General features: G+C 48.7%; 50 protein-coding genes and 1 pseudogene (2 of these 51 cut by a window edge). 29 read left to right on the top strand and 22 right to left on the bottom strand.

Features of this window, described 5'->3' with window-relative positions:
- Positions 1-2,237, top strand: the 3' portion of a protein-coding gene (locus BUB30_RS09575; RefSeq protein ID WP_073133114.1) for an ABC transporter permease. 178 nt of this gene lie to the left of the window's left edge; 2,237 of the gene's 2,415 nt are visible here — the last part of the coding sequence; its start codon lies beyond the left edge, outside the window; its stop codon occupies positions 2,235-2,237.
- Positions 2,238-2,800: 563 nt separating this feature from the next.
- On the opposite strand, the gene BUB30_RS09570 is transcribed toward BUB30_RS09575, so the two are convergent.
- From BUB30_RS09570 to BUB30_RS09560, 3 genes are all read right to left on the bottom strand, one after another.
- Positions 2,801-3,922, bottom strand: coding sequence for an acyltransferase family protein (locus tag BUB30_RS09570; protein WP_073133112.1), 1,122 nt, complete (start codon positions 3,920-3,922; stop codon positions 2,801-2,803).
- A gap of 71 nt (positions 3,923-3,993) precedes the next feature.
- Positions 3,994-4,437, bottom strand: a complete 444-nt coding sequence (locus BUB30_RS09565; RefSeq protein ID WP_073133110.1) for a nuclear transport factor 2 family protein — start codon at positions 4,435-4,437, stop codon at positions 3,994-3,996.
- Positions 4,438-4,525: 88 nt separating this feature from the next.
- The gene (locus tag BUB30_RS09560; RefSeq protein ID WP_073133108.1) at positions 4,526-4,792 is read right to left on the bottom strand and encodes a hypothetical protein; all 267 of its coding nucleotides are present in this window, start codon (positions 4,790-4,792) and stop codon (positions 4,526-4,528) included.
- 525 nt (positions 4,793-5,317) lie between these two features.
- Between BUB30_RS09560 and BUB30_RS09555 the strand changes: the two genes are divergently transcribed.
- The 4 genes from BUB30_RS09555 (at position 5,318) to BUB30_RS09535 (ending at position 11,538) form a co-directional block, all read left to right on the top strand.
- On the top strand, positions 5,318-7,012 hold the full coding sequence (locus BUB30_RS09555) for an ArnT family glycosyltransferase (RefSeq protein ID WP_073133106.1): 1,695 nt from the start codon (positions 5,318-5,320) through the stop codon (positions 7,010-7,012).
- A 192-nt stretch (positions 7,013-7,204) separates the two neighbouring features.
- Positions 7,205-7,453, top strand: a complete 249-nt coding sequence (locus tag BUB30_RS09550) for a hypothetical protein (RefSeq protein ID WP_073133105.1) — start codon at positions 7,205-7,207, stop codon at positions 7,451-7,453.
- A 428-nt stretch (positions 7,454-7,881) separates the two neighbouring features.
- The gene (locus BUB30_RS09545) at positions 7,882-10,245 is read left to right on the top strand and encodes an ABC transporter permease (protein WP_073133104.1); all 2,364 of its coding nucleotides are present in this window, start codon (positions 7,882-7,884) and stop codon (positions 10,243-10,245) included.
- Between the two features lie 429 nt (positions 10,246-10,674).
- A complete protein-coding gene (locus BUB30_RS09535) occupies positions 10,675-11,538 on the top strand; it encodes a DUF6252 domain-containing protein (protein WP_073133100.1) in 864 nt (287 codons plus the stop codon).
- Positions 11,539-11,633: 95 nt separating this feature from the next.
- On the opposite strand, the gene BUB30_RS09530 is transcribed toward BUB30_RS09535, so the two are convergent.
- Positions 11,634-14,045, bottom strand: a complete 2,412-nt coding sequence (locus BUB30_RS09530) for an ABC transporter permease (protein ID WP_073133098.1) — start codon at positions 14,043-14,045, stop codon at positions 11,634-11,636.
- 612 nt (positions 14,046-14,657) lie between these two features.
- The gene (locus BUB30_RS09520) at positions 14,658-16,739 is read right to left on the bottom strand and encodes a beta-galactosidase (protein WP_221408683.1); all 2,082 of its coding nucleotides are present in this window, start codon (positions 16,737-16,739) and stop codon (positions 14,658-14,660) included.
- Positions 16,740-16,900: 161 nt separating this feature from the next.
- Between BUB30_RS09520 and BUB30_RS09515 the strand changes: the two genes are divergently transcribed.
- Positions 16,901-18,550 (top strand): alpha-L-rhamnosidase-related protein, encoded by a 1,650-nt coding sequence (locus tag BUB30_RS09515; RefSeq protein WP_073133094.1) that lies wholly within the window; start codon positions 16,901-16,903, stop codon positions 18,548-18,550.
- A gap of 37 nt (positions 18,551-18,587) precedes the next feature.
- Here the strand turns inward: BUB30_RS09515 and BUB30_RS09510 are convergent, their stop codons facing one another.
- Positions 18,588-20,249, bottom strand: a complete 1,662-nt coding sequence (locus BUB30_RS09510) for a leucine-rich repeat domain-containing protein (protein WP_178377065.1) — start codon at positions 20,247-20,249, stop codon at positions 18,588-18,590.
- A gap of 234 nt (positions 20,250-20,483) precedes the next feature.
- Here BUB30_RS09510 and BUB30_RS09505 point away from each other — a divergent pair, with 234 nt between their 5' ends.
- The 4 genes from BUB30_RS09505 (at position 20,484) to BUB30_RS09490 (ending at position 22,698) form a co-directional block, all read left to right on the top strand.
- Positions 20,484-20,813 (top strand): ArsR/SmtB family transcription factor, encoded by a 330-nt coding sequence (locus BUB30_RS09505; RefSeq protein ID WP_245804055.1) that lies wholly within the window; start codon positions 20,484-20,486, stop codon positions 20,811-20,813.
- Positions 20,806-21,261, top strand: a complete 456-nt coding sequence (locus tag BUB30_RS09500) for an SRPBCC family protein (protein WP_073133090.1) — start codon at positions 20,806-20,808, stop codon at positions 21,259-21,261. Before BUB30_RS09505 ends, BUB30_RS09500 begins: the two co-directional genes overlap by 8 nt.
- A gap of 8 nt (positions 21,262-21,269) precedes the next feature.
- The gene (locus BUB30_RS09495; RefSeq protein ID WP_073133089.1) at positions 21,270-21,704 is read left to right on the top strand and encodes an LIC_13387 family protein; all 435 of its coding nucleotides are present in this window, start codon (positions 21,270-21,272) and stop codon (positions 21,702-21,704) included.
- Between the two features lie 169 nt (positions 21,705-21,873).
- Positions 21,874-22,698: a helix-turn-helix domain-containing protein gene (locus BUB30_RS09490; protein ID WP_073133087.1), complete on the top strand. Its 825-nt coding sequence runs from the start codon at positions 21,874-21,876 to the stop codon at positions 22,696-22,698.
- A 47-nt stretch (positions 22,699-22,745) separates the two neighbouring features.
- Here the strand turns inward: BUB30_RS09490 and BUB30_RS09485 are convergent, their stop codons facing one another.
- Positions 22,746-23,429, bottom strand: a complete 684-nt coding sequence (locus tag BUB30_RS09485) for a GDSL-type esterase/lipase family protein (protein ID WP_073135009.1) — start codon at positions 23,427-23,429, stop codon at positions 22,746-22,748.
- Positions 23,430-23,478: 49 nt separating this feature from the next.
- On the opposite strand from BUB30_RS09485, the gene BUB30_RS09480 reads away from it, so the two are divergent.
- From BUB30_RS09480 to BUB30_RS09445, 8 genes are all read left to right on the top strand, one after another.
- Positions 23,479-24,477: a helix-turn-helix domain-containing protein gene (locus tag BUB30_RS09480; RefSeq protein WP_084137992.1), complete on the top strand. Its 999-nt coding sequence runs from the start codon at positions 23,479-23,481 to the stop codon at positions 24,475-24,477.
- 232 nt (positions 24,478-24,709) lie between these two features.
- Complete coding sequence (locus BUB30_RS09475; RefSeq protein ID WP_073133084.1) at positions 24,710-25,285, top strand: RNA polymerase sigma factor; 576 nt, start codon at positions 24,710-24,712, stop codon at positions 25,283-25,285.
- Between the two features lie 62 nt (positions 25,286-25,347).
- Positions 25,348-25,539, top strand: a complete 192-nt coding sequence (locus tag BUB30_RS09470; protein WP_073133082.1) for a hypothetical protein — start codon at positions 25,348-25,350, stop codon at positions 25,537-25,539.
- 75 nt (positions 25,540-25,614) lie between these two features.
- Positions 25,615-26,598: a FecR family protein gene (locus tag BUB30_RS09465; RefSeq protein ID WP_143164836.1), complete on the top strand. Its 984-nt coding sequence runs from the start codon at positions 25,615-25,617 to the stop codon at positions 26,596-26,598.
- Positions 26,599-26,804: 206 nt separating this feature from the next.
- A complete protein-coding gene (locus BUB30_RS09460; RefSeq protein WP_178377064.1) occupies positions 26,805-30,140 on the top strand; it encodes a TonB-dependent receptor in 3,336 nt (1,111 codons plus the stop codon).
- Positions 30,141-30,146: 6 nt separating this feature from the next.
- Positions 30,147-31,688, top strand: a complete 1,542-nt coding sequence (locus BUB30_RS09455; protein WP_073133077.1) for a RagB/SusD family nutrient uptake outer membrane protein — start codon at positions 30,147-30,149, stop codon at positions 31,686-31,688.
- Between the two features lie 153 nt (positions 31,689-31,841).
- The gene (locus BUB30_RS09450) at positions 31,842-32,996 is read left to right on the top strand and encodes a geranylgeranyl reductase family protein (RefSeq protein ID WP_073133075.1); all 1,155 of its coding nucleotides are present in this window, start codon (positions 31,842-31,844) and stop codon (positions 32,994-32,996) included.
- 126 nt (positions 32,997-33,122) lie between these two features.
- On the top strand, positions 33,123-33,716 hold the full coding sequence (locus BUB30_RS09445; RefSeq protein ID WP_073133073.1) for a hypothetical protein: 594 nt from the start codon (positions 33,123-33,125) through the stop codon (positions 33,714-33,716).
- Between the two features lie 33 nt (positions 33,717-33,749).
- Here the strand turns inward: BUB30_RS09445 and BUB30_RS09440 are convergent, their stop codons facing one another.
- Genes BUB30_RS09440 through BUB30_RS09430 form a run of 3 tightly spaced genes read right to left on the bottom strand, consistent with a single transcriptional unit; the run spans position 33,750 to position 35,078 of the window.
- Positions 33,750-34,127 (bottom strand): iron chaperone, encoded by a 378-nt coding sequence (locus BUB30_RS09440; protein ID WP_073133071.1) that lies wholly within the window; start codon positions 34,125-34,127, stop codon positions 33,750-33,752.
- A 1-nt stretch (position 34,128) separates the two neighbouring features.
- Positions 34,129-34,647, bottom strand: a complete 519-nt coding sequence (locus tag BUB30_RS09435) for a DUF4199 domain-containing protein (RefSeq protein WP_073133070.1) — start codon at positions 34,645-34,647, stop codon at positions 34,129-34,131.
- Positions 34,648-34,652: 5 nt separating this feature from the next.
- Entirely contained in the window at positions 34,653-35,078 is a 426-nt protein-coding gene (locus BUB30_RS09430) for a VOC family protein (RefSeq protein ID WP_073133068.1), read from the bottom strand.
- Between the two features lie 109 nt (positions 35,079-35,187).
- Between BUB30_RS09430 and BUB30_RS09425 the strand changes: the two genes are divergently transcribed.
- The gene (locus tag BUB30_RS09425; protein ID WP_073133066.1) at positions 35,188-36,162 is read left to right on the top strand and encodes a GlxA family transcriptional regulator; all 975 of its coding nucleotides are present in this window, start codon (positions 35,188-35,190) and stop codon (positions 36,160-36,162) included.
- A gap of 67 nt (positions 36,163-36,229) precedes the next feature.
- On the opposite strand, the gene BUB30_RS09420 is transcribed toward BUB30_RS09425, so the two are convergent.
- On the bottom strand, positions 36,230-36,730 hold the full coding sequence (locus tag BUB30_RS09420; RefSeq protein WP_143164835.1) for a hypothetical protein: 501 nt from the start codon (positions 36,728-36,730) through the stop codon (positions 36,230-36,232).
- A 287-nt stretch (positions 36,731-37,017) separates the two neighbouring features.
- On the opposite strand from BUB30_RS09420, the gene BUB30_RS09415 reads away from it, so the two are divergent.
- Positions 37,018-37,677 carry a cupin domain-containing protein gene (locus tag BUB30_RS09415; protein WP_073133062.1) on the top strand — a complete coding sequence of 220 codons (660 nt, stop codon included), beginning with the start codon at positions 37,018-37,020 and terminating at the stop codon, positions 37,675-37,677.
- A gap of 75 nt (positions 37,678-37,752) precedes the next feature.
- Positions 37,753-38,439: an ArsR/SmtB family transcription factor gene (locus BUB30_RS09410; protein ID WP_073133060.1), complete on the top strand. Its 687-nt coding sequence runs from the start codon at positions 37,753-37,755 to the stop codon at positions 38,437-38,439.
- A 40-nt stretch (positions 38,440-38,479) separates the two neighbouring features.
- On the opposite strand, the gene BUB30_RS09405 is transcribed toward BUB30_RS09410, so the two are convergent.
- Positions 38,480-38,848: a VOC family protein gene (locus BUB30_RS09405; RefSeq protein ID WP_073133059.1), complete on the bottom strand. Its 369-nt coding sequence runs from the start codon at positions 38,846-38,848 to the stop codon at positions 38,480-38,482.
- 182 nt (positions 38,849-39,030) lie between these two features.
- On the opposite strand from BUB30_RS09405, the gene BUB30_RS09400 reads away from it, so the two are divergent.
- Positions 39,031-41,442 carry an ABC transporter permease gene (locus BUB30_RS09400; RefSeq protein ID WP_073133056.1) on the top strand — a complete coding sequence of 804 codons (2,412 nt, stop codon included), beginning with the start codon at positions 39,031-39,033 and terminating at the stop codon, positions 41,440-41,442.
- A gap of 171 nt (positions 41,443-41,613) precedes the next feature.
- On the opposite strand, the gene BUB30_RS09395 is transcribed toward BUB30_RS09400, so the two are convergent.
- Positions 41,614-42,090 carry a nuclear transport factor 2 family protein gene (locus tag BUB30_RS09395; RefSeq protein ID WP_073133054.1) on the bottom strand — a complete coding sequence of 159 codons (477 nt, stop codon included), beginning with the start codon at positions 42,088-42,090 and terminating at the stop codon, positions 41,614-41,616.
- Between the two features lie 456 nt (positions 42,091-42,546).
- On the opposite strand from BUB30_RS09395, the gene BUB30_RS09390 reads away from it, so the two are divergent.
- Positions 42,547-43,317 carry an alpha/beta hydrolase gene (locus tag BUB30_RS09390; RefSeq protein WP_073133052.1) on the top strand — a complete coding sequence of 257 codons (771 nt, stop codon included), beginning with the start codon at positions 42,547-42,549 and terminating at the stop codon, positions 43,315-43,317.
- 87 nt (positions 43,318-43,404) lie between these two features.
- Here BUB30_RS09390 and BUB30_RS09385 read toward each other — a convergent pair whose 3' ends face one another.
- The 5 genes and pseudogenes from BUB30_RS09385 to BUB30_RS09370 form a co-directional block, all read right to left on the bottom strand.
- A complete protein-coding gene (locus BUB30_RS09385) occupies positions 43,405-45,810 on the bottom strand; it encodes an ABC transporter permease (RefSeq protein WP_073135007.1) in 2,406 nt (801 codons plus the stop codon).
- A 48-nt stretch (positions 45,811-45,858) separates the two neighbouring features.
- Positions 45,859-46,026 (bottom strand): annotated as a pseudogene (locus BUB30_RS35950) (permease prefix domain 2-containing transporter); the annotation flags it as partial.
- 16 nt (positions 46,027-46,042) lie between these two features.
- A complete protein-coding gene (locus tag BUB30_RS09380) occupies positions 46,043-46,375 on the bottom strand; it encodes a PadR family transcriptional regulator (RefSeq protein ID WP_073133050.1) in 333 nt (110 codons plus the stop codon).
- A gap of 264 nt (positions 46,376-46,639) precedes the next feature.
- On the bottom strand, positions 46,640-47,533 hold the full coding sequence (locus tag BUB30_RS09375; RefSeq protein ID WP_073133049.1) for an EamA family transporter: 894 nt from the start codon (positions 47,531-47,533) through the stop codon (positions 46,640-46,642).
- 300 nt (positions 47,534-47,833) lie between these two features.
- Positions 47,834-48,763 (bottom strand): DUF6624 domain-containing protein, encoded by a 930-nt coding sequence (locus BUB30_RS09370; RefSeq protein WP_073133048.1) that lies wholly within the window; start codon positions 48,761-48,763, stop codon positions 47,834-47,836.
- Positions 48,764-48,916: 153 nt separating this feature from the next.
- Between BUB30_RS09370 and BUB30_RS09365 the strand changes: the two genes are divergently transcribed.
- The gene (locus tag BUB30_RS09365) at positions 48,917-49,438 is read left to right on the top strand and encodes a dihydrofolate reductase family protein (protein WP_073133046.1); all 522 of its coding nucleotides are present in this window, start codon (positions 48,917-48,919) and stop codon (positions 49,436-49,438) included.
- 136 nt (positions 49,439-49,574) lie between these two features.
- Here BUB30_RS09365 and BUB30_RS09360 read toward each other — a convergent pair whose 3' ends face one another.
- Both BUB30_RS09360 and BUB30_RS09355 read right to left on the bottom strand, forming a co-directional pair.
- Complete coding sequence (locus BUB30_RS09360) at positions 49,575-50,468, bottom strand: carboxylesterase family protein (protein ID WP_073133044.1); 894 nt, start codon at positions 50,466-50,468, stop codon at positions 49,575-49,577.
- 344 nt (positions 50,469-50,812) lie between these two features.
- Positions 50,813-51,697, bottom strand: coding sequence for a carboxylesterase family protein (locus tag BUB30_RS09355; RefSeq protein WP_073133042.1), 885 nt, complete (start codon positions 51,695-51,697; stop codon positions 50,813-50,815).
- 458 nt (positions 51,698-52,155) lie between these two features.
- On the opposite strand from BUB30_RS09355, the gene BUB30_RS09350 reads away from it, so the two are divergent.
- From BUB30_RS09350 to BUB30_RS09340, 3 genes are all read left to right on the top strand, one after another.
- Positions 52,156-52,662, top strand: coding sequence for a hypothetical protein (locus tag BUB30_RS09350; protein ID WP_073133040.1), 507 nt, complete (start codon positions 52,156-52,158; stop codon positions 52,660-52,662).
- A 196-nt stretch (positions 52,663-52,858) separates the two neighbouring features.
- On the top strand, positions 52,859-53,764 hold the full coding sequence (locus BUB30_RS09345) for an NmrA/HSCARG family protein (RefSeq protein ID WP_073133038.1): 906 nt from the start codon (positions 52,859-52,861) through the stop codon (positions 53,762-53,764).
- A gap of 125 nt (positions 53,765-53,889) precedes the next feature.
- Positions 53,890-54,474, top strand: coding sequence for a Crp/Fnr family transcriptional regulator (locus BUB30_RS09340; protein ID WP_073133036.1), 585 nt, complete (start codon positions 53,890-53,892; stop codon positions 54,472-54,474).
- A gap of 114 nt (positions 54,475-54,588) precedes the next feature.
- Here BUB30_RS09340 and BUB30_RS09335 read toward each other — a convergent pair whose 3' ends face one another.
- Complete coding sequence (locus BUB30_RS09335) at positions 54,589-55,422, bottom strand: class I SAM-dependent methyltransferase (RefSeq protein WP_143164834.1); 834 nt, start codon at positions 55,420-55,422, stop codon at positions 54,589-54,591.
- A gap of 66 nt (positions 55,423-55,488) precedes the next feature.
- Here BUB30_RS09335 and BUB30_RS09330 point away from each other — a divergent pair, with 66 nt between their 5' ends.
- On the top strand, positions 55,489-56,148 hold the full coding sequence (locus tag BUB30_RS09330) for an START domain-containing protein (RefSeq protein ID WP_073133033.1): 660 nt from the start codon (positions 55,489-55,491) through the stop codon (positions 56,146-56,148).
- A 211-nt stretch (positions 56,149-56,359) separates the two neighbouring features.
- On the opposite strand, the gene BUB30_RS09325 is transcribed toward BUB30_RS09330, so the two are convergent.
- Positions 56,360-57,070 (bottom strand): tetratricopeptide repeat protein, encoded by a 711-nt coding sequence (locus tag BUB30_RS09325; RefSeq protein WP_073133031.1) that lies wholly within the window; start codon positions 57,068-57,070, stop codon positions 56,360-56,362.
- Between the two features lie 235 nt (positions 57,071-57,305).
- Between BUB30_RS09325 and BUB30_RS09320 the strand changes: the two genes are divergently transcribed.
- Positions 57,306-57,671: the beginning of an alpha/beta hydrolase gene (locus BUB30_RS09320; protein ID WP_073133030.1), read on the top strand. The gene runs 453 nt beyond the window's last position; 366 of the gene's 819 nt are visible here — the first part of the coding sequence; its start codon is at positions 57,306-57,308; its stop codon lies off the right edge, out of view.

Below are 57,671 nucleotides of genomic sequence, written 5' to 3'. Positions count from 1 at the left end.
TTCAATACAATTCCTGGAAAAACGGCCGGCTGGATTTCGAGAGCGCTGTAGCGGTGCCTGCTGTTGGCCCCGCGCTGAAGAATAATTTCCCGGAAGTGGAAGCCTTCACCCGGCTCTATCCCGTGGGCGGATTGATGACCTACCATAGTCCAACGCGGGGAACCATTTCGTTTCAGGAAGAGAAAGTGCCTTATGCCGATCCGGCGCTTTTCAAGGTGTTTGATTTTCGGTTGATCCGCGGCGATGAGAAAACGGCATTGCAGGGTCCCCGTAAAATTGTTTTGTCGGAACAGGCGGCGAGAAAATACTTTGGAGACGAAGACCCGTTGGGAAAAACCATAACCTATGCGGGAGAGGAAAATTTTGAAGTGACCGGAATCATGGCGAATGTTCCGGAGAACTCGCACATCCGGTTTGATCTCCTGCTGTCCTATCAAACGCTGAAAGAACACTACTCCGATCACTATCAAACTTCCTGGGGCTGGTACGACTTCTATACCTACGTTTTGCTAAAACCCGGCACCGACGTAAAAGCGTTGCAAGCGAAATGGGATAGCTATCTTTTGTCAGAAAGAAAAGTCGATTGGGGAGAGGGGAAACAGGAATTCATTCTAAGGCCGTTAACCGACATCCATCTTTATTCGAATTTACTTTATGAAGCAAATCCCAACGATCAGCGCGATGGCGATTCCATTCAAGCGCTGGAAACCATCGCCTTCTTCATATTGATCATTGCCGGAATTAATTATATCAACCTCACCACGGCCCGCTCCTTTAGCCGGGCGAACGAGGTGGGTGTCCGGAAGGTTATCGGCGCCCTGCGATCGCAATTGATCATCCAGTTTTATGTGGAATCCTTCCTGCTGAATCTGGTGGCGCTGGTCCTGGCGATGGCGTTGGTGGTGTTTTGCTGGCCGGCGTTTTCAAAGCTTTCCGGTTGGCAGATTCCTATGGATTTTCTCAGCAGGACCGATTTCTGGATCCAGGTCTTGGGGGTGGTGGTTGGCGGCGTGATCCTTTCAGGTTTTTATCCCGCTCTCGTCATGTCGTCCTTTAAGCCCATCGCGGTGTTGAAGGGGAAGAGTGTAAAGTCGCCGGGAGGAAATTTGTTGCGGAAAGCATTGGTGGTTTTTCAATTTGCCACCTCGGTATTTTTGATTTGTGGCGCTGTGCTCGTCTACCGGCAATTGGAATATATGAAGTCCAGCAAACTGGGTATCTCCATCGACAACACGATTGTTCTGAAAGGTCCCGGAAACGTCGACTCCCTGTATCAACAACACCTGGAGGTCTTCGGGAACGAAGTTACCCAGATACCCGGAGTAAAAAGTTTCACTTCGTCGACCAATATCCCAGGGGTGGAGATCTACTGGACGGGAGGGATCAAACGATTTGCAGAAGGACCGGCAGACTTCACCATGGTGTCTCACGTAGCGATCGACTATGACTTCATCGCGGCGTTCGGCGTGAAGATCATTGCGGGCAGAAATTTCAGCAAAGACTACCCTGGCGACGAAAAGCGGCTCCTGGTGAACAGAAAGTTGACGGAGACATTGCAATTTAAAAATCCGGCCGACGCCGTTGGCGAGAAAGTTTCCCAACAGGGAGACACGCTGGAGATCGTTGGTGTCGTCGAGGACTATCACCAGATGTCACTAAAAAGTGAATTGTTGCCCATGGCCTTTATGCTGCGGCCGGCGGCGAGATTTTATGCGATCAAAGTGGAGTCCATGGATGCGCCGCGTATTTTAACAGCCATCGAAAATCCCTGGAAAACTTCCTTCCCGGAAACACCCTTGGACTATTTCTTCCTCGATCAGTTCTACAACCGGCAATACGACAAAGACAATCGCTTCGGAAAAGTTTTCACCTTGTTCACGGGCCTCGCCATTTTCATTGCATCGCTTGGCCTTTTGGGGCTCGCATCTCATGTGACGACCGCCCGCGCGAAAGAAATCGGGATCCGCAAAGTTCTTGGATCCAGCATTGCAGGTATTGTTGTGCTGTTACTGCAAGGATTCATGATTCCGGTAGTGATTGCCTGTCTTCTGGCCTGGCCATTGAGTTGGTGGGCCACAGAAATCTGGCTCCAATCCTTCCCCTACCGGGTTTCCACAAGTCCCATGATGTTCATTATTTCGGGCGCCTCCATCACAGTGATCGCATTTCTGTGTGTATTCTATCAAACGCTAAAAGCGGCACTCCTCTCACCGGCCAAAATGTTAAAGTATGAATAGCCTGGTTGGTGTTATTCGCGCCAGCCGCCCTTGTTGGTGTTCTTCACCAACAAGGTTAGCTACCGGTCACACGCTTAGTTAGTCCTCATACGTATCACGCGTACCCAACGCCACTAAAAATACAATCAAAGAAATCCATACCCGATCCATTTTGATTCTAATACGATCCGGCCAAATCACAAAAGACTTTACCCGCCTTTGTTGGTGTTCTTTACCAACAAAGTTAGCTACCGGTCACACGCTTAATTAGTCCTCATAGGTATCACCCGTACCCAACGCAACTAAAAACACAATCAAACAAATCCATACGCGATCCATTTTGATTTTAATACGATTCAGCCAAATCACACAAGACAAAGATAGTTCTTGAGGGGAAGACCAGCGGAAGAGGTAAAATGTTGTACAGGTCGAACTCATTTTCATTAAATAAGACCCATCGCCCTCTCGCCCTTGTTGGTGTTCTTCACCAACAAGATCAGCTACGCATCACAATCTAAAGGAAGATTGCTCCGGAGGGAAGATCACAGGAGAGGAAAATATTGTACGGGTCGTATGTATTCTTATCAAATAACATCCTTCGCCACTGGGATCCTCACCAGCAACGACCCCACCGCAAAACTCACACTCACAGAAATTCCCCCCGTGATCAAAAACTTTAGCAGCGATGGCAGGTGCACATCTTTCAACAACAGCGAAACCAGCAACAACACCATAGGATGAATGATATAAACGGCATAAGCGCTTCTCGAAAATTCTTTTGTCATCGTGCCCTGTTCATTCCACCTTTGCCGGGCGATGCCCAGCCAAGCCATGATCAACGAGATGCCCAGCAGTTGTTCCCACACGGCGTTGACGAACGACTGCACCGTGAGCCCACCCAGAAAGGCATCGAGCTCGCTATGGGTGACGACTTTCAGCAAATAGATACACGGGAAGCCCACCACGATCAGCAGCAAGGCAACCCTCAACCAAAACTTGCCCTGTGGGTAGGAGACGGACGAGAGCCAGTGATGCCGGTAGGCAAGAATCCCCACGATGAACAGGGCGATATATTGTGGAAAATGAGCAAACTGAAACCCCACCGGATCGAGCGTCCAGCCGATAGGGAAAACGATGCGCACCGCGAAAGAGACGAGGCCCAGACCCAAGGCCAACAGAAAAATGGTGAGATTGCCGGGCAGGGATTTTGGTTTGTCCGCTTTGTGTGCGACGGGCGGTGAGCTTATCGCATACACCAGAGTAAAAAGCAACAACGCAGCCGTAAACCAGAGCACGCCGATATTTACCCATTCATCGCGGTCGATAAATACATCATACCAGGTGATCGGCTGATTCATCTTTAACCGGACCAGCATATAGATCATCACGGGAGTGATGACCAGCGAATAAAAAATGATCGGTATCCCCAATCGCTTCAACCGGTCCAGCAAAAAACGAGAACGGCCTTTGCGTGCATAGGACGCTGGAATGAAGTACGACGACAACAGGAAAAAGAATCCCATGAAGAATGCCTGGTTCGTGGAGACAAAGACGGTGAGCAATAGCCCCGACACCAGGCCGTCCGCGGGTTCAGAATAATACCATCCCCCCGGTCCCCCGTAGGTGATGGCAGTGTGGTGCAGGATCACCAGCACGGTTAAAGCGATGCGGATGTTATCGATAAAGGTTTCCCGGGCGTTGGTCATGGATTTATGGTCATGGACCGCCCAAGATAGGAAAGGTTGCTTTGGGATCAAGGTGGCAGCGACCGCCAGGATCAAGGTTGTTTGTCATTTGTAGGAAAACCCTGCCCATTGCCTCCAAAAAACACTTCGATGGATTTTATTTTCCCGTTGGCGAAATTAAAATACTCGACATTCCGGATCACCTTGTTCTCTTTGGTGATGACATGAACAATCGCAAAGGCCTCGCGTTCGTTGCCGGTGATTTTTGGAAACTCAAATCTTTGGATGTGTTGCGCCTGCACCCAGCATTTCTCCTTGAATTTCGCCACCGAAATATGGTCATCGGGCGCGGCGCTGGTAAACGTGAATCCATCGGCAAGCTGGGCCGACACCTGGTTCCAGTCCTTGTTGGCCCATCCGGCAAAATAATCTTTGATAATTTTCTCGTATGCTTTGTCTGGTTTGCCCGCAGTCTGAGCAACACCAATGTGGAGGCCTGCAAAAATGCAGAGCAAGGCTAGGATGAAGCGTTTCATATCGTCTTTGGTTTTGGTGGGATATAAGAGTCTTTATCCCCTAAAGACAATGACGGTTTTGAATTCCGGACATTCACCCGGTGATTTTTTAATCTTTTAAACGCGATTTATTTTTCTCATAATCCCAGCCCCCATAGCTCTTCGTCCAACCCTCGGTTTTATGCCGGTACCACAAATGTAACGCCACGGCGGGACCCAGCAGAATGAGAAATGTGATCCATAGCCAGCGGCTGCCCCAAAAGAAATATAGCACCGTCACGATCACCATATATTTCACGATCCTGAACCAGACCGGTTGGGCGTGTTTTGAAAAGGCAACTTCAAGTTCTCGTTTAAGGGCGTGTTTGAGTGGCATTTTCGTTTTGGTCAATATGGGAAGTTAGAACCGTGTTATGTGACAGGTGAGCATCCTAAATCAGGCATTCTCCAGGAAAGAAGGCGGCGTCAACGTTAATTGAGCAGCATATAAAAATAGAATTAAATTCTACAATGTTCTAGATCTTGACCCTAATAATAGCCCGTTGAAAACGAATCAGTTTTGGGGCTGGTTTCCAGCTTAGGTGTCTACTTCGTCACACCGACATCGTTTTGGTTGGGAGAATTTAACGGTGTGGCTATATATATATATCACATGAACAATGCGGGATGTAGGTGTCCATTGTAGGATCAGGGTAGTCTTTGCGATATAGATGTTCCAGAAATTTCACAAGATCGTGAACTAAACCAACGGGGTGACGTTGATAATATCTTAAAGAGTGTCAAGGCTGGTTTAGGATGACATAATTAACATCATCGTTAATATTTTCGTAACCTGCCATAATTTGAATTTCTTGAATTTTTTGTTTTTGCCCCAGGCAGCGGTTGTAGAATTCTAAGAGACATGGGTGAAGCGACGACGCGTTTTAAAACTTTTCGGTGGAAGGGAATTTCAATTCCGGAAATACTGGTTTTTGTTTTGTTGGCGGGAAGTTACTTACGCGGATTGTGGATCCCGCTGATGGACAACGATTCGGCGCACCATGCACTCATTGCCATGCGCATGGTGGAAACCGGGAACTATGCGGAGCTGATCTTCCGCGACGCGGACTACCTGGATAAGCCGCACTTTTTATTCTGGAGCCTCGCGCTGTTCTTCAAAATATTCGGCGTGTCGGCGTGGGCCTATAAGGTGCCGTCCCTTCTGTTCTCTGTCGCCGGCATTTACGCGACCTATCGGTTGGGGAAAAGCGTATTCAATGCACAGACCGGGCAGCTTGCCGCGGTGATCTTAGCGTCGTCCTATGCGTTCTTTCTGGCCAACAACGATGTTCGCATGGATGCCATCCTGACGGCGGCCATCATTTTTGCCACGTGGCAGCTGATCGAATGGATCCACACAAACCGAGTCGGGAATATGTTTATGGCAGCCACCGGGCTTGCGGTAGGCTTTGCCACAAAGGGCGCTATCGGCCTCGTGATGCCGGCCTTGGCGGGTCTGTTATACATGTATCAAGTCAATCGCTGGAGTGTGTGGACGAGGATGCGCTGGGTTGGGTTGGTCTCAACGACGGCCATCTTGTTGCTCCCGGTTTTTTACTGCATGTATCTCCAATTCGACTTGCACCCGGAAAAGGTAATACGCGAAACCACCGGTAATTCGGGCGTGCTCTTTTTATTGTTTGGACAAAGCGTAGGACGCTACAGTGGCACGGCGTGGGGAACGTTGGCACAAAACGAGCCCTTCTTTTTTGTTCACACCTTCTTGTGGGCATTTCTGCCCTGGAGCCTCGTGGCCCTGCTGGCGCTGGCGGATGCCGTGAAGGATCTTTGGAAAAGCGGTCGTGTAATAGGGAAGCGAGACGCCGTCAAACCTGCTTCGTTTTTTTTGGTCGCGACTTCTGCGATCCTATTTTTATTGATCTCCGGATCTCAATTCAAGCTGCCGCACTATCTCAATATCTTATTTCCATTTTTTGCCCTCCTGACCGGTTCATTTCTCGTCAAGCATACAGTGGCGCGCAGGAGACTGATCCGCACGCTACAATACGTCACCCTCGGCGCCTTGCTGATCGTGACTTGTTTTCTCAATGCCTATGTTTTCCCGGTAGAGGGTATGCTGGAAAAAATAAGTATCGTCGTTTTGATGATCATCTTGGCGGTGTGCATCTATCAAAGGCGGGAGCAGATCGTGCTCATTACGCTGCTGGTGACGTCGTTCTGCTATACATTGCTGAATTTTAATTTTTATCCAAAGGCCCTTGCCCTGCAAGGCGGCAGCCATCTTGCCCGCTTTGTGATGGAACAAAACATTTCCGTCGATAACTTGTTTTACCTGCAGGGTTATGGTCAGGCCAATAGTCTTGATTTTGCCTTAGGGAAGATCATCCCTGCCAAGTCGATTGATCGATTCGACCAACCGGCCTATATCGTTACGGACGAGAGCGGAAAGAGCGCCTTGCGAGGTGCGGGCCTGCATTTCGCGGAAATAAAAGCGGTACCGGATTTTAGGGTGTCGGCGTTGAGTAAAGACTGGATAATACCAAAAAACAGAAATGCTTTTCAGGGTAAATTATACTTGCTTTTTTTGAAGCGCTAGTTCATTTAAAGAGGCGCACAATTATTTTGATTATCAAAAAAAGATGATGCGGACGAAAAATTTTAATCTGGAAAAAACCGTGAAATCAACCTGAAATCAACGACTACCCTAGTTCAATATTAAGTTTATGTTAAGTCAGGTAACATTTAATTAATATAAAATATCTTTGTATAAGCATAAAAAAACCAACCCATGGACAAAACAAAAAAAGCCGAAATAAAGGAATCCGTAAATAAGGCTTTATCACAGGTGCTCGAGCATCTGAAGATCTCTCAACCTTCCAAAAAAACAACGAAGGCCATCACGAAGGCCTCCAAGGTGCTGAAGAAGGAGCTGAAGGACATCCTGAAAAAGAATGACCGGAAGGCTGCCAAGCTCGTGAAAGCACCGAAGGTGAAAAAAGAAAAAGGGCTGACCAAAGTCATGAAGCACGCAGTATGAAATTTCTGGGAGCACCTTTTTTCGAAACGTCATTAACCTGAACGGCGAAACTTCCTGAACGGGTGAAGGCTGCAACAAGGCCTTCACCCGGAGGGGAAGTAGCTCATCCAACCACTCCTCCTATTTTTTTTCTGCCACCGGACACCTGACCGCGATGTCCACTCCTGGCACTAAGCGGGCAATTTCAATTTGTCCGGCGATCCGTTAAATAAATCCCTGAATAATTTCCTAAATTCAATGCACGACGCTGGCCTTCGCGTGCATCAGAAACCTGTTGGTATACTTGTGATTTCTTGTCGATGCATTTTGGTGTCGTGTGTTGTTGGCATTCCTGGCCTCGCGATTGGAACCACTCCCGTATTTTTCATCGGGTTGTCTCACATCGTTTTGAGTGTCTCCAAACTAAGACCCTTAAATAAACGCACGATATGTTTAGAAATTACCTGAAAGTTGCCTGGAGAAATATCCTCCGCGACAAAGTGTATTCCGGTATCAACATCGGCGGCCTGGCGATCGGCATGGTCGTGGCCGGCCTCATCGGTCTTTGGATCTACGATGAATTGACGATGAACCGGCAGCATGCAAACTATGATCGTCTCGCGCAAGTCATGCAGCATGCTTCCATGGATGGAACGATCGTTACGTTCTCCTCCCTGCCGATGCCAACCTCAGCCGCGATCCGCGATGCCTACGGAGAAGATTTTGAGAGCGTCGCTTCCACGTGGGTTTGCGAGCGCACGGTTGCCTATAAAGAAAAAGTGCTCCTCCAAACCGGATGCTTTGCCGAAGCTCCGTTCCCTGGAATGATCACGCTCGACATGCTCCGTGGCACCACCACCGGTCTGAACGATCCGTCAGCAATTTTCCTCAGTGAGTCGCTGGCCACTTCACTTTTTGGCGCGGCCGACCCGATCGGGCAAACCGTGCAACTCGACTACGCCAATACACAACAGGTGAGAGGGATCTACAAAGACCTGCCGGCCAACTCAAGCTTCAGCGGACTGGCTTTTATCGCGCCCATAAAATTGTTATTTGCCAACGGACAAAATACAGACAACTGGTATAGCAGCTCCTTTCATATTTTTGCGCAGCTTACGGCAAAAGGCGACTTCAGGAAGTCGTCGGAGAAAATAAAGAACATTCTCTATGCGCATACCGCCGACGCCACGAAGCCGGTTCTTTTTCTCAACCCGATGAGCCGGTGGCATTTGTATGAATTCAGAAATGGCATAAGCGTCAACGGTCGTATGAAATTTGTCTGGCTCTTTGGTACCATCGGGGGCTTTGTGCTTCTGCTGGCCTGTATCAATTTTATGAACCTGAGCACAGCCCGCTCCGAGAAGCGTGCAAAGGAAGTCGGCATCCGGAAAGCGATCGGCTCTTTAAAGCAACAACTCGTGGGTCAATTTTTATGCGAGTCGTTTCTGGTCGTCAGCATCGCTGCCGTGCTTGCCATGTTTTTTGCAACCCTTTCTTTGCCGGTCTTCAATGAATTCTCCGGAAAGAAAATGAATATCCCCTGGACACAACCTGAACTCGGGATGGTGGTCGCGGGATTTATTTTTGTCATCGGCCTGTTGGCCGGAAGCTACCCGGCATTTTATCTCTCTTCGTTCCGACCCATCCGTGCGTTGAAGGGAAGTTTGAAAGCAGGTCGTTTTGCTTCCGTTCCTCGCCAGGTGATGGTGGTCGTGCAGTTCACGGTGTCGGTGGTGCTCGTCATCGGCACGCTCGTGGTATATGATCAAATCCAATTTGCCAAGAACCGGCCCGTGGGTTATAGTCGCGAAGGATTAGTAACGATCAACCAGCTCACGAGCGAGATCCGCCAACACTATGAAGCTTTCCGCGGGGAATTGCTGGCGACAAACGCCGTGACGGGCGTCGCGATGGCCTCGACACCCACAACCAGTATCAACTCCTCAGCCGACAACCTGGATTGGGCTGGTAAAGATCCAAACACCCAATCCCTCTTCGGAACCATCGGCATCGACCAGGACTACGGCGACGTGGTCGATTGGAAAGTGATCGCCGGCCGGAATTTCTCCCGCGAACTGTCGTCGGACTCGCAAGCCTTTATCTTCAATAAAGCGGCCATTCTGCAGATGGGATTGAAAGAACCTGTCGGTGAAACCATCAAATGGCACGGGAAAGAATGGCATGTCATCGGCGTGGTGGACGACATGGTGATGACCTCGCCTTTTGGTACGGCCATGCCCACGGTCTTCATGATCGATAGCCGCCAAAGGCCATACAACGTGATGAACTTAAGGCTGGATCCCGATGCAACGACCGGCGAGGCCATGGCAAAAATTGAAGCCGTCTTCAAAAAATATTCACCAGCCGCGCCGTTCGACTACCGGTTTGCCGACCAGGAATACGGGCTGAAGTTTGCGGCAGAAGAGCGAATTGGAAGACTGGCATCGGTCTTCGCCGCGCTCGCGATCACCATCAGTTGCCTGGGCTTGTTTGGACTGGCTTCGTTTATCACAGAGCGGCGCACCAAGGAGATCGGTATCCGCAAAGTGCTGGGCGCCACCGTGGGGCAACTTTGGCAAATGCTCTCCAGGGATTTTATGGTGCTCGTGATCATTTCCTGTTTCATCGCCGTGCCCGTTGCCTGGAGGCTTATGGATCAATGGCTTCAGGCCTATGACTACAAGACCGTGATTTCGTGGCAGGTCTTTCTCGTTGCCATCGCCACAGCGGTTGGGGTGACGTTGGTGACCATCAGCTACCAGGTTGTAAAGGCAGCCCTTGCCGACCCGGTGAATAGCCTTCGTTCGGAGTGAGGGTGTCGATGAATTCATTTTAAACCGCAGAGCCAATCTTTGCATCTTCTTTGCGTCCTCTGCGCCTTTCTGTGCCCGCTGAAGCTTTAGCGAAAGCGGGGCGGTTCAAAATGACTTTTCGAGGGTGCCCCGCCATCGGAGTACGCACGCCGGCATGAGGGTTAATACGGACCTGACCCTTAATGTAAGATTCATCCGGAGATTCCATTTTATGGATGAGCGGAAGCTGAATATATTTGTGCATTCATACCCCCGTTTCCATGAATACTGTTGTAGGCGCTCATCCCGTACCTCCCGTCATCCCATACATTTCTATTACGTTATTCAAACACCAGGATTGGCAGCATCCTGAAGCATGCATCTGTTAGTAATTAATCAGTCTATTTATATTCCAATTCTTTAATCTTAAACCATTTACCAAATCAAACGATGAAAAAAATTTTCAAAACACTGTTGTGCCTGACCTTGTTCGGCCTCCTTTTGACGTCCTGCTCCAAAGACTCCGAAAACGATACGCCTGTTGCTCCTGCCGGCAAGTTCATTGCCAAAGTCGACGGCACTTCCTTTGAAGCCGACGGTGCAGCACAGATCTACAACAATGTGATCATTGTCGCAGGTCAGATGGGAACCAAGACCATTTCCGTGACGGTCACCAAAGGCGTGGTGGGCACCTACGATGTGAAAGGAACTGCACTGGGCGTAACACCCGATGCGGAAATAAACTATTCCCCTGATGGGAAAACCGTTTCTTCGTCCGTCTTCGCAGCCGGCGAAACCGTGGGCACCGTCACCATCACGGAGATCGACCAGGTGAACAAAACGGTCTCCGGAACGTTCAGCAGCAAAGTGATCCCAGCCTCGACAGGATCGATCGCCGACATTACCTCCGGTTCCTTCACCAAAATCCCCTACGTGACGACGCCCGCCAGCACCCTGACGGCCAAGATCGATGGAACACCTTTCGCGGCGACCATCGTGGCGAGCCAGCGCGGCTTTGGTGAACTTGTGATCAATGCCCAGTCGCTCAACGGCGCCCAGATCATTTCACTTTCCGTTTCCGACGCGATCACTCCGGGCACATATGCCATCGGCGAACCCGGATCGGAAGCCTACGCTCTCTATACGGTTAGCTCGAACATCTTTATGTCCGACACCGGAACGATAACGATCACGACCCACAACACGACCACCAAGCGCATCGAAGGAACGTTCAGTTTCACTGCAGACCCGATCAGCGCGGAAGGCGACGGTCATGCGTTGACCGAAGGAACTTTTGCGGTCACTTACCGGTGATAGATCGCATGATAAGAAAAAGGGATGCCAAAACTGGCATCCCTTTTTTTATGTTGTGGATCTATTGAATGCGTGAAAATGTTGGCATTTGGACTTTATTCATTCTTCAAAGAATCCACCGGGTTCACCGACGCTGCTTTGATGGACCGGTACCCCACGGTGAGGACGGCGATCAACAGTCCTCCCGCACCGGCAATGACCACGGCGACAATGTCGAAGGGGATGCGATATGCAAAGGATTGAAGCCATTGATCCATGCCATACCACGCCAGGGGAATGGCAATGACAAATGCAATGAGAACAAGTCTCACCAGGTCCGACAACAGCAAGATGGTGATCTGGCCCAAAGTAGCACCCAGCACTTTGCGAATGCCAATCTCCTTTGTGCGTTGTGCGGCGATATAGGTGATCAACCCGAACAGCCCTAAGCAGGCGATCAGGATGGCGATGATCGTGAAGGTTGCAAAGACGATGCCCAAGCGTTGTTCGGACCGGAACAATGCATTGAAATCTTCATCGATAAAGGAATATTGAAAGGGCTGCCCGTTGGCATATTTTTTCCAAAGCGATTCAACTAACGCGATTTTTTCCGCCGGATTTCCGGGTGTCACCCGCAAGGCCATCGTGCCCTTGATCCCGTCGTCCAGGAACAGGGCCAGCGGCTGCACGTCGGATTTCAGGCTTGCAAAGTTAAAGTCCTGGATGATGCCGATGACATTCCACATTTTGGCATCACCAAAACTCACCCGTTTGCCCTCGTGCGTTTCAAAGCCCAGTAAACGCGCACAGGCTTCGTTGATGATCACGGCACTGGAGTCGGAAGGGAATTCGCGCGAAAAATAGCGTCCGCTTTTCATGCGGTATCCCATGGTCTGGAGCAGGTCGTGATCGGCGACCGAATAGAAATAGCCCACCAGTTGGTCTGAATTTTCAGCTTTGATAAACGCCGTCGATTGAATATACGGCGGCAGGGATTGCGCATAGCTGGCATTGACAAATTCACTATGCTTTAGCAAAGCGTCCTTGAAGACCTTGGCGTTGTTTTCCAGAACATAGGTCTGTGGTATCCGGATGACATTCTCTTTGTCGAACCCCAGGTGATGGTTTTGGATGAACGAGACTTGTTTGTAGATGATCACCGTGCCCACGATGAGCACGATCGAGATCGTGAACTGGAAGACGACCAATGTGCTTCTCAAGAGTGACCGGGAGGACCCCTGCGGACCACCGCCTTTCAACACCCGGACGGGATTGAAGGAGGTGAGATAAAAAGCGGGATAAGTTCCTGCCAGTATGCCGACCACGGCCAGGAAAAGAAAGATGGAGGGCAAGAGGTAGGGTGTGGCAAACAGATCGAGTTGGAGATCTTTTCCGCTCAGTGTGTTGAAGGGGCCCATCGCCACATAGGCAATGACCAAAGCGGCCAACCCCGAGATCAATACGTATAAAAACGACTCTAACATAAATTGTGGCACAAGTCCCTGGCGTGTAGCCCCCATGGTTTTTCGCACGCCCACCTCTTTGCTGCGGCTCACCGCACGGGCCGTCGACAAATTCATGAAGTTGATGCAGGCCATCAGGATCAGGAAGATGCCCGTTGCCGAGAAGATGTAGACATACTGCAAATCGCCATTGGGCTCGAACTCGCTGTCGATATTCGATTCCAGGTGAATCGACAAAAGCGGTTGGATGAAGAAGCTCACCCGGTCTCCGCTTTTTACAAACTGTTCATGCGGTATGTGCAGGTCTTTCTCGATCCGGGGGATGATCCTTTTTTGAGCAAAGTCCTCCAGCTTTTTTTCGATCGTGACCATGTCGGCTTGCGCCACGGTTTTGAAATAGGTTTTCGTGCCATAGCAAGCCCAGCAATCGTTCTTGGCATATTCCAGGGACTCCATCGACATCACCATGTCGAATTTCATATGGGTGGTAGCCGGAACATCGGCGAAGATGCCCGTGACCTCAGCGACCCTGCCATCCCTTCCCACGATCAATTGCTTGCCCAGGGGAGATGCATCGCCCTGTCCTTCATAGCCAAAATATTTTTTTGCCGCCGATGCGGAGACAACGATTTTATCGGGCCCCTTAAGACACTTGGCAGCGTTGCCCTCCAGGAGAGAATAACCGAAGAACTCAAAGAAGTTGGAGTCGGCATACATCAATTTCTTTTCCATAAACACCTTGTCCTGAAACTTCACAGGGCCGGGGACGGGGCTGACCCGAACGGAAGCTTCCACTTCCGGAAGCTCAGCCCGCATCGCCTCCGCCAAGGGAGCGCCACTATCCGAGTACAATATTTCATCGCCTTTAAAAGTTTCATTGATGCCAACCCGGTAGATCCTCGCAGCGTCTTTTATATGACGATCATAACGCAACTCGTCGGAGATATAGAGAAAGATCAAAAGACTCGCCGCCAGCCCTACCGAAAGCCCGAGGATGTTGATGAAGGAATAAAGCTTTTGGCGTCGTAAAATGCGAAGGGCGGTGATAACATAATTTCTGAGCATAAGCTGATGTTTTTATTGAGCAGAAAACAATTCCTCATGAAGCCGCCCGTACGGAAAGGAAAATGCGGCAGTAAAACGATAATCTAATATCGAACCTTTTTTGAGAAAGATTTGAAATGAATACCAGGACTTTGAGAAATCCACGCAAAAAAGAACTCAATAAGCCCTACGGGCTTGAGAAATAAACCTCTTGGCATCGAAGCGGGGAAAACTTGCAGTTGTTTTGGCCAGCCCTTGTCGCGACTTTAATTTCCTTCACTGGATCGACAAGCGCGATGCTTGAGATTATCGCTTCAGAAAGTGCTCGGCCAATTGAATGAGCCCCATAGCAATGAAACCGATTCCAGCATTTTTTAGATACGGTATTTCAAGCGCGGTATTTTCCTTTAGGAACTTTGATCTATGGTGAAAGATCAAAAGAGCAATGCCTACAATAATAATGGATGGACCAGCCCACAATGCATTCATTTCTTGTCAGATAATAATAGTGAAAACTTCGTATGGCCATACCGGTTGGCTATTTCGAATGACCATACTACGGGCAAATATAGAACTGTTTTTATTCGAAAAATTGGATCCCTGCCCTGAATTCCTGCCCCGACCATCCTAACTCTAGTTCTCCTCGACAATTTTTATTCCCCACGGCTCCAAAGTCATTTGTTCGCCCTTAAGCATCACTTTATTGGACAATAACTCCGTGCCCGCGCCATGAGGATATTGAGCCGTTCCCGAAACCGCCGAGTAATTAAAATAATAGTGTAGTCTCTTGCCCTTTTGATTCACGCCGGATTTTGTGATCAACGGGAAGGCCATCTGTTGATCTTCCTTCCAAAGGCCCGCGCTTTTGATCACACCCTCGAGAATTTTAGAAGTGACCTCGTCGCTTGTCCTGCAGCCTATGTAGGTGGCAACGCCTTTACCAAAAGTATTTCGGGTGATCGCGGCATACTTCCCCCAAACCGGATGATCGTAGTAGGCCAGCACCGTTGCCGTCGTGGGAGTGATCAGCTCCATCCATGTCTTTACTTCGTTACCCGCTTTCCCAACCTTGAACGGATCGTTCTTTAAAGAAACATTCTGCGGGATGGTAAACTGGCTGTATTGAATTCCACAAGCCTCACCGATAATCCCCGGCTGAGGCGTTGTTCTCACCTTCACGTTTTCATCCGAAAATCCGCTTTTGAAAGTGTAGACGATGTGGCCGCCATTTTTCACAAACTGATTCAGCCGCTGTAGCAAGGCATCCGGCGCCGCATAGAGCACGGGCACGACCAGCACTTTATATTTCTCAAATGTCGTACTGGAAGGGTCCACAAAATCGACGCCCACATTCATTTTATATAAAGCATCATAAAACGGCCGGAGCACGTCATTGTAATTTTCACGAACGCCATAACCAAAACCAAAACGCTGAAAAGCGGTTTGGGCTTCGTTGCTAAACAGGATCGCCACCTCGTTGGTCTTCTTCAATCCCACCAGCGAGGAACTTAATTTTTCAAAATCCTTCCCGATGGTCTTTGCTTCCTCATAGGTGGGGTTCGGTTCAAAGTCATGGCTCAACAGGCCTTTCCAGTAGGTTTCGACCGAGTTGTGAATGGAATGCCAATGCCAGTACGCTACCATGTTGGCACCGGAAGCGGTGTGACTGAAAGCCTGCAACCGCAGCTGGCCCGGGTAAGGAACCCATTGCGGAAAACCTTGCGCCTCAGTTTCGATCACCAGGTAGTTTTGTCCCGATTTCATGGAGCGGGCAACATCGCCGCCGAGCGAGATCTCGATGCCGGTGAGTTGATCTTGCGTGGGGTGATAGATGTCTATGCCGGCAATGTCCATGGCTTTCGCCGCCGCAAAGTGATCGACGTCGGGTTGAATGCCATAAGAATACCCGCGCCACTCCAGGTCAAAATTCTGCGTTACAAATTGTCCGGGTTTTTTATACGAATCGACGATCGCCACCTGCCACGCAAGATAGTCGGTGACGAGCTTGCGCTGAAACTTGGAGAACTCCGACGCCAGGCTGGCATTGACGGTGCCCACCATCGATGGAAAATCTTCCCAGCGGTTAATGCGGTTGCTCCAATAGTCGAGTCCAAAGGCTTTGTTGACCGCCTCCAGCGACGTGAACTTGGCTTTCATGTATTGCACGAAAAGTTGCTGAACGTTGTCGCCCGAAGTGTTGTAGTGCTTCGTCTCATTGTCGACCTGGTAGCCGATGATCGCGGGATGGTCTTTCACGTGCTCCATGATCTTGCGGATGACGCGTTCGGCGTGAAAACGGAAATCGGTGTTGGCGATGTCCATGTTCTGACGCATCCCATATTTATTCTGACCAGCGGGTGTAGTCGCGAGAATGGCGGGATATTTTTTTACCAGCCACGCAGGAACCGCGTAAGTGGGTGTGCCTACAATCACTTTGATCCCACCTTTGTGCATGGCATCGAGGACGCGGTCGATGTGTGTAAAATCGAATACGCCATCCTGTGGCTCTACCGTACTCCAGGTCGATTCCGCAATGCGCACCACGTTGATCCCGGTTTCCTTCATCATCTTCACATCCTTTTCGAGGCGATCATAGGGCATGTATTCGTCATAATAGGCCACGCCGTAAAGCAACTTGTTCATTTTAATTTCTTGCGCCTTCGAAAAGGATACCACCGCGAGGAGCAGGATAAAACAGGCAGGGATTGTCTTCATATAATTAAGTGTAAATAATACATTTGTAAATATAGCAAATTTAAATTCAAAGTGTAATTATTACGCAATGATTGAGCTTTTTTCAGAACAGCGCAGGACGGTTCCGGAAAGGAGAGACCTAATTTGCACGCGAATACGACTCCCGCTGACCATCTTTGTATATGAAAAATAAATATCACCTTCGGATTTTTATGGTGCTGATAACAGCCCTGTGCTATTCAAAACCTGTCACCGGTCAGGATGTTTTTCAGGAACAGCGAAACGGGTGGCTGCAGGAGGCGGAGAAGAGTCAGCCGAAGTTGATGGAAAGCACAAAGGAACCCGTGTCGCTGGTTTCTATCGAGCAGGATGAAAAGGCTTTCCAACATTGGAAGGCTGTGAGAACCCTCCCGGTGGATTCGCTCTACCACCGTTCATTCAAAAAGCAATCCGGAGTGGTCGCCGATTTTGGCGAGCACCTGACGGGCTTCTTCACTTTTTCGGTGGAAGCTTTTGGGAGAGCGGCCGATGCACCGCTGCGTTTGAAATTTACGTTTGGTGAAGTGCCTTCCGAATTGGCCACGCCATTTGATCCCTACCCGGGAGGGCTGAGCCGCGCATGGCTGCAAGACGAGATCGTGACCGTCTCCGATGTGCCGGCCGTCATCACCATCCCCCGGCGGGTTGCCTTTCGCTATGTAAAGATCGAACTGCTGGGTAGTTCGGTGTACTCCGATTTTCGGATCAGCCAGATCACATTCAAAGCAACGACATCCGTCAACACCACGCCTTCGCCGCTGGAGGCGTCGACCGACAAAATGGTGGCGGACATTGACCGTATCAGCCTGGTCACCCTCAAGGAATGCATGCAAACGGTATATGAGGACGGCCCCAAACGCGACCGGAGATTGTGGATCGGCGATCTGTACCTGGAGTCGCTGGCCAACATGTACTCGTTCAAAAATTATGACCTCACAAAACATTGCCTCTATCTCCTGGCCGGACTGAGCTATGAAAACGGCGTCGCTCCTTCCAATGTCTTTGAGCGCCCCAGTCCTCACCCGCAGATCAACCCGCTGTTCGACTACGCGCTGATCTACAATGTTGCCGTCAAAGAATACCTGCAGGCGACCGGCGACCGCCAGACAGCGACCGATCTGTGGCCCATTGTGAAAAAGCAATTGGAGGTCCCCAAAAAGTATCTGGGTAAGGATGGCATGCTGGACTATGAACGCGCCAACAAAGAATGGTGGTTGTTTTTCGATTGGCGTGTGGGGCTCGACAAACAAGCCGCATTGCAAGGCGTGGTGATCTGGGCCTATAAAAATACCTATGAGTTGGCCAAGATGCTGGGCAAGGAGAAAGAGGTAGCCGAGTTGCCCGACCTCATAAAAAAAATGACGGCGGCAACACACAAGAATCTTTACGATAAAACGACAGGTGTCTTTGTCAGCGGAAAGGACCGGCAGGTTTCGTATGCGTCGCAGGCCTGGATGGTGCTGAGCGGTGTGGCTACCAAAGCCGAAGGAGCCAAGGCCTTGCGCAAGTTGCCTGCGATGCAAAATGTTGTTTATCCCGGTGCGCCCTATTTATATCATTACGTGATCGAAGCGATGATCCAATGCGATATGAAAAAAGAAGCCAGGGATTTAGTCGTCGACTATTGGGGGGGCATGGTGACCAAAGGCGCCGACACGTTCTGGGAAGTCTATGATCCGAAGGATGATTTTCTATCGCCCTATAAATTCTTCCCGGTCAATAGCTATTGTCACGCATGGAGTTGCACACCAGTTTATTTTATCCGGAAGTATCCGGAGATATTTCAGCATTAAGGAACAGCAGCAACGTCACTTGATGGGCGCGTATCGGTCAGAGTACAATTTTAGCCTTGTCAAAAGATCTTCTCAGCCGCTCCAGGTCTTTAGGGGCAATAGGATTTCCCTGGAGGTAGATCTTTTGCAATTTCTTCAGTTCATAAATTGCTTCGGGGATGTGCGTGATGTTATTGTCGTGGAGCACCAGGAACTTTAAGTTTTTCAAGGCGGCGATGCTTGGCGGGAGGGATGTGATCTTATTGCCACCCAAATCCAAGGTCTCTAATTTTTCCAACTGCGTAATTTCCTCGGGAAATGTTTTCAATTGATTAGAACCCAGTCCGAGGACCTTCAGCTTTTTGAGATTTCCGAAGGTGCTGGGAAGCGTTTCAATTTTGTTTTCAAACAGGTAGAGCTCCTGAAGTTTGGTTAGCGAATGAAGGTCGTCGGGTAGATGATTCAGTTGATTCTTTTCAAGATCCAGGTACGTCAACTCTTTTAATTGCAAGATTTCTGGCGGAAACGAATTCAATCGTTTATCGATAAGGGACAGGCGCGTCGCTTTCGATTTGAGGGCTTCCTCGAGGCTGACAAATTCTTCGGTTGCTACTTTGCTCCCGGCGGCTGCGCGGGAATTTTGTCGGATGTACTGAGGGGGCGTGGCACGCTGCACTCTTTCGACACTCATGGCGGTCAGCTGAATTTCCGTCAGCAAACGGGCGTCGGTACCCGGGAATGAAATTTCGGTTTCAAATGGTTTGCCAATGCCAAACGAAACCGGTAAGATAAAGTCAGAGGCCTTCGTCTTTGCTGCCAAGGACATCCCCAGGTTGGGTGGAAGTGTTAACAGGACTCGTCTCACTTCATCACCACACTTCATCCCGATATCTTTCAAGAGCATGACGGAAATCACCTTGCCGAAGCCGTCGAGGCGAAATTGAACATAGACAACGCCTTCCACACCCGCACTCCTGGCCTCTGCGGGAAACCGGAGGTTTTGTGCCATATAGGTGGCGAATTCCGAAACGCTTATCGATATCGTGGGGGCCGTTGGAGTGATGCCGATGGGCAAACTAAAATGCTGCGCAACATTTGTTCCGTGTTGGGTCGCGGCAACCCAGGCCGGCATGTTTTGAAAAACGCGCTCAACAACTACCCGGTGCGTTGAATCTGAAACGGCCAGGTTTGAAGCTTTGCCGTTTTCGTCGATCGTGAAGGTGATGGTGAAATTTGGAAACGGCAGCGGAGGAATTTCTTTGGACAAGGCGTTCCCGATGTACGTATAGAAGGCATCCAATCCTCCGGGAAAGGTCGCGTTGGCTTCGGCAAGGTCGGCGGGAGCGACCTGTTCCTGTAGGGGCTGCATAGCCGTTGGGTCTTTCGGGTACAGATTGAGATCAAGGGGCTGCAGGAACACAAAAGCTTTCTTTAAAAAGAATTTGAAATTGTCGGCTTCGGGGATGGTCACATCGGCTGTTTTGAATCCGATATGCGAAACCACCAACGTTTTGTGCTTTGAGGGGTCGATCTTAATTTGAAAGTAACCGAACGGGCTGCTGATCGTTCCGTCGGTCGTGTCCAACACCGAAACGGTTGCGCCCTTTACAGGCTTTTGCGTTTCGGCGTCAAGAAGGCGCCCGGTGATGAGACGCACCTGCGAAAAAGCTGCGTGGCTCAGGAGAAAGGCGACCAGGGGGGTGGTGAAAGCTAGTCTCAAGGAATTGGAATTAACAGTGATTTCGATACATCGATCTGCATCAAAATAAGGCCGCATAACCCAAAAGTCCAAATAGTGCTTGGGGCATTTTTGGGATACCGACGCCGAATTCCCCGCTAAAAAATACTTCAACACACTTGCCGATGTGGGATTTAATGGTAAGTTTGTACTTACGGTAAGTGAATAATTACCGTTAAAAATAAAGGTAGTTTTCGATCAGACCCCCAAAACGAAGTGAAAAAACAAGCCATCAGCAGCTCCGATAAGGCATTCAATGCGCTCGGTGATCCGACCCGCAGGGCCATTTTCGAAAAATTGCGCGTGCGTCCGTTGGCGGTCGTGGAGATAGCCGACGGGTTGCCCGTCAGCCGTCCCGCGGTGTCGCAGCATCTCAAGGTGCTGAAGGATGCCAGGCTCATTCGCGTTCACCGTGAAGGCACCCGGAACCTTTGCCAGATCGATACGCGGGGTGTGCTGGCGATGCGAAATTATTTAGACAATTTCTGGGACATAGCGCTCGCGGCATTCAAACAAGCGGCGGAGAAACATAAGAAACATGAATAATACAAAGATCGAATCCATTCGAAAGGAACTCCTGGTGGAGGTCTCACAGGAAACTGCTTTTAAAGTGTTCACGGAGAAAATGGATCTGTGGTGGCCGCGCACCCATCACATCGGCAAGTCGCCCATGACAGAGCTCGTGCTGGAGTCTGGAAAAAATGGTCGCTGGTACTCCCGTCATGAAGATGGCAGTGAGCAAGACGTCGGTTATGTGCTGACGTGGGAACCTTATGAACTTTTGGTCCTTGCCTGGCAGATCAACGGCAACTTTCAGTTTGATCCCGCGCTCGTCACCGAAGTGGAGGTGCTTTTTATTGCTGAGGCTCCGGAAACGACCCGCATAAAATTCGAACACAAAAACCTGGAGCGTCTCGGCGGTGGGAAAGCGGTGGAAAGTATGGATGAGGGCTGGGGGAAAATTTTGGACCTGTATAAAAGTGTCGCTAAATAAATTTACTTATGGCAAACAGAATAAACCCAAAATACCTCGTTCGCGTCGCCGCCCTGTTGATGGCGTTTCATACCCTTGGACACACCATGGGCGCACTGAACTGGAAAAAGAACCCAAACGAAAATGTCAGCCTCGTCATCAACGGCATGCAGTCAGCACATTTTGATTTTATGGGAAGGTCGGCTACACTCGGCCAATTCTATGAAGGCTATGGGATCATCATGATCCTGGTGCTGGCGCTGATCAGTTTACAGTTGTGGATGTTGTCGGATGAGACGGGCCCAAAGGCATCGAAAATGTTGACGGCCATGGCCGTGTTCCTGGTCCTGATGGCGGTGCTCGAATATATTTATTTTTTCCCCTTCGCCGCGGCGATCTCCTTCCTGGCTGGGGTGTGCGTGATTGTTTCGCTTGCGGCTAAAAAACGATCAGACCCAGCGTAGTGGTCGCGTCCATTTCAAAATGATCGCCAGACCCAAAGTGAGATCTATTTTGATCGAATTCGATCATGCCCTTGGCATTTTCATCAAAATGACGGGTAAATGGCGTGTGAAAATGGTGTGCGTGGGTCCGCTTCTGCCCGTTAAATCCGTAAAATTGTGCCTTTAAAAGATGATGATGCAACAACCGGAATTGGGAAGAAGACTTACCGCTTTGCGCAAGGAGAGAAACCTTACGCAAGAAGAATTGGTGGAAAAAAGCCACGTGAGTGTACGCACGATCCAACGCATTGAGGCCGGTGAGGTGCTGCCCCGCATGTCGACCGTTAAAATTTTGCTGGAAGCGCTTGGAGAACGTTACGAGTCATTTTCCGCGGAATCACCCCAAGTCAAGGAAACACAAATAAATATCTTGCCACATGCCGGGCGAAACACCGTATTGGTGGCCGCCTTGGCCGGGACGGTTTACCTGGTGTCTCAGATCATTCTGGCTGGGATGGACATTTTCTGGATCACCGGTGATCATGACTGGGGGTTTGTGTTGAATGCGATCTATACGGGCTTCACGGTCGTGATGGTGGCCTCGTATATTCTATTTGCCCGGGGATTTCTCGTGTTGAGTACGGTGTTCGAGAACACTTTATTGAAAGCGGTAACCTATATGCTCATGGTGGCCACGGTCGGCATGGGCGTTTTAGATATAACCTCATTGTCGGCGGTGGATGTTGAAAGTTTAGGGATCCCCTACGCCATGGCCGCGGTACTCTTTGGTGCTTTAGGTATAGTGTTTGGAGTAGCCCTCATCCGCTTGCAAGACAGCATGGGCGAACTCTCGCGAATCGCCGGCATGTTGGAAATTGTGATGGGAGGCATGTTGGTAACGGTGGTGCTATTTTTTGTCAGTTATGTGATCCTGATACCGGCCGTGGTCGTAGAGATCCTGGTGCTGTATCGCGGGTATGAATACCTCTCCCGGTCTGAGCCCAGCAACGGGTGATCGATTAAACTTTAAACCAGATTGAGGAAGAATCGCCATCCTCCTGACTATAAATATTTCTTCGTTTTTAAAAGCCTGACCCAAACCTGGTAACCCGCTGGGTTGAGATGGAGTCCATCCGCTTCAGCATACTTCGCGTCAAGCTTGCCCTCTTTGTCGCTGAGCGCTTTGCTCAGATCGATATAGATAAAGCCCATCACTGTCGCCCGCTGTTTTACCTGCTCGTTCACCCGGGTTGCCACATCATTTTTATTAAAGGCATCGGGGTATTCGTTCTTTACGTTGTCGTTGGTGGGCAGGATGCTGTGGACATAGATTTGCGTTCCCGGCGATTGGTTTTTTACCCGTTCGACCATAGTCATCACGTTTTTTACAATGATGTCCACGGGGATGTTTTGGGCAATATCGTTGATACCGATCTTGATAAAAAGCTTGTTGGGCTTGCGGATAATAACGTCGTTGAGGCGATCTAAAACGCCAAAGGTATTGTCGCCCGCAATGCCTCTATTGATCACCGTTGAGTCGTTCAGCAGTTTCACCCAGTCGCCAAACTCGGTGATGCTGTTCCCCAGCAAAATCGTTCTGCCTGTTTTTACCGGCTCACTTTTGAAAAGGGCGATCCGTTTTGCGTAGTAGTCCTTGGCGTACCGGAGGGTGTCATACCGCATGTTTTGTCCGGTCGCGGCGGTGGAGGTCAGGCAAATAAAAAATAGCAATGGAAGTTTTTTCATGGTCATGAAGTCAGTAAGGTCTTGATCGACGCAAAGCTAGGCCCGGGGGATGAAGTGGGATGTGCGGAAATTCTCAAAAAAGCACCGTAGGCTGGCATTTTGCGTTAATCGTTTTGGTATATTAACCGTCTCTATGTATTTCACTTCATTACCGGATCACGCGGCGCCAGGGTTTGATGAACAGTTGCATTTCAGCAAATTCAAAAAACACAATATTATTTTTAATGCGGAGAGTAGTTATGGTCATTGTGACAATCATGTAGGTTGTCTTTCTTTTAAGACTGTGCTGCGCGGAGAAGAGTGGTATGGCGTCAACCGTCGCCGGCTGGCGATCAGCCCGGGACGGTTCCTGATCTTAAACGATGATCAAGCGTATTCCTGCCACATCCACAAAGGCGAATCGACACGGACCCTCTCGATCTTCTTCAAGAAAGAATTTGCGTCCGCTGTTCTTCATGATGCCCTGCAACATGAAGAAAACCTCCTGGACGATCCATTTCCCAACCCGGAGAAGATCCTTGAGTTTTCTCCAACGCTCCATAGCCTTGAGTCGCCCTTGCGGTTACAATTGTCTGGGTTGATCTCAGCCTTGGAGACATCGGAGGGTGGTGCCGGCTCAATCGATGAGCACCTGGTTTTTATTTTGCATCATTTGATCGGATCGCATCAGTCGGCAGCCATCCATTCGAAAAATGTAGCCGCCGTGAAGCCGGCGACCCGGGCGGAACTGTACCGTCGGCTGTGTGTGGCCCGGGATGTTTTGCATTCGTCTTATATGGAAAAACTGGATCTCAACAGGATCAGCGAGGTGTCGTGTTTGTCTGTCCCGCAATTGATCCGTCAGTTCAAAGCGGTTTTCAATACAACACCGCATCGATACCTGGCGGAGGTCAGGGTGAGACGCGCCGCTGAATTGCTTGAACATACCGATAGGCCTGTCCATGAAATAACTTGGGATTGCGGATTTGAGAACGTGAGTTCATTTTGTCGCGCGTTCAAACTGGCGTATGGGGTTCAGCCGCTGCACTTGCGGAAGAAGGGCGCATAGAAAAATTGTGCGCTGCGATTTTTTTGGGAAGTCTGAAGACTTTGATTATAATAGGCACAAGTCGGAGCTTGCGCCAGTGGTGGCCAGTGTTGCCTGGTTTGGAGATTATTATAAAGAATACATATCTTCGGTTATAAATCAGATCGGGCTATTTTTTAACATAGCCTTAATCGATAATGATTTTCACTCACACCCGGCTGCTCTATTTTTGAGGTATAATCCCCAAACGTGCATGACTTCTGCAACAGGATACAATGATCTTAACGACGAAAAACTTCTGGCCCTTCTGAAAGATGGGCAGGAAGAAGCGTTTGATCAGCTGTATTTCCGTTACCGGAACAAACTTATTGCTGTGGCCTACAACCGGTTGAAGTCAAAGGAAATGGCGGAAGAAATTGTGCAGGATGTTTTCGCAGACATCTGGCAAAAACGTCAGACCCTTCAGATCAGGAATAATCTCTCGTCGTATCTTTGCACGGCGATCAAATATGCGGTGCTGGATCACATTCGTTCCCAAAGTACGAAAGACTCCTATGTCGCGGAGATGATGAAGGTCTCGGAAAGCGCCGCTTCGTCGGTGGAGTACGTCGTGGAGTACAATGAGTTGGATTTTCATCTCAACAAAAGCATCGATGCGTTGCCGGAGAAATGCCGGGAAGTGTTCACATTAAGCCGCTATGAAAATTATTCTGTGCGCGAGATCGCAGAAAAACTCGATATCTCACCCGAAACAGCCAAGTACCACATCGCGCACGCCTTAAAAACACTTCGGCTGAGCCTGAAACATATTTATAACTTTTTTTTGTAGCACACCTACCCATCCTCTCTTCTTGTCCGACGTACCGGTGTAACCCTAAAAACCCACTGGAAATGAAGAACAAGGAAAAGAAGCTGCAGGATTCTTTATCAGGTAAAAGACTGGAAGACGGAAAAGAGATCCTTGAATTCGAGGACCAGGCCCTGCGCAACATCGCAGAAAAGCTCAAAATTTCAACCGAAACAGCCAAGCTTCACATCGCAAACGCCCTGCATGCGGCCGACAGGGCGAAAACCCCTTTGTAAAATTTTTTTTGCAGGGCACCTACCCGTTCGCGCTTTTGATCCGACATACTGATATACACGAAATACCGTTTGGCCATGGCAAATAAGAAAAAGGGGCTTCTGGATTTTTTATCCGGCAGAAAATCGGAGGAAGGAAAAAAGATCTTCGAGACCTGGTATAATTCAATACCCGACACGGAGCATCCCGAACTCGACGCCTCGGAAGAGACGCTGAAAAAAGAATTGGCGAGGATCAAAAACCGGAATGTCGTTCCCCTGAAGCAGGATGAAAGAAGTCCTTTCATGATGTATTGGAAAGCAGCTGCGGTTGTTCTACTGGTCGTTTCCATAGGCATTCTGTTGTATGTCAAGCGCGAGGCCTTCGCAAAGGAAGAGCTCACCTATACCGAGCACTATGTTCCCAAGGGAAAGCTCCTGCAGCTCACGTTGTCGGACGGTTCGCAGGTATGGTTGAACTCCGATACAAAATTCCGCTATCCTGAAGAGTTTGGGTCCGGCGATCGCGAGGTTTACCTCGAAGGTGAAGCATTCTTTAACGTCAGCAAGGATGCGTCGAGACCCTTCCGGATCCACTCGGGCGAAAAATTGACCACCACCGTGCTCGGCACCAGCTTTAATGTGAAAGCCTACGGTGACGACGATCTGAATGAGGTGGCGGTCGTCACCGGTAAAGTGTCGGTTGTTCACACCACGTCCGATAATCGTTCGTCCGAAGTGCTGTTGCAGCCGGGTCAAAAAGCAGTGTTGATAAAAGGGCAGGATCTACTGAGCAAGGAAGCATTCAGCGATGTGGATCATTACACATCCTGGCGGGAAGGCAAACTTATTTTCGAGGACGCCCCGGTCGGAGAAGTCATTTCATCGCTTGGCCGGTATTACAACATCGACATTCATTTAAGTTCCGAGGCCCTCAAACGGTGCAGAGTGACGGCGACATTTGACCCGATGCCGCTGGAAAAAGTCATGTACCTGCTGTGCTTCACGCTGAACGCCGAATACAAGCATACCGGAAAGAAATATACCATCAGCGGCGCAGGCTGCAACCCGAGTCACCCCTAATCCCAAAGCATATGAGACCTTTCAGCAACAAAATAGACTATGGATAGCCCCCCGACGCGGACATCACGGATGTCCTGTAAAAAGAAATAGCGGAGGAGACCCTTGCAAAGCCATTCCGCTACTTCAAAACATTATCCTGATGAACAGAATAACTTCATAAAAATATGAAAATAGAATCTCTACGACATGACCATTGGTTAAAAATAATGAAACTGACCACCCTAGCCTTACTCCTGACTACCACCGTTTTATCGGTGGGCCGGGCCGGTGATGCCTCCGGTCAGAGCGTGCTCGATCAGCGGGTTTCGTTGCGTGCCAAAGACCAGCCTTTACGGGACGTCTTCAAGACCTTGCAACAACTAGCGGATGTGAACTTCATGTACAAAAGCTCGGATGTAAATGCCGATAAAAAGATCACCTTTTCGGCAGCCAACAAGGAGCTGAAAGAGGTGTTGACAAAACTCCTGAAGCCGATCGGGTTGGAGTTTACGGCGGTGGGGAAGAACATCGTGGTAAAGCCGATCATTAAAACCGAGCCGACGTCGACGGCCCCGAAGATCAGGGTGACCGGTATAGTTTCCACCGCCGACACGGGTGAGACGCTGCCTGGCGTGAACGTGTTGCTGAAAGGAACGGAAAGAGGCACCACCACAGATGCCGATGGGACCTATGCCATCGATGTGGACGATGAAGCATCGGTGTTGGTCTTTTCTTTTATTGGCTTCAAGGTGACTGAGGTGATTGTGGGAGCCCAAACCAAAATTGATGTGAAGCTGGAACTCGACGCGGTTCAGTTGCAGGATGTGGTGGTGGTGGGCTATGGAACCGCCAAGAAATCGGAAGTGCTCGGCGCGGTGGGTTCACCCAGCCTGAAAGAAGCTTCGAGCAGGAATTATAATACAGCGGCCGAACTACTTCAGGGCACCGTGCCCGGTGTCACCGTGATGAACAATGGTGGCGACCCCACCGGTTCACCGGATATCCGGATCCGGGGCGTAGGCTCGCTGAACACTGAGGCGCCCTTGATCATTTTAGATGGGGTGATCTATTGGGGTGCTTTGAGCACGATCAGTCCCAACGACATTGAATCCATTTCGGTATTAAAGGACGCGGCTTCTGCAGCGATCTATGGTGCCCGGGCTTCCGGGGGTGTGATCCTGATCACCACGAAATCGGGAAAGGCCGACAAGATTAACGTGGAGGTGAACTACCAGTTGGGCGTTCAGCAGGTTGCCAAGAAACTTACACCACTGAATGCCGCAGAGCGTGCGGATGCTGCTAATCTTGCCACCGACAACGCGGGGCTACCGCGCATTCCGGCATTTGATGCGGCCCTTAACCCGGATTCACGGATCACCAAAACCAACTGGATGGACGAGATCTTTCAAACCGGCGTGATCGAAAGCCTGGATGCTTCCGTGAGTGGCGGAAACAAGGTCTCCAATTATTTCATCTCGGGTGGATACCGGAAGAACGAAGGGATCCTGCTCAACACACAGGCAAAACGCTACAGTGCCCGGGTCAATTCTTCGCATGAGATCATGAAGGGCGTACGGCTCGGGGAGAATGTGTCCTACATGTTTTGGGATGGCCAGACGGGGAACACCTCCAGCGCCTACACGGGTGCGATCATGACCGCCCTTTACTATCCCGCCAACGCCACGGTTTATCGTGAAGACGGTTCAGGCAAGTTTGGTGGTGTTCCGGATGCGTATTCAAATGCCTATGGTGACCTGATCAACCCGGTTGCCTATTTGAAACGCCTGGATAACCATACGCCTACATCAACGCTGATGATCAACCCATACCTGGAGGTGGAGGTGATCAAAGGTCTTAAGTTCAGAAGTAACTGGGGCCTCACACAGATCCGACGCAACAACAAACAGTTCAATGTGAAGGTGCTGGAGACCGGGAAGATCTTTGACTTCAACGAACTTTATCAAACGACCGACAATCAAAATGTTTTCCTTTCAGAGCAAACCTTGGCGTATGAGAAAAACATTGGCCAAGATCATCACATTTCCGCGCTGGCCGGGTTTACCTATGAGCGAAAGAAGAGTGAATGGTCGACGGTAAAGGGCACGGGCTTCGACAATGAAGATCCTGCCTATCGCTACATGTCGAATGCCACAACGCTGCAGACGATCGGTGCAGGGGGACCGGAAGAAAAAATAATGTCGTACCTGGGCCGGGTAAATTATAACTACAAGGGCAAGTATTTATTGACGGCGGTACTGCGCAGAGACGGAACGTCGAGATTGATCTCCGATCTTCGCTGGAAGAACTATCCATCGGTGTCGGTAGGTTGGAACATTGCCGAAGAATCATTCATGCAGGATGTGTCGTTGGTGGCTGACTTAAAACTACGGGCTAGCTGGGGAAAGATTGGAAACCTGGGTGCCTTGCCGCTGTATCCGTTCGCCGTAGGGCTGGCGCGTACACGTGCCTGGCTCGGTGGCGACCCCGTCATTAACTATGGTTATGCGGAAGCAGGTTTGTCCAACCAAAACCTCGTTTGGGAAACTTCCGAACAAAAAAATATTGGCCTTGATTTCGGTTTGTTCCATGGAAAGCTTAGCGGATCATTGGATGTATTCCGGAAAACAAACTATGACATGCTTTTCCAAAAAAGTCTTCCCGGCACAGCCGGAGCACCGGACGGTCAGTGGATCAATGGAGGAGATGTCGTAAACAAAGGCTTTGAGCTTGGTCTTACCTACAGGAAAAATGACGGACCGGTTAAATTTGACGTCACGGCCAACTTCTCGCGTGTTAAAAACGAGATCCGTTCGATCACGGAAGATAACAAGTTCCTCAATGCAGGCCCCGCGGTGAGAACGATGCCCCAGGCAAACATCAACCTTGTCGGCAGCCCCTGGAATGCATTCTACGGTTATGAAACCGCCGGACTGTTCAAATCGGATGATGAAGCTTCCAGCTATGTGAATGGGAGCGGCGTGAAGTATCAACCCGCGGCAAAAGCCGGTGACTTTAAATTTGTGGATACGAATGGCGACGGCACGATCAACAACGACGATCGCACGATCCTGGGAAGTCCTTTTCCGGATTTTACCTATAGCCTCAATGGAAACATCTCCTTTAAAGGATTTGATCTGAACGTGTTCTTTCAGGGCGTACATGGCAACAGCATTTTCAATTCCGCCAGAGCCCTCGGCCTGAACGCCGGTTATGGCTACAACTTGCTGGAGGAATCGAAGAACGCCTGGAGCCCCACGAATCCGGATGCTACCATTCCAAGACTTTCCATGTCGGATCCCAACAACAACTGGACGAGAGTATCCGATTTCTTTATTGAAGACGGTTCTTTCCTGCGTCTGAAGAACGTTACGCTGGGATACACGCTGCCGGCCAGGATCTTCAACAAAGTTCAGATGAGGATCTATGTTACTGCACAAAACTTGTTCACCATCACCAATTACTCCGGAATGGACCCCGAAGTGGGTATAACAAATTCGGGTGTGGATGTGGGAATGTATCCACTGGCAAGAGTTTATATGTCTGGTCTTACGCTTAAATTCTAATCACCTATGAAAAAAATATTTTGTGTAGCGGCCATAACAACCTTGTTGATGGCCACCGGTTGCGATCTGGATGTGGTGCCGCAGGGTACTCCGACAACGGGAACTTTTTGGAAGACCGAGGCGGATGCCATCGCCGGCATCAATGCGGCTTACGCCGAATTTTCGAACGATGATATGTATGGTCGCGGGTTTTTCTGGCTCAGCAACGCCAGCAACGATATCGGCACCAAACCGCGTGCCTTTTCCGAGAACGTGAAAGCCTTTAAGATCACCGGAAACGAAAGCGAAGTAAAGAGCATCTGGAGACTTCACTACCTCACCATGAAACGATGCAACGATGTGATCCGCAATGTGCCGAAGATCGAGATGAGCGAATCGCTAAAGAACAGGATCCTGGGCGAAGCGCACTTCCTCCATGCCGTCATGCACCTGGAATTGGCCTACCACTATGGCGATGACCGGAAGGGTATTCCCATCATTGACCGGGTAGATTTTGAAAATGCCTATGTTCCTCGTCCGGCAAACGTTAAGGTTAACTATGATTACATCATTGAAGACCTCAAAACAGCTGCAGATCTGCTTCCTTATTTCGACGAGTACACTCAATCCGAAAAAGGTCGTCCTCATAAAACGGCTGCCTGGGCCTACATCGCCAGGACAGCGCTCTATGCAAAAGACTGGGCCACGGCCGAACTGTATGCCGGCAAAGTGATCAGCAGCGGAAAACATTCGCTGTTGCCAAACTTTGCCGACGTCTTTAAGATCGCGAACAACTTCTCTCCGGAATACATCTGGTCCGTTACCTCCAGTGCGAAAGACACGGGTCTGGGCTCGATCTTTCCCGGTGTTCTCCTGGAAGACAAAGGCTGGGGCCAGTACAACGGCTGGGGCGTGTTTTATCCTACGCAAGACCTCTACGAAGAATTTGAGACGGACGATGAAAGAAGAGAAGCGACGATCCTCAAGACCGGCGACGTGTTCAAGTATTTCGGAGCCGATGCCACGTTCAACCAGGGAGCCTATGTCGTAAGTTCCAGTAACCGGACCGGTCTTCAGTTCAGAAAATTCATGGAGCCTTACGGTTATCCGAAAGTGGGCGGTTCGGTAGACATCAACTATGTCAACACCAACGCCGACAAACCGACAACGGCCCTCAACGTGCCGCTGTTGCGCTATGCCGATGTGCTGCTCATGATGGCGGAAGCAAAACTGATGCAAGGCAAAAATGCCGACAGCGAGCTCAACCAGGTGCGCGAACGCGCAGGATTAGGAGACCTCGCCGGCGCGACCATGACGGACCTCAAACATGAAAGACGCTGCGAGCTGGCAGGCGAGTGGACCGACCACCACTTCGACCTCGTGCGCTGGGGCGATGCCGAAGCGACGTATGCAAAACCGCTCTATCATGCGTACGCATTGGATAACGGACAGCCGAAGCAAATCTATGCCGGCCGCGTATTCAATCCCGCCGTACACCACGTGTGGCCGATCCCTCCGGATGAAATTGCCGTGAGCAAAGGAACCCTGACTCAAAATGAAGGTTGGTAGATTTTTATAGGATGGGAACAGCCGGTATGCCCGAAAGGGATACCGGTTTTTTTATTTCTGCCAATACCCGCGCAGCCGCAGATCCCGGCCAGTTTTATTTTCTTTAAATAATTGGTCGCCAATGACTAAATTTCATTTGGAATCCGGTTTTTTATGGTTGACACTGGCACGAAAGCGTTTGACGTGATCATTTGCGGCGCAGGCCCTGCGGGGAGCACGTGTGCCCTGGCGCTGGCCGATTCAGGTTTACGCGTTGCCGTTCTTGAAAAAAGCAGTTTTCCCCGCGACAAGACTTGTGGCGATGCCGTGGCGGCCTATGTGCCCAAAGTGCTGGCAACCATCGACAGTGCGTTGGTCCGCAGCCTGGAGGATTTTACAGAGAAGGTCAATGTGAATACCTGCCGCCTGGTCGCACCCAATCAAAAAGCTTTCGACCTTCACTTTAGCCAAACTGGATTTATTTCCAGAAGGATGGATTGGGACAATTTTCTTTTTGAAAAGGCCGTGGCGAAAAGCAACACCACCTTTTTTTTAAACCATACCATAAGCGATGTAACGATCACTAGCGATGGCGTGACGGTCATGGCCGGCAACACCGAATTTAAAGGCAAAATGGTGATCGGCTGTGATGGTGCGCATTCTGTACTGAACAGAAAAGTGACCGGCACCAGACCTGATCCGGCGCATCATTGTGGTGCGGTTCGTGCGTATTACAGCAACGTGTCCGGTATCCCGGACAATACCTTTGAGATCCACCTCGTGAAAGATCTTCTGCCGGGATACTTCTGGATCTTTCCCGTGAAAAATAACCTGGCGAATGTAGGCCTGGGCGTTTTGTCGTCTGTGGTCTCGAAACGAAGGATGGATTTGCGCGCCTCCCTTCAAAGGGTTGTTGAAGAAATCCCATACGTTAGCGACCGTTTTAAAAATGCAGAACGGATCGGGAAGATCGAAGGATTTGGTCTGCCGCTGGGATCCCGTAAGGTTCCCATGAGTGGCGATCGTTTTATGCTGTGCGGAGATGCAGCGTCACTAATTGACCCTTTGTCCGGGGAAGGCATTGGCCAGGCTATTGTGTCCGGACGTTATGCGGGCTGGCATGCAAAAAAATGTTTTGAGGAAAATAATTTTTCCGCGAGCCACATGAAGCAGTATGACGCCCAGGTGTATCAGAAATTCTGGTCGCGGCATCGTAAAAACCACATCATCCAGCGACTGATGAACAGCGAATGGCTCCTGAATGGTGTTTTTAACGCGGCACTGAAAAGCAGCATGATCAGGAATGTTGTATCCAAAAGTTTTACGTGACCTTTGTGTGAGACGATGTTTTTAATTTTTTTACGTGAGATCAAATAACGGAGCCACTTGAGAATAGGAATACCCAACTTCATACCCCTTTTCGGATACCTTTTTTCTGGAGCGACAAGCATATTCATGACGACGTTGTTTTTTGACAAAGTTGGTACGGCGACAGTAGGGGCAACTATCTTCTTTGTGCTATTTATCCTTTTATGTTATGCGATGTTCGGGATGATGAGTTACCGGTTCAAGGTCATCATCATGACGGGCAAGGAACTCATTGTCATTAAGCCATTCAGACTTCAATACAAGCGTTTCAAATTTGATAGTATTAAAAGTCTGAAATGGGACTTATGGGAGATCCATCGGATGCCCGACTTTCGTAAGCTGAACATTTTGACAACTTCGGGTGATCGGTTGAATATTTCCGACCTGGAGTTCGTTAACTATGACAATCTGGAAAAATGGCTTATCGAAAACACAAACGTAGAACTAAACTTAGACTGGAAACGGAATGTCGAAGTAAGACAAGCGAGATACAACCGATGGATCAACCTGGTGACCATCGTGATCATGTTTTTCTTTTTCTTTCTTTTTTCGACAGGTCACAGGGGGAACAACGCTACCCTGGCCATCCGAATTGCAATAGTTATAGTTACTTGGCGATTGCTCGTGCAGCTGATTCGTTATCAAAAACGGATAGCGACCTCCGGGCGAAAGAAGAGGTAGCCCCGGAGGTCAGCGGCCAAACTGCAACCTGTCCTATTTCGGGGTTTGAACTTTAGAGCCGCTTCGGAATTTAGCCATTTCAGCTATCAATTTTGTGGGCACAGGTTTTTGATAGGGAAACTTGATGGCGCTTTTGGAAACTTCGAACGCCGACAATTCATCTTTGTATTTTTCAAAAACAGTGAAAGGCGGAGGGCATGAAAGTGAATAGTGGTTGGCATAGGCCGAGTAATAAAAGATCCAAACGCCATTGCGCTTAAATGCCGGTATTTGATAACTAATCAACTCTTCAGCATCGGGAACGGCCTTCTGAATGGTTTTCTGAACCAGGCGAAGAATTTTCTGCACTTCTGCCGGAAAGCTGGAGATATAGTCCTCTACGGTCTCGAATTTATTTTTCGCGGTTGCCATTTCATGTATTGAGTAACGTTTTTGGTTTTTTTGACCTGTCCGCCGAAGCTTTAGTGAAGGCGGACTTCAGGAAAAGTGAAATGACAGCAGAATAAACCAGCCCAAAGAGGATGGACCCAAAAATGCCCTGGATAATGAAACTTGAAAGCGTGAACTGTTTTACGGCATCGGCTTCGCTCATTTGATGTGATGTGACCACGAACCGGATGGAGTTGTCAAAAAAGTCCGGGGAGATCATGTTCGTAAATACGGGATAAGCCGGGCCGCCAATCGTGACAAACACGGTAAGAACAAGTCCACTCATGAACGCCTGCTTATACGAGATCTGACCACCATAATACTTCAATTTTTTTTCCCGCATCGACAGCGCGTAGAGGGTCACGGAAGGAATAATGATCAGGGTGTTGAAGATGACTCCACCCGCCAGGTTGGCGTCATGAAAGCCCAAGCCTTTTCCAAGTAGCGACCACACCATCGTCAGGATGACATGAACCACGGCCCATTTCAATTCTGTTTTCATAGGCTTTATTTTTGATTGGCTTTAAAGTTTATCATCCATTGAATTCCGAAGGGATCTTTGCAAATACCGAAGAGGTCGCTCCAGAATTCCTTGCCCAAAGGCATGATCACCTCGCCACGCTCCGACAGCGCGTCAAAAATCCGCGTCGCTTCGGTTTCTGAATCCACCGTGATGCTGATGCTAAAATTGTCGCCGGCCGAGATTTTTTGATTCATCGAATCCAGTACATCGGTCGCCATCAAAACACTGTCGCCAACGGGCAACGACACGTGGAGAATTTTTGTCTTGTCTGCCGGGGACATTTTTTCTCCGCCGGGCATGTCAGCAAATCGCATAAGGCTGGTGAAGTCTCTCTTGAATACTTTTTTGTAAAAGGTGAATACTTCCTCGGTATTCCCATTGAAATTCAGGTAAGGGTCTAATCGCATCATTTTTCGTTGTTTTTTGAAACAAAACTATGTCTTTAATGCCCGAATCAATATGGATATTTCGACATTTTGAGGGGGCTATTGCGACATCCAATATGACTATCTTAGCGCCATGAAAACAATTGCCATCGTGATCGCAGAAAATGCCGTAGCCTCCAGCATCACGGACACGTTGAGGCTTTTTGACAAGGCCAATGAACTCCTCCTGGCGAGTGGTCGAAAAAAAATGTTCGATCTAAGTCTCGTGGCGTTCACAAAAGAAATATTTGTCGGCAGCAAGAATCTGTTCTTTAAAGCAGACAAAACGCTCGATGAGATGGTGCATGCCGACCTGATCATTATCCCAGCCCTCCTGGGAGACGTCATAAAATCAACGCAGCAAAACAGGCACTATTTTCCCTGGCTGATAAAGCAATACAAGCAGGGGACGGAGATCGCGAGCTATTGTGTTGGCGCATTCATTCTGGCCGCGACGGGGCTGTTGAAGGGAAAAAAATGCGCGACGCATTGGATGTATTCAAATGAATTTACGTTTTACTATCCGGATGTTACGTTGGTAGATGACAAGATCATCACGGAACAAAACGGCATTTACACCAGCGGAGGAGGCACATCCTATTGGAACCTGCTGTTGTTTCTGCTGGAAAAATATACCGACAGGGAAATCGTGATTGCCATTACGAAGTTTTTCTTACTGGACATTCAGCGCACCAGCCAGGCGTCGTTTATGATGTTCAGAGGCCAGAAAGGACATGGCGACAAACTGATCGAGGCCGTGCAGGAATACATCGAGAATAACTTTCAGGAGAAATTTAATGTCACGGACATCGCCTCAAAATTTTCCATCGTCCGGCGAACGCTGGAGCGCAGGTTTAAGAATGCAACCAAGAATTCCATTGTGGAGTATATTCAGCGCATAAAAGTTGAGGCAGCAAAGAAGGAGTTGGAACTGGGACGGAAGACGGTCAATGAGATCATGTGGGAGATTGGCTATTCTGATATGAAGACTTTCAGGGATCTCTTTCTGAAAACAACAGCTTTGACGCCGGTGGAGTATCGGAACAGGTACAACAAAAATGCATCGTGATGCAAACCAGAGGGATCAAGAATACTCGGTCGGGGTGCAGGCAGTTTGGTAGGAGCAGTTTTGTTTTTTATTCTTCAATTAAATGACTTATATCCCTGGAGGCATAGAAATATCCTAAGCCGTTCCCTTCGCCACCTAATGACTCTGAATTGGCAATTGTGATTTTTAGTTTTTTAAATAAATAACTGCCTTCTTCTAATTCTATCTTCTCGTTGTCAATTTTGACTAGCCTGCTTACGCAATCATCAAGATCTTGTTCAAAGTTTAATTCAACGCTGCCGACCATAATCGAAGCGCCCCAGTGGAACTCTATTGCTTCTAATTTGTCGTCTTCGTCATAATTCAAAAAAAAGTAATTGTTGCCGCCTCCATAGTTCTCGTATATATCCCGTTTTTGTTTAATGTTTTTGCTTTCATCGCCATCCCAGTACTGCGCGAGCTCAATAATTCTGTCGTCCGCCTTGTGTTTGAGATTTAAATTTTCCCTGATAACGTTTCTTGCGTCAGTCCAGGCGAATAAAATAGAATTCATTTTGAATCCTGTATTTGGGATGTACTCAATAGTCATTTCTCTTTGTTCGCTAATTGGTAGTTTTCTTGATCGAAGAAGCCCATGTTAAGCGTTTGTGAATTCCCAAGCTTTGCATGAGTCTGGAATACAACGGTGGGGGTAGCCTGTTATTTTAAACTAAGATGATCATCATTAGAAATATTTCAAAGTGTGGGTCAATGTTTTCAGTCAGGTTCCGGACCCCTCGTAAAGAACAGGCGCTCGCGGGCTGTGATTCCATACTTAAGCGATCACTGAACTATTGTAAGGATGTCGATCCTACCTTTGTTTAAAAGCCTCTGACAATGAAAAAATGCCTTTCGTCTTGGTTGATTTTGTATTTTTTATTTTCGATCCCTACAGCTCGTGCCCAAATCCCCGTCGGGAAAGATCCCTTCCATAAAATTGTATTCGAAAACAAATTTGTGCGCGTGCTCGACCTGGTGGTCAGCGGCCCGGACACCACCAAAACGCATGTTCATAGCGCTGCGTCCGTGGTGGTGTTTCTGACAAAGTCATTCGTGGCCATTCAAGCCCCTGGTGGCCCACCGGTCGTCACGAAGGTTGACAATGGGACTGTGGTATACCGGCCGTACGACGAAACACCGGCCACGCACAAAGTCTGGAGCCAGGATGGTTCAACCATGCGGTGTATGGTGATAGAGATACGGCCAGGCTCAGCAAGAAGCGATAGCAAGCCGGTATCTGCATCCAACGCGAACTTGCTGTCCAATCAGAAGTTGGCAAATGTATACGACCTGAAAATCTCACCAGCCGACACGTTCTCGCTCGGACCATCGTCCTGTCCTTATTTTTTATTAAATGTTTCCGGACCCGTGGAGGCATCGTTATCGGGGAGGAAATTTTTGCTGAAGGAGAGCGAATTTGTTTTCATTCCGGCGCAATCGCAGGTCACCCTGCGTGCGTCAGAGGACAACAAATGCATCTTAATTCAACTAAAATAAAAATCAGAAAATGTCATTATACGTTTTTTGAAAACAGGCCCGTATCGGTTGGGTCTGTTTGATTAAATTGACGATATGGAAAAAGTAAGCCACTTTAGCACCATCGCCTTGCTCATCGGAGAGCCCGCGCGTGCTACGATGCTCTGGAAGATCCTGGATGGACGCATGCATACGGCCACTGAACTTGCCATCGCCGCCGACCTGTCCGCTCAAAACGCCAGCATGCACCTGGGTAAACTTGTGAAAGCGGGGCTTCTCTCGGTCATCAAACGCGGCAGACTCAAGTATTATCAATTCGCCAACCCGAACGTGGCCTATGTCATGGAGGCGATTGCCAACCTGGTGCCGAAAGACAACCTGGTGCCGCCGGATGACATGTCCGACAGCGGCCGGATCAAGTACTGCCGCACATGCTACGACCATCTCGCCGGCAAAGTAGGCGTTGCCATCACAGACAAACTTGTATCCCTGAAGATCATCGAAGCAAGCGGCCAGGACTTCGCCATTACAAACAGTGGAATGAAGTGGTTCGATCGCCTGGATATCTCCATACCGGAACTCCGGCAGAGTAAGCGTGCCCTTGCCCGCAAATGCCTGGACTGGAGCGAAAAACGTCCGCACATCTCCGGTGCCGTGGGGGCCGCCTTGGCGAATAAGCTCTTTGATTTGAAATGGCTGCAGCGGGTGAAGAGTTCCAGGATCGTTTCCGTCACACCGCTTGGTCAGAAGAAAATTTATGACCTGTTTGGCCTTATGGTGTAACGATCGTTCGCGCTGCGCCATTTTTGAACAACCAACTCGGTTATTTCCGCTGACGAAGCTCAATCCGATTGCCGTCAGGATCAAGCGCTGCAATCCGCACGCCAAATGGATAATCTTCCGTCGCAGGCTGAATAAATTTGACACCTTTAGAGCGCAAGGCTTCAAAGTCTTTTCTCAGATCAGCAGACTCGATGAACATGGACCCGAGATTTAAATCCTTGGAGGCGCCGTCAGCGGTCCCTTTCCAAAGCATTAGTTCAACATCCTGCCCAGGATAGCCCAACGTTAGAAACCGACCTTCAGGACCAGGATAGTCCACGCGCTTTTCAAAGCCGAGATTTGTGTAAAAGTCAAGCGCTTTGTCCTGGTCTGTGACGTGCTGCACGAAGTACATGATTTTGATGAACATAAATTATATTTTTTAATGGTTATTGTCACAGCAATGCTTGGAAGGCGGGGAATTGGACAGGAACAGAAATAATTTGTTGTTGGCTTAGCCGGGAATTTGAACGCCGGCTTAAATATTTGCGCACAGGCCCTGTAACTATTGACCGGATCACGAGTTTCCTACCAGGACCAGCCTAACTACCCATGATCAGAAGTTATCTTACCATCGCCTGGAGAAATCTTGTTAAGAACAAAGGATACGCCCTGATCAACATTGGCGGCCTTGCCACCGGTATGGCGGTGGCCATCCTCATCGGACTCTATATCGTTGATGAGCTGTCTTGGAACAAGAATTTCAAGCACTACGACCGCATCGCCCGGGTTCTTGTTAATGTTAACGGCGAGAATTCCTCAGGGTGGTACCAACAGTGGGGTACCGCAACGCCACTTGCTCCGGAAATCCGGGCAACCTATGGCAGCGACTTTGATCATGTGCTCCTTTCGTCACAGGGGATGACGGCCATCTTATCTTCAGGCGATACAAAAGTCAGTCAGGACGGTTACTATTTTGAACCCGGCGTAGCCGACATGCTATCGTTCGAGATGATTCGCGGTTCGCGTGACGGGCTTCGTAATCCGGAATCCATCATGCTGTCAGAATCTGCAGCAAAGTCTCTTTTTGGAAGCGACGACGTGCTGAACAAAACCGTCAGGATGGATGGGCAGACCGACCTGATCGTAACCGGTGTCTACAGGGACATCCCGGCCCATGCAGATTTCAATGACATGCGCTTTGTCCTGCCCTGGCAACTGGCCGTTCAAAAGAATTTCAACAATAACAACGGCAACCAATGGGATCACAACGGTTTCATCACCTGGGTGCAGATAACAGACAAGACCGACATGGCGACAGCAACAAGCCGCATCAAGGACGTTATGCTCAAACGCGTCGACACCGAGTTCGCCAAAAGCAAGCCGCAGCTCTATCTTCATCCCATGAGCCGGTGGCGGCTCTATTCGGATTTCGAGAGTCCCGGATACGCTAGTGGCCGCATCCGCTTTGTCCGGCTCTACGGCATCATCGGATGCTTTGTGCTGATGCTGGCGTGTATAAACTTCATGAACCTCGCCACGGCACGGTCCGAAAAACGGGCAAAAGAGGTTGGCATTCGCAAGTCCATCGGCTCGGCCCGGAAACAGTTGGTCAGTCAGTTTTTCAGCGAGTCATTGTTGGTCACGTTGCTGGCGTTTTGTTTCACGCTGGTGTTGTCGCAGCTCGCGCTTCCTTTGTTCAACACGGTCGCGGAAAAACAAATGCAGATCCCGTGGAACAGCGCAACGTTCTGGCTGGCGGGGCTGACCTTTGTTGCCTTTACAGGACTGTGTGCCGGCAGTTATCCGGCGCTATACCTTTCTTCATTTCAACCCGCGAAGGTGCTGAAGGGAACTTCCGGATCATCGCGTTCGGGGGCCCTGCCCAGAAAGGTGCTCGTGGTGTTGCAGTTTTCCGTCTCCATTACGTTGGTCATTGGTGTGATCGTTGTGTTTCGCCAAATCGAGTTTGGAAAGAGTCGGTCGCTGGGATACAACCAGGAGGGTCTCATCTACTCGAGCACGCCCACGCGCGAGATCCATAACCATTACGACGCCCTTCGGCACGAACTGCTGGGTTCGGGGGTTGTCGTTAGCATGGCCGAATCCGTAAATACACCGACGAACGTCGGCTTCCACATCGGGGGATATGAATGGGAAGGAGCCAGTCCCGGCGAAGGCGGTTTCGGCACCGCCTGGGTATCGCCGGATTTTGGCAAGACGATGGGCTGGAATTTCGTCGAGGGACGCGACTTCTCCCACGAATTTGCCAGCGACTCGAATGCCATGATCCTGAACGAATCGGCCGTAAAATTTATGCACCTGAAAAACCCGGTTGGCCAAACGGTAAAGTCCACCATCTTTGATAAAACAACCTCGTACACCGTGATCGGCGTCATCCGTGACATGCTGCAAGAGTCGCCGTTCGAGCCCGTGGGCAAAACCATCTACATGTTTGACAAGGGAATGTGGAGCAAGAACGGTGGCACGTTGGTGAATCTCCGGATCAACCCGGCCGTGAACACGCGTGAGGCACTCAACGAGATTGAACGCGCCTGGAAGAAATACGATCCTTCGAGCCCGTTCGAGTATACGTTTGTCGATGCCGACTATGCCCGGAAGTTCAGAGAAGAAGAGAGGATCGGTAAACTGGCATTTGCTTTTGCGGCCATTGCCATTGTGATCAGCTGCCTCGGCATTTTGGGACTTGCCTCCTACATGGCTGAACAGCGAACACGCGAGATCGGCATCCGGAAAGTATTGGGTGCGACAGTAGCCAATCTCTGGGCGATGCTTTCGAAAGATTTTGTCGTGCTTGTGCTGATCTCGTCCGCGATCGCTATTCCGGTTGCATGGTATTTCATGAACAACTGGCTGCAGAATTATAGTTACCGGACAAATCTATCCTGGTATATTTTCGCGGCTGCCGGGATGGGTTCGTTGATCATCACGCTGCTGACCGTTAGCTACCAGGCCATCAAAGCAGCGATTGCAAATCCGGTGCGGAGTCTGAGATCTGAATAAGGGTTGATCTATACCTTGAAGTGGGATTTTCACCGCAGAGACGCAAAGGACGCAAAGTTAAAATGCAGAGAAACCTTTGCGTTAACTTTGCGTCCTTTGCGTTTTCTTTGCTCGCTGAAGTTTTAACGAAGGTGAGGCGGTTTAACCTTGATTCGCGCCCGGAGCACTAAATCAATGCAGGCTGATTACCCGCGTTATTCTCCATTTGTTGTTCTCTCTTTTCCAGATGTGAACAAATTTTGAATAATGAAGTTGCTGCGGGACATCCTTGCCATTATAAAATCCATGCAGGCCCATTTCAACGGCTCCATAGCCCTTGATCGGATATACTTCAAGGCTGCCGGGCTTCAAGGCTCGTTTCACTTTTCCACAGATATTCGCTTTAAGGGCTTCGTTCAATTTTTGCTTTGACGTCATCAAGCCGCCCTGGTCATGATAAAATTCAAGATCTTCGCTGATGACCTCCTCCATAACGTCGAGTTTACAGTTATTATAAGCATCCTCCCATCGGGCGTCCATCGCGGCAATGCTGTCGTATAGCGACATGGGTTCGGGCTCCAGGTGTGTATTAACGGGTCGGGTCGTAAAACCCATAAAGATGAGTAGAGTGAGTGCGGATAGAGAAAGAAAGATGGAAATGTTCTTCATGGCGGATGTTTAGCATCGGTTGAGTCAACTTCTATGCCAACGCAAATTCAGTGTAGTTCATGATGATCTGCCTGCGTGAACGTTCACAAATGAACAGGGGAGTGTTCAGTTATTTGATTAAGACAAACAAATCTCATATGATTTTTGTAGTCCCAACGGGCAGGATGTGCGTACCCGCTAAAACAACTTTACGGCTGCAGGTCGGCGAGGGGTGGCTGAAATCCGGGCGTGAAAAATTGAACCGAACACGTTTCCGATGGGTGTTAAACTGAGATCGGCTCGTAATAAGTCGAAGATGTGCTCAAGAGTTAAGATGATTTATTAACTTCAGGTAGGAATCCCGTTTTTAACTTGACGCCTCATGGCTATGCCGATCCATCCCGCTGTTAGCGATATCGATGCAATAACTCAGCCGACAACGCAAGAACTGTCATCAACTTAAACCCCCCAATACCTATGTCAAAATCAAAAACAATCGTACTCATTCACGGAAATTTCGTGAACAACACCAGCTGGACAGAGTGGAAACAGTACTATGAGCAAAAAGGCTATAAAGTGTATTCACCTGCAAACCCGGGACACGAGGGCGACCCCGCTGCGCTGCGGGCAAAAGTTCATCCTGACCTTACGAAAACAGGGTTTATCGATGTGGTGAATAACATTGATAAACTTATAAGCACCCTACCGGAAAAGCCATTGATTATTGGTCACTCGATGGCAGGAATGGCAACGTTGAAATTGGTAGAAATGGGAAGAGCAGCCGCTGGAGTAAGCATTGATGGAGCCCCGCCGAAAAATGTCTTCCCTCCATTTCAAACGCTGAAGACGGTGTTGCCGGCGTTTGGATTTTTTTCTTTTGATAAATATTTTATGGGTAGTCGCAAATGGTACGATTATTCATTTTTCAATACGCTACCGGAAGCAGAGAAGAAGAAAGCCTTTGAGAAAATCGCGGTACCCGAAAGCTACAAGGTTAGTCGTCAGTTGGTGTTAAATTCTTTTTCGAATATAGATTTTAAGAAACCGCATGCACCGATTTTATTTATCGGTGGCGGTAGCGACCATATTTTTCCGCCCAATCTTACACAAACCATTGCCGGAAGCTATAAGGATGCCAATAGCAGGGTGGATATAAAAATATTTGAAGGCAAGAGCCATTTCATTTGTGGGGAACCGGGTTGGGAAAAGGTTGCCGATTATATTTTAGATTGGTACGAGAATAAATAATACTGTACGCAACAAGGGCGCATGGCTATTTCTGGAGTCATGAGAGGATTGGGTTATCCGTGGGCCCTTGTTGAAACCGTCATAAAATTACTCTTCTCTTAGGCCACGCAACACACTAGCCCTTGCGGCTTTCAATGTCTTCAACGCTACAGCCGACCACGAGACAACCAGCGCGATGATGGCAGCGAGTGCAAAATACCACCAGGCAAGATCAATTCTCTCCGCAAATCCAGACAGCCATTCCTTGGCAAGGAAGAAGCTAATGGGTAACCCGATCGGTATGGCGACCAACACCGGGACGGTGAATTCGCGCGACAAGACCCGAACAACATCAGCCGATGTCGAGCCGAATACCTTTCGGATGCTGATCTCCTTCATCCGCCGGTCTGCGGCAAAGGCAGCGAGCCCGAAAAGCCCCAGGCATGAAATGATGATCGCGACAACCGAAAGATATTTTGAGAGTGACGCCATGGAAGTTTCCGGCGCATACAGGGCAAGATAATCATCGTCCATGAACGTTGCATCAAAGCTGTAGCCTGGCAAAAAGGTGGAGTATACTTTCTGTATTTCGGCAATCGCTTTTTGTTCCTGCCCGGGACGAATTTTAACCATGATCGTGCGTCCGGTAGGATCGCACCGGAAGATCAGGGGCTGCACCGCATCACGAAGAGAGCCGTAATGAAAATCGCGGACAACGCCAACGATCTCGCTCCCGCCATTCATATCGATCTTTTTGCCCACCGGATCCCGAAGCCCCATGAGCTTGACGGCCGACTCATTCAGAATGATCTTCGAATAGTCGTCATGATGCTCCTTCGCGAAGGTGCGGCCTTCGCGCATTTCAATCCCCAAGGTTTCTATGAAATCGAATCCCACCACGGGCGATTGAAATTCATAGGCTCGCTCGCTATCCAGGCCGCTCCAGGTGATGCCACTCTGTCCGGGAATATTATCCAGGATATTACCGAGCAGGTTGGTGGCATGAAGAACGGAAGGCAGTCCCCTGACCTGGGACATGAACGAATCGAAGTTCTGATTGTTCTTTCCTTCCCTAAGTCCATTCCAATTATTGTACAGCTCTCCTTTCCAGGGAAAGCTGATGATATTATACCGGTTATACCCCAGGTCTTTCTTCTGGGTGAATTCAATTTGCCGATGGATCACTTGTATGGCGACGAGGAATATCACGACGAGCGCAAATTGAAAGACAACGAGACTCCTCCTGAAGGTCCATTGACCACGGGATTCCGCCAGTCTTCCCTTCAGCACGGCCACTGGCTTGAAGCGGGAGAGATGGATCGCGGGATATGCCCCTGCGATGATCGCCGTTAACAAAACGACACCTCCGAATCCGATGATGTGCACGGGCTCTACCTTCAATAAGAGATCCCGGTCCAGGAAATCATTGAGGCGCGGCGTGATGAGCACCACCAGGATCAAGGCAACAACGGCCGATATAAGCGTCATGACCAGGGACTCGACAAAAAAACGATGGACCATAAGCCACTGACTCGCACCCATGGTTTTCTTTACACCGATCTCTTTCATTCTTAAAGACCCCTCGGCGGTAGACAGATTAATGAAGTTGACACAAGCCACCAACAGGATGAACAACCCCAGCACCGAAAATAATCTGACGTTGTCGATACGCCCACCCGATGGTGTACCGTTGACATAATTGCCGTGAAGATAGCGTGAACCATAGGGCTGGCTGAACAACGAAAATTTATCGAGACCCGGGTCTTTCGATTTCAGAAACCCTTTCAGCTTCTTATCAAATTGAGCAACATCGGCGCCTTCCTTTAGTAAGACAAAGGTCTGGGCATAGTCGCCCGTCCACTTTGCAGCATAACGGTCATGATCGAGCAGGACTTCCATGCTGATCAGGAAGTCAAACTTCGCCGACGAAGCCGCAGGAAGGTTCTCAAAGACTCCGGAAACGAGGAATGTGCCTTCGAACAAAGGATGCTTCCAGTAAATGCTTTTGCCGATGGCATTGCGGCTATCCGGAAAGAGCTTCCGGGCTACCTCTTCTGAAATGACAATACTATTCTTGTCGGTGAGCACGCGGTTCTCGTTGCCCTGCAGCAACCGGAAAGAAAATACTTTGAAAAAATCGGGACCGGCATGCCAGCCGGTTCCCTGAATACTGACGTCTCCCGCTGATAAAATTCCATCCCGCGTTTCCCAGGAGAAGAAGTTATTGGTGGAAACGGCGCGCTCCACTTCGGGAAACTCCGCCACCAGTGCAGCCGCCAGCGGCACCGGTGTGATATCAAGCGTGAGGGTATTTTGAGATTGAAGGTTGTTCATCACCTGATAAAGGCGTGAACCATGCTTGTGAAATTGATCAACCGCTAGCTCACACTGGACCCAAAGCCCGATCAGCAGCACGCACATGAGCCCGCTCGAAAGACCGATCACATTGATGGCAAACGTAGTTTTGTGACGGGCAAAACTTCTGAAGGATACCGTTAGATTGTGTTTTAGCATAGCGGCAATGTTTTGGTTTGGACGGAAGAGTTCAGAGCTCCTGATGAGACCGGGCCGGCACAGGAGAAGGATGTCCCGCATCAGCAATAGATGCGCGCGACGACGCCCCATGTTTTCGGCCCGGCGATAATAAAGCTGGATCAGATCCCCTTCGATATCGGGGAGATATTCAGGCTTGCAGAACCACCTGAGGAGTTTCAGTGGAAAGCCCGGCACGGATGTGTTCTCTTTCTTATTCAAGCTTGAAGGTCAGTTGAGGTAAAGCACTCCAAAGTTCATCGCGCGTGTTGCGGGTATGCAAAAGCGCCCGCTTTCCGCTGGCCGTCAACGTAAAGTACAGCTTCGGGCGGCCGCCGCGGTTCTTTTCCGTGCCACCCAATTTTGACTTCAAATGACCTTTGCTTTCGAGTCGCCGAAGGGTGACCTGAAGCGCGCCAACGCTAACCTCGCGTTTCAGGCGATTCTCTATTTCGTCTTTAATGGTGACGCCGTAGGCATCGCCGTCGAGTATCCCCACCGTCAGAAGGACAATTTCCTCAAATTCTCCGAGCTGATATTTCTTCATGGCATAGTGTTGCGGTACACGATACTACAAATATTTTCGGACAATTACTACTTTGTAGTAATATTTTGGATTCAAGATCGGTCAGGATTTTGGGAGAGCATTCGTTTCATTAGTGGATGGTGAAACCTCGAACGGTTTTCGGTTCGCCATTTCGGGTCACTAAAAACCACTGTCTGAAAAACAGAAATGCCACCGAACACAGGGGTTGGTGGCATGAATGCTGAAGGTGCCCCAGCCGGTTCAATGGGGTGGTCTAAAGCACGATTATTTCTGTTTCTCAGGTTTTAGTTTGTAGTAATTCATGGTAGATATCGCAGCGAGCATGATGACGATCCCGATGGCCTGCAACAAACTCACGCGCTCATTCAATACCAGGCCTGCACAAAGAACCGCCACAGGAAGCTCCACCGTCATCAAAATAGCGCTAACACCCGCGCCGATCTTCGGGATGCCGGCAGCAAACAATGCCGTTGGAATCGTTGTGCCCACGACGGCAAAGAACATGGCCCAAAGGAGGAACACGCCGTCAAAATGATTGTCCCAAAGGATGGTCTTGCTGTTGATCAAAAAAATGGTGCACGCTGAACCAACCATGATCAGCGTACTTTTTGATTGCCATCGCCCGCCGTTATCGGCCCGGCCGTTCGCAACGATGTAGGAGGCATACGTCAGCGAAGAGAGTAGTGCCAGTACAATACCTTTTAGAGAGAACGAATATTTGGGCCCGGAAAAAATGTCTCCGGCGATAACCGTGCCCAAGAGGATAAAGATCACCGTCACCAGTTCGATACGGGACGGCCGCTTTTTAAAAATAAGCCATTCCAGTAACAGGCTGAACCACGTGAACTGCATGAGGATCACGATGGACAGTGAAGCCGAACTATAGTTTACGGACTGGTAATAAAGGAAATTGGTCAGCCCAATTAAGCTTCCCGTGAGCAACAAGGAAAGAAGCACTTTTCGGGTTCGTGGCGCTGTATTGTTTTTTCTTGTAACGAACGCGCAGATCCCGAGTAAGAGTGCTGCCAGGGCAGCCTGGGTAAAGGATATTTCAGCGGCGTTATAACCCCGGGAGTACGACAGCTTTACAAAAGAGGACATGGTACCATACAGGATTGCGCCAAGAAGTACCATGACGATATAGGTCATATTTTTCATTATTAAGATTGTTTAAGGGATGAATAAAAAATACCTGTGCAGGCTAAACAACCTTAAATACTAATATCAAAGCGATAGCAATCGAGTCCCTGAGAATGCGGGACCAGGATAGTAGTGAGAATCCGGTATTCAGCCTTTTAAGCTACCGGGGGAGGAGTATTTGAGGAAAAAAGACGATACATGATGTGGGTTCTTATTTTTAGACACGACAATTTAGGAAAAAAATCATGTCTACATCTAATGCCAAGCAAGAAAACTTCAATCGCTAGTCGCCCCGATAAGAGGCCTGTTGACCGCTCTTTATTTCAAATGATTTTGATAGCGCAGTAGTCTCTCTTTACTTTCTGCCAGGTATTTTTCTATCGGCACCAAACCAAATACCTTGCGTCGTATGCCCAGGTTGGGCTCGTCTTCCACGGGCCTGGCCTTTAGATCAAACGCGCCATTTTCCTGGGTCGTTTCGAACTGGGTTCCGAATAATTGTGGTTTGCCGGCGTTGATGCGGGTCCTGTCAATAATATACGCGTAAGACGGAGCATCTACTTTCTGTGCATAAAATGCATCGTGGATATAGTTGAGGCATTGGAGCTGAAAACGCTTGTCGTTATCCGAATGTTGGGCGATGAGAAATGCCGCATTCATCCCATCGTAACCCACCATGTCCCAACCCGGCCAGCCATGCTCCTGGATGACCTGTCGGAGAAATCGCTGGTTCTTTTTGTCGAGGCCTCGTTGTTTTTTGTAGTTCGCGTCTGCTCCGCGAAAACGTTGATCTTGTTCACGGGCGGTTACTAAACGTGCACGGAGCGTACTGTCCATGGCCGAGTGATTGACATAGTTCGCCGTATTGCTTTGAAGCAACTCCGCGACGCCTTCCATTGCCTTATGGCTTTGCATTTTTTTGAGCACGCCCTTTTCTTCCCAGTAGTTCAGCTGGCCCATGTCGTGAAAATGAAACCCGTTTTTCAAAGCCTTTCTCATAAAAATGGCCGCGCTATCGATCTTATCTTCCTTGAACAGCGCGTAGCCAAAAAAAAATTCATCCTCGACGGTCACCCATTCGGGCTCGGAAACACAAACGCGCAAAGACGGGATTGCCGCGTGATAGTTGCCGGTAGACCTCAGCGAATCGGCTTTAACCTTATTTGAAAAATAGATCTGATGATGCTGTGCAACACCGGTCGCCAGGCTGAAATTGAAAAGGAGGACAATGCAGGCTAACTTTCTCATGTTTTATTTACTTGTCTGGCAATTAACAAATAAGATGGTGATGACGCAATAAACCCTGCCAAAGTCGCAGACACCCTCACGAACATTGATATCGGCGTCTTAAATTTGCTTGAACAAAAAAAATAATTTTACTGATTAAAACTCCTAAGACATATGCGAAAATTAAAAGTACAAATGAATATTTCACTTGACAACGTATGGGACAGAGGAATGTCAAATTTTAGCTTGGACAATCTTAAAGACGTGGACTGCATTTTACATGGACGAAAGACCGGGGAAGGGTTCATTCCCTATTGGACCGACGTAGCAAACAATTCAAACGACAGCGAACATAAACTCGGGAAACGCTTCTCGGAAATCCCAAATGTTGTTTTTTCAAATACGCTTACAGTCAGCAAATGGGAGAATACAACGCTTATAAAAGGTGATCTTCAACAGGAGATAAAAGTGTTGAAAAACAAGGAAGGCAAGGAGATCATGGTTTATGGCGGCGATTCATTTGTGTCATCGTTAATCGAACACGACCTGGTCGACGAGCTCTATTTACTTATAAACCCAGCAGCGATTGGAAATGGACAACAGACCTTCAATCCCTTAAAAAAGGATGTAAAGTTGAAGCTTGTGAAATGTAGTCCTTTCGAGTCTGGTACAGTTTTACTGTATTATACCCGATAAAGACAAACGAAACGCCGGGCCGTTAGGTGCGACCGGTCCGAAAATGAAAAACCCAAACGACGCCACGTGGTGACTTCATTTGGGTTCGTTCAATGATTTCTTTTAAGGTTACAAAACCCTTGGTTCCCTCATCACGCTAGTGTTTCACCTTGGTGTATTGATACATCCAGGTATAGATGTCCATCGAGAAGGGATCGAAAGCGGGATCTTCAAAACCCACACCCGTACCGGTATAGGTCATTTCCCCACATAAATGGCCCACCCCAGGGTATAAGGTCAGCTTTGCGCGGACCTGGGGGTTCAAGGCGTTGATGGCCGACACCAGTTGCATCGGAAATTCCGGGGAAGCGACCTCGTCTGCCTCGCCATGGAACATCCACAACGGCACTCTAGCGGTGCGCTGGGTGAACAAGTCGTTCATTACTCCGGCTGCACCCATCGGTACGGCGGCGGCAAGCTGGTTGTCGTCGAATGAGTTCAATTGATCGAGCGTGGCGTTGCCACCCATGCTGATGCCCGTGAGGTAAATACGCGTAGTGTCGATGCGATACGTTTCGCTAACGAAGCGGATGAACGCACGAACGTGTTCGCGATCCCACCATCCCTCGTGACACTGTGGCGAAATGACGACCATGGGGTGCGAAGGCGCCCAGTGCTTTTCGGCAATCATTCGTGATGGACCGTACGTCAACACTTTGTCGAGGTCCGTTGGTGTCGACTGGCTGTTGCCCACTTCGCCGGAGCCATGCAAATAGATCAGCAGCGGATATCTCGTGGTGTCGGTGGCATAACCTTCTGGCGTGTATACCCAATACCCGAACGGTGCGGCGTCGGTACCCAGTGGCATGGGCGTTTGTGTGCCCTTATCGTCGGTTACAGGAAGTGTGTCGTCTCCGGGGATTTTCGTTGTGTCGCCCGGTGTGTCTGGATTGGACGAATCTGGATTGGGGTTTACCGGCTGCACGGGTTCCTTAGAGCATCCCAAAGCGATCAGTCCAATGGTCAACATAATGAAGAAATTTTTTTTCATACGGATGGTCAATTAGGGACATTAATCTAACGGGGAGCTGCAAACCGTATACCGGCGTGTACGTCGTCAGTGGAGGGTAAGGGTGGCCACTAAATCTGGCTGAAAATGGCCTTTTACAGGTAGCCTGGGTAAGAAACTACACGGTCCCGCAATACGCAGTGCGTAAAAAAGCCCGAAGGACACACAAAATATTCCACAATTCCCCAGTCGTGATGGTGAGTTCTTCGATCGTTGTCACGGTCCGAAATAGAAAAACCCAGGTGAGGCCACACCGTGACTTCACCTGGGTTTATGTCAATCATTTTCTTTTTAAGATTTACCAGACCTTTGGCTTTCTGATCACGCTAGTGTTTTGTGTATTGATACATCCACGTATAGATGTCCATCGAGAAAGGATCGAACGCGGGATTTTCATGGCCCATACCTGAACCGGTATAGGTCATTTCCCCGCATAAATGGCCCACCCCAGGGTATAAGGTCAGCTTTGCGCGGACCGTGGGGTTCAAGGCGTTGATGGCGGACACCAGTTGCATCGGAAACTCCGGGGAAGCGCCCTCGTCTGCCTCGCCATGGAACATCCATAAAGGCACCTTGGCGGCGCGTTGGGTAAACAAATCGTTCATGACGCCGGAAGCACCAATCGGTATGGCGGCGGCAATCTGGTTGTTGTCGAACGAGTTCAATTGATCGAGCGTACCGTTGGCACCCATGCTGATGCCGGTGAGGTAAATGCGTGTGGTATCGATGCGATAGGTTGTGCTGATGAAACGAATGAACGCACGAACGTGTTCGCGATCCCACCATCCTTCGTGACACTGTGGCGAAACCACGACCATGGAGTGCGAAGGCGCCCAGTGCTTTTCGGCAATCAATTTTGAAGGACCGTACGTCAACACTTTGTTGAGATCGGTTGGCGTCGTCTGACTGTTACCGGCTTCGCCGGAGCCATGCAAATAGATCAGCAGCGGGTATTTCAATGTATGAGTTGCATAACCTTCGGGCGTGTACACCCAGTAGCCAAACGGTGCAGCGTCAGTACCAAGCGGCATCGGCGTTTGTGTGCCTTTATCATCGGTTGTTGGAAGTTTCGTGGTGTCTCCGGGCGTTTTCGTAGTGTCGCCCGGCGTGTTTGGATGGGACGGGTTGGGATTTACGGGCTGTACGGGATCTTTAGAGCATCCCAAAGCGATCAGCCCAATCGTCAACAAAATGAAGAGATTCTTTTTCATGGTGCAGGTCAATTAGGGTCATCAATCTAACGGGGACCAGCAAACAACATACCGCCGAACACGTCGCCGGGGGAGAATAGGCGACCTACTAAATATAGCTAAAAAAAGCCTTTTTCGGATAGCGTGGGTAAAAAACTACACGGTCCCGCCAAGGGTAGTGCGGAAAAAAGGCCGAATGGGACTAAATATCCACAATATCCCCAACGCGGACTTTGGGATTTTCCAGTGCATTTTCCACAATGGACAACTTTTCTTTTTGCCGACCACAGATCATGCACTTCCATCACACATTTCCAAGATCTACCTCAACCTCGGGAAAGCAGAAGATCACCGGGTTATGCGTGATCGTCAAATCTCATTGTCGACGGTTACCGCCGATAGAAAATATATTTTATCTTGGTGAATACTCGCCAAGGCTATAACAAAATGCGGGTGCATTTGACAAAACAATAATTTCAATGACAAAAAAAGATCTCTTCGTCCTGCTGATAAAAATATTTGGACTTTATTCTGCGGTGATCTCCTTGTTTTCAGTCTTGCCCAACAACATCATGTTTGCTTTCAATAGCGTAGACCTGATTTCGATCGTCTGGGTGGTGGTCTCCATCGCTGTTGTCTTGGGGATTTTTCTTATTCTTATTTTCAAGGCTAATAAGATTGTTGAATTGCTGAAACTTGATAGCGGATTCGAAGAAGAGAGGATTGATCTCGGAAATTTAAAATCCACGGATATCATTAAGATTGGAACATTTGTCATCGGCGGGTTTTTGATTATTGATAACGTTCCTGGCTTTTTAAGTCACACCTTCTGGTCATTCAAAAAAGAGGTTACTGGAATGGAGTTTACCGTGAGGGATAAATTCGATTGGGCCGTTAGTGGATTGAATTTTTTAATGGGATACTTACTAATGACCAACTATGCGTTTGTTGCCAAACTATTCAAAGAGAAGAATGGTATAGCGTGAAAACCGGCTTCCTTAAGATCCGTGGTTGTCCACGACACATTTTTTCATAAGCTATGATACGTACAACAATGCTCATCCGGGATTCGCATCTTATAGCACGATATGCATGCCTGGCATTTTTTTATTTATTATCATTTGTCATCGTCCGCGTTTACCTCGGCTGGTAGTTTTGTGTCTCAAACAAAAGATTTGAGATATGACAGACGACAATAGAAAAGTGATCGCCGTAATTGGCGCTACAGGCCAGCAAGGCGGTGCTGTAGTGCGTGCCCTACAGGCCAGTAGCGAATTTAAAGTGCGTGCTTTAACACGCAACCCAAGCAAACACTGGGCGATTGCCCAGGAAGTAGTGGAAGCAGATCTGAACAGGCCTGATACACTTAATGCTGCCTTTCAGGGAGCATATGGTGTTTTCCTGGTTACCAATTTCTGGGAAAAAGGAACCGATGAAGAGAAGCAGGCAACAGCTGCTGTACGTGCTGCCCGGGATGCCGGTGTTAAACATTTCATTTGGTCAACATTGCCGGATGTGGAATCAATCAGCAAGGGTCGGTTCCATGTCCCCCATTTTACCGGTAAGGCGAAAGTCGATCAAATCATTAAGGAGGCCGGATTTGATTATCACACCTTCGTTATAGCCCCATTTTTCTACCAGAATTTTATGGGTCCGCTCGCACCCCAAAAACAGGAAAACGGAAGGGATGGCTGGGCACTTCCGATGGATCCAACAGTACGTGGCATTCACCTTGGTGATATCACAGAGCTTGGTAAAATCGTGGCGGGTGTATTTACAAAACCAACTGAAGCGGGCAATGGTGCGTACCTGCCCCTAGTGGGCGACCTAATGAGCTTTAACGAAATCGTGGATACACTCAATCGACAGGGACACGCATTTTCATTCACGCAGGTGCCGACGGAAATTTTTGTTGCGCTCTTTGAAGGGGCCGACGAGATAGCCGCAACATTCAGTTATTTCCAGGCACATACTTACCTGGGCTCAGATGCATCCAAAGAGATCGCACTGGCAAACAGGATAGCTGGTTCATCGATGACCACTTTTGCAGATTGGGCTCTGGTGAATTTGCCGGCACAAGGAAAATAAAGAGTCGAAAGCGCATTCAAATCAACGCCGGTTAGGGAGATCGGTTCCCTAACCGGTTTGCCGTTCATAGAATCAATCAGCGGATTAAATTATATCTTTGTGCAATAATTTTATTCGTAGAATTAATGTATGAGGTGCTTATAAACCATATAAATCGCTACAGTACAACACAACTTAGTGAAAACGACATAGCCACAATTAAAGACACCTTCAAACCAGGAAGGATAAAGAAAAAGGAATTCTTGTTAAAAGAAGGAGAAGTCTGTAGCATCACTGCCTTTGTTATTAACGGAGCGCTGCGACAATTCACGGTTGATGAAAAAGGAGCAGAACATATTGTTGGTCTGTTTATTGAAAATTGGTGGGCAAGTGATCGTGAAAGCTGGACCACGCTTATACCCTCCCTTTATAATATTGATGCCTGGGAGGATACAGAGGTGTTGCTTCTGGCAAGAGACGCATTCCATGAGCGGATAAAACCTATACCTGCTTTTATTGAAATGACTTTAAAGCTACAGGAACATAATGCTTTTTCTGCACAGAAGAGGCTCCATGCACTTATCAGCTTGTCGGCAGAAAAACGCTATATCAATCTCATCAATACTTATCCGCAGTTTCTGCAGCGCTTTCCACAGCACATCATTGCTTCTTATCTTGGCATTACCAAAGAAACACTCAGCCGGGTGCGGCGTCAGTTAAGTAATAAATAAGGATCTCATAAATCGGAGGGATCATCAATAGTCAATTGATCGTTCTGGATTAAAGCGTCACGTATCGAGCTGGTGATCAAATAGTGCTGAGTCAGGATTCAACGCTATTACAGACTATAATTTTTCAGCTACAGTCAATGACATTGAAAAGTGCTTATCTATTTTGCCTTGAAACTGATCATTAATTAAGTTTTCTATTTCCTTGAAAAAAGCGTGTCGAACTTCTTTCGTCGCGGCAAGATGGTTGGAGAATGTGCCTAATAACTGCACAAAACTCTTCGCGCTATAGGTAATGACTATTGGAAAGCGTTTAAAATGGATTAATCTAAACAGCCTTCCATCAATATCGTCAGCTTTGAGGTCTTTGTTTTTTGGTAATTCAGGCTTTCGATGTTTGTCCGTGAAATCATAACGGTCGAAAATCGATTGTGAGACGTTAAAAAAAATATCTCCACGTTCATCCGAAATGTGATGGGTATGGATAATAGCCAGATGCCCCTTTTTCTTTAGCAGTTCATGAGTTTTTGTGAATTTTAACGAAGGATCAATCCAGTGAAAAGAAGTTGCGGCAAAAACTAAATCAAAGGATGCTGCGGGCAGTGTTATTTCTTCAAAGGCGCCTTTTATGATTTGAATGTTTTTATAGTCACGTAACTCTTGTTTTGCTTCTTCCGCCAAGGCTTCGCCCAATTCAATCGCCGTGATGTCAAATCCTTTTTCTGCTAAAGGCTTTGTTGCTTGGCCCGTGCCAGGACCGATTTCGAGAAGCTTCGCGCCCGCGGATATTTCTGTGGAGTCGATTAGCGCGGAAAACAAATCATCCGGGTAACGAGGTCTGGCTTCATTATAGATGGAGGCCGCCTCATTAAAAGTATATCGAAGTGAGGAATTGTCAGCCATAAATTTCTGGAAGTTAGTAGTACGGCGTTGAGAACCTGTTTGTTTCAAATTTGAGATAATTTAAAAATTAAACTTTCGTTACCCTATTCAAAAGCAAACTGCTTAGATTGCACAATGGTTTTTACAATTGCACCTGAACGTATTGGAAGAGCGTTGACGATCGGCTTCCTGTTGGTTTCCATTTCGTTAGCAGGTCAATCTTGGGAACTTAAGAATGAAGAAGCAGGAATAAAGGTGTACACACGCACGGTCCAAAAATCACACATAAAAGCCATTAAAGTAGAGTGCACGATTGAAGCCACACTTTCGCAGCTGACAGCCGTATTACTTGATATTCCGGCCAGCGATGAGTGGGTCTATGCCACGAAATTCTGTCGCGTACAAAAAACCATTTCTTCTTCGGAATTAATCTATCATTCTGAAATTGATGTACCCTGGCCGGCTAACAACCGCGATTTTATCGTGCGCATGAAACTTAAACAGGACAGTATCACCAAAAAGCTGACGGTGGACGGAGAAAATTTGCCCCATTACCTAAACGAGCAAGAAGATGTAGTACGCATTATGCACACCGAGAGCAACTGGACGGTAACGCCAAGGAATAAATACCTCGATATTGTCTTTACACTACACGTGCACCCGGGTGGTTCAATTCCGGCGTGGCTTGTCAACCTCTTTGCCACCCGCGGTCCACTGGAGACCTTTCGTAATTTAAGAAGCCAGGTAAACAAGCCCGAATATAAAGAGGCGAGCTTTTCGTTTCTGGTGGATTAGTTCTATTGAAGCGTGTAAGGGCTTCGCCCCCGGATATTTCTGTCGAGTCGATTAGCGCGGAAAACAAATCATCCGGGTAGCGAGGTCTGGCTTCATGATATAAAGAGGCCGCTTCATTAAAAGTATGTCTAAGGGAATGATGGACAGTCATAAAGTTCGGGCAGTTAGTTCATTTCGAACTTGAGAAATTACAACAGGGAGACAAAGGGGGTCAACCCCCGCAATGCTTTTCAATCAATTCATCCACCTCGTCACCGTAGAGGTCGGCAAAGCCAAACTGTTTGGCTTTATAAAACTCCAGGCAGGCCTGTGCTTGTCGTTGCGTGTTTAAATAGAGCAGCCCTCTGTTCTTGTAAGCATAGGAATTCAACGAATCCAGTTCCAGTGATTTGTTGATATCTAATTCTGCTCCATGAAAGTCGTCCAAATTCATTTTTGCAAAGCCCCGGTTATTGTAAGGATAAGCAAAATTCGGAGCCAGGGCTATTGCTTTCGTGAGGTCTGCAATCGCACTGGGAAAATCTCCGGCCAGTGACTTACAAAATCCCAAGTTGTTATAGATCGTGGCATCCTTTGGTGAAAGCTTCAGTGCAGCGTTGAAATGGCGGATGGCACTTTCAAAATCCTTTTTTTCCATCCTGACCAACCCCTTGTTGACAATCGCAGGATAGTACCGTGGCGACAGCGAGATAACACTGTCAAAATCTGCCAGAGCCCGTTCATATTCTTTTTGGTGCATAAAGCAAAGGCCGCGAATGTTGAGCGCTGTAAGATTTTCCTTGTCAAGATTCAGCACGCTACTGGCGGCATCAAATGCGGCATCGTAATTATGACTATTTGCCAATGTTATAGCCTTGTCCTCAAGGCCTTCTATTTTTGCCTTCCTTGATGAAGCGGAGCGGAACCAGTCTAAAAATCCCATGGCGTTAATTTAATACTATGTAATGAGAAATGATCACAAAATAAAAAAACGCAAACGCTGAGCTTGGAGGGATAGCCCAAAGGTTACGAATAACGGATCAGTTTGTTGAAAACTTAAAGGAATTCGATGATTTTGTAACTTAAAACTAATTTATTAGTTTTATACCTAATAAATTAGTTATTATTGGATCGAACGACCTTTTTATCGATTCGCTGGAAACCAACACCCATTTAATATGACCAGACTCAACTTTGTTTTGGTGGGCTGCCTGTTATTTTTCTCGCCGAAAACGCTGCCGGCTCAAACTAAAAAAGCCCACGAAAATCCAATTGTCATTGGACAAATTGTTACCCTGAAATCTGCGGTACTAAAAGAACAAAGACAGATTTATGTATCCTTACCCGACGGCTACGATACATTGACCTCCAACCTTCCCGTTATTTATGTATTAGATGCCGAATATCGGTTTGGTATTGCTCAAAGTATCCAATCCTATTTTAATGTCACGACCAGAATCCCCCGGGCAATTTTAATAGGTATCGCCAACCCGACGAAAGAAACACGGCAAAGAGATTATTTGCCAAAAGCCTATGGAGGGGAA

This window comes from Chryseolinea serpens (assembly GCF_900129725.1).
Classification (GTDB): Bacteria; Bacteroidota; Bacteroidia; order Cytophagales; family Cyclobacteriaceae; genus Chryseolinea; species Chryseolinea serpens.
The sequence above is the reverse complement of the archived record's forward strand: the minus strand, read 5'-3'. Positions and strand labels throughout refer to the sequence as shown.

Bases quoted from the DNA above. Each gene is read 5' to 3' on its own strand.
- BUB30_RS09495 (WP_073133089.1), top strand. From the start codon at position 21,270: ATGGCAAACAGAATAAACCCAAAATACCTCGTTCGCGTCGCCGCCCTG.
- BUB30_RS09570 (WP_073133112.1), bottom strand. From the start codon at position 3,922: ATGACCAACGCCCGGGAAACCTTTATCGATAACATCCGCATCGCTTTA.
- BUB30_RS09565 (WP_073133110.1), bottom strand. From the start codon at position 4,437: ATGAAACGCTTCATCCTAGCCTTGCTCTGCATTTTTGCAGGCCTCCAC.
- BUB30_RS09550 (WP_073133105.1), top strand. From the start codon at position 7,205: ATGGACAAAACAAAAAAAGCCGAAATAAAGGAATCCGTAAATAAGGCT.
- BUB30_RS09515 (WP_073133094.1), top strand. From the start codon at position 16,901: ATGAAAAATAAATATCACCTTCGGATTTTTATGGTGCTGATAACAGCC.
- BUB30_RS09465 (WP_143164836.1), top strand. From the start codon at position 25,615: ATGGCAAATAAGAAAAAGGGGCTTCTGGATTTTTTATCCGGCAGAAAA.
- BUB30_RS09490 (WP_073133087.1), top strand. From the start codon at position 21,874: ATGATGATGCAACAACCGGAATTGGGAAGAAGACTTACCGCTTTGCGC.
- BUB30_RS09355 (WP_073133042.1), bottom strand. From the start codon at position 51,697: ATGAAAAAGAATCTCTTCATTTTGTTGACGATTGGGCTGATCGCTTTG.
- BUB30_RS09470 (WP_073133082.1), top strand. From the start codon at position 25,348: ATGAAGAACAAGGAAAAGAAGCTGCAGGATTCTTTATCAGGTAAAAGA.
- BUB30_RS09400 (WP_073133056.1), top strand. From the start codon at position 39,031: ATGATCAGAAGTTATCTTACCATCGCCTGGAGAAATCTTGTTAAGAAC.
- BUB30_RS09330 (WP_073133033.1), top strand. From the start codon at position 55,489: ATGGTTTTTACAATTGCACCTGAACGTATTGGAAGAGCGTTGACGATC.
- BUB30_RS09370 (WP_073133048.1), bottom strand. From the start codon at position 48,763: ATGAGAAAGTTAGCCTGCATTGTCCTCCTTTTCAATTTCAGCCTGGCG.
- BUB30_RS09345 (WP_073133038.1), top strand. From the start codon at position 52,859: ATGACAGACGACAATAGAAAAGTGATCGCCGTAATTGGCGCTACAGGC.
- BUB30_RS09420 (WP_143164835.1), bottom strand. From the start codon at position 36,730: ATGACTATTGAGTACATCCCAAATACAGGATTCAAAATGAATTCTATT.
- BUB30_RS09365 (WP_073133046.1), top strand. From the start codon at position 48,917: ATGCGAAAATTAAAAGTACAAATGAATATTTCACTTGACAACGTATGG.
- BUB30_RS09485 (WP_073135009.1), bottom strand. From the start codon at position 23,429: ATGAAAAAACTTCCATTGCTATTTTTTATTTGCCTGACCTCCACCGCC.
- BUB30_RS09460 (WP_178377064.1), top strand. From the start codon at position 26,805: ATGAAACTGACCACCCTAGCCTTACTCCTGACTACCACCGTTTTATCG.
- BUB30_RS09500 (WP_073133090.1), top strand. From the start codon at position 20,806: ATGAATAATACAAAGATCGAATCCATTCGAAAGGAACTCCTGGTGGAG.
- BUB30_RS09475 (WP_073133084.1), top strand. From the start codon at position 24,710: ATGACTTCTGCAACAGGATACAATGATCTTAACGACGAAAAACTTCTG.
- BUB30_RS09350 (WP_073133040.1), top strand. From the start codon at position 52,156: ATGACAAAAAAAGATCTCTTCGTCCTGCTGATAAAAATATTTGGACTT.
- BUB30_RS09445 (WP_073133073.1), top strand. From the start codon at position 33,123: ATGACGACGTTGTTTTTTGACAAAGTTGGTACGGCGACAGTAGGGGCA.
- BUB30_RS09435 (WP_073133070.1), bottom strand. From the start codon at position 34,647: ATGAAAACAGAATTGAAATGGGCCGTGGTTCATGTCATCCTGACGATG.
- BUB30_RS09455 (WP_073133077.1), top strand. From the start codon at position 30,147: ATGAAAAAAATATTTTGTGTAGCGGCCATAACAACCTTGTTGATGGCC.
- BUB30_RS09405 (WP_073133059.1), bottom strand. From the start codon at position 38,848: ATGTTCATCAAAATCATGTACTTCGTGCAGCACGTCACAGACCAGGAC.
- BUB30_RS09530 (WP_073133098.1), bottom strand. From the start codon at position 14,045: ATGCTCAGAAATTATGTTATCACCGCCCTTCGCATTTTACGACGCCAA.
- BUB30_RS09325 (WP_073133031.1), bottom strand. From the start codon at position 57,070: ATGGGATTTTTAGACTGGTTCCGCTCCGCTTCATCAAGGAAGGCAAAA.
- BUB30_RS09385 (WP_073135007.1), bottom strand. From the start codon at position 45,810: ATGCTAAAACACAATCTAACGGTATCCTTCAGAAGTTTTGCCCGTCAC.
- BUB30_RS09560 (WP_073133108.1), bottom strand. From the start codon at position 4,792: ATGCCACTCAAACACGCCCTTAAACGAGAACTTGAAGTTGCCTTTTCA.
- BUB30_RS09440 (WP_073133071.1), bottom strand. From the start codon at position 34,127: ATGGCAACCGCGAAAAATAAATTCGAGACCGTAGAGGACTATATCTCC.
- BUB30_RS09430 (WP_073133068.1), bottom strand. From the start codon at position 35,078: ATGATGCGATTAGACCCTTACCTGAATTTCAATGGGAATACCGAGGAA.
- BUB30_RS09555 (WP_073133106.1), top strand. From the start codon at position 5,318: ATGGGTGAAGCGACGACGCGTTTTAAAACTTTTCGGTGGAAGGGAATT.
- BUB30_RS09360 (WP_073133044.1), bottom strand. From the start codon at position 50,468: ATGAAAAAAAATTTCTTCATTATGTTGACCATTGGACTGATCGCTTTG.
- BUB30_RS09415 (WP_073133062.1), top strand. From the start codon at position 37,018: ATGAAAAAATGCCTTTCGTCTTGGTTGATTTTGTATTTTTTATTTTCG.
- BUB30_RS09395 (WP_073133054.1), bottom strand. From the start codon at position 42,090: ATGAAGAACATTTCCATCTTTCTTTCTCTATCCGCACTCACTCTACTC.
- BUB30_RS09425 (WP_073133066.1), top strand. From the start codon at position 35,188: ATGAAAACAATTGCCATCGTGATCGCAGAAAATGCCGTAGCCTCCAGC.
- BUB30_RS09520 (WP_221408683.1), bottom strand. From the start codon at position 16,739: ATGAAGACAATCCCTGCCTGTTTTATCCTGCTCCTCGCGGTGGTATCC.
- BUB30_RS09390 (WP_073133052.1), top strand. From the start codon at position 42,547: ATGTCAAAATCAAAAACAATCGTACTCATTCACGGAAATTTCGTGAAC.
- BUB30_RS09375 (WP_073133049.1), bottom strand. From the start codon at position 47,533: ATGAAAAATATGACCTATATCGTCATGGTACTTCTTGGCGCAATCCTG.
- BUB30_RS09480 (WP_084137992.1), top strand. From the start codon at position 23,479: ATGAAGTGGGATGTGCGGAAATTCTCAAAAAAGCACCGTAGGCTGGCA.
- BUB30_RS09535 (WP_073133100.1), top strand. From the start codon at position 10,675: ATGAAAAAAATTTTCAAAACACTGTTGTGCCTGACCTTGTTCGGCCTC.
- BUB30_RS09450 (WP_073133075.1), top strand. From the start codon at position 31,842: ATGGTTGACACTGGCACGAAAGCGTTTGACGTGATCATTTGCGGCGCA.
- BUB30_RS09340 (WP_073133036.1), top strand. From the start codon at position 53,890: ATGTATGAGGTGCTTATAAACCATATAAATCGCTACAGTACAACACAA.
- BUB30_RS09410 (WP_073133060.1), top strand. From the start codon at position 37,753: ATGGAAAAAGTAAGCCACTTTAGCACCATCGCCTTGCTCATCGGAGAG.
- BUB30_RS09380 (WP_073133050.1), bottom strand. From the start codon at position 46,375: ATGAAGAAATATCAGCTCGGAGAATTTGAGGAAATTGTCCTTCTGACG.
- BUB30_RS09545 (WP_073133104.1), top strand. From the start codon at position 7,882: ATGTTTAGAAATTACCTGAAAGTTGCCTGGAGAAATATCCTCCGCGAC.